Below are 54,361 nucleotides of genomic sequence, written 5' to 3' on the forward strand. Positions count from 1 at the left end.
TTCGCGCTACCTGTTCACCGAGCCGGGCGTGGGTTTGCGGTTCAAGGGGTAGTGGGGGCGGCGGGGGGGCGCCCGGCGCGGGGGGGGGGGGGGGTGGGGGGTCCCGGGGGTCGGGCGGGCCGGGGCCCGCCACCGGCTGGGTGTGTGCGGTGCTGGGGCGGGCCGCCCCGCGCCCGCCACTACCCATTCTGCTGCAGCTTCCAAAGGGGTCAGAACCCCAGCGGGGTGTCGCCCAGCACCGGTTGCAGCTGGCTGCGGAACAGCGCCTGGATGCGTTCCAGTGCGGCCTCGTCGTTGCCCTCGAAGCGCAGCACCAGCACCGGCGTGGTGTTGGAGGCCCGCACCAGGCCCCAGCCATCGGGGAAGTCCACGCGCAGGCCGTCGATGGTCGACAGTCGGCCGCCGACATACGGGTTGTCCGGCGACTGCGCCGCCGCCACCAGCATTGCCACCAGCGCATGCGGCGTGCCGTCGGCCACCGGCACCTTCAGCTCCGGCGTGGCCACCATCTCCGGCAGCTCGCCCAGTACCTCGTCCGGGGTCTCCTCGCGCTGGGCCAGGATCTCCAGCAGGCGCGCCGCCGCATACAGGCCATCGTCGAAACCGAACCAGCGCTCCTTGAAGAAGAAGTGGCCGCTCATCTCGCCAGCCAGTTCGGCATCGGTCTCGCGCATCTTCGCCTTCATCAGCGAATGCCCGGTCTTCCACATCAGCGGGCTGCCACCATTGCGCAGCACGTGGTCGGACAGCTTGCCGGTGCACTTCACGTCGTAGATCACCATCGCGCCGGGGTTGCGCATCAGCACGTCGGCGGCGAACAGCATCAGCAGACGGTCGGCATAGATGATTTTGCCGTCAGCACTGACCACGCCCAACCGGTCGCCATCGCCATCGAAGGCGACGCCGAGGTCGGCCCCGAAGCGCTTGACCGTCTGCACCAGGTCTTCCAGGTTGGCCGGTTCGCTCGGGTCGGGATGATGGTTGGGGAAGGTACCGTCGACATCGCAGTACAGCGGAATGACTTCAGCACCGATGGCTTCCAGCAGTTGCGGTGCCAGTGCGCCGGCCACGCCGTTGCCGGCATCGGCCACGACCTTCAGCGGACGGTCCAGCTGCACGTCGTCGGCGATGCGCTGGATGTAGTCGGCACTGACATCGCGCTGCTGGTAATCGCCCGGCTCCGCAGCCTGTACCAGGCGGCCCTCGACGATGCGCGCGTAGAGATCGGTGATGGCATCGCCGGACAGCGTCTCGCCGCCGATGACAACCTTGAAACCGTTGTACTCGGGCGGGTTATGACTGCCGGTCACCGCCACGCAGGTGCCGGTACGCAGGTGGAAGGCGGCGTAGTACACCACCGGAGTCGGCGCCAGGCCGATGTCGATCACCGCACAACCGGCGCGGCGCAGGCCCTCGGCCAATCCTGCGGCCAGTTCCGGGCCGGACAGGCGGCCATCGCGACCGATCACCACCTCGCGCAGGCCCTGCTCCAGTGCCACGGTACCGATGGCCTGGCCGATCAGCGCGGCGGTCTTCGGCGTCAGTTGGCTGCCCACCACGCCGCGGATGTCGTAGGCGCGGAAGATACCGGCCGCCAGTTCCTCGGCCGGAACCGGCGGCGGGGGCGGCGGTGCACTTTCAGTGGTGCTGGCCCCGGCCACCGGCGGCGGCGCCATCTGCAGGCTCTCGCTCAGGGTCGGGCCATGATCCGCTTCCGCCACGGCCGCACGCCGCGGCAGCGGCAGCGTCTTCGGCAGGCGGCCGCGACCCACCACCAGCAGCACGGCGATGAACGCCAGCAGCAGCGCAACGATGGCGCTGGCCAGCGAACCCAGGCCCAGCGGACCGGGTTCGATATTGGGTACCGCGGCCACCAGCCGCAACGGGGTACCCGGGATCGGCCGCGCGAGGACTTCGGCGCTTTCGGCCAGGCTGGCATCGCCCAGGGCGACGAGGTCATGCGCGCCCTGGCGCAGGCCAAGGAAACCGGCCGATGGCGCACTCACCTGGTCCAGCGGCGAGGTCAGGCGCAGCAATGGCTGGCGCACGTAGAGCACTGCCGGGCCCAGGCTGCCCAGCGGCACCGGTGCCGCCAGGCCAAGACGATTGCCACCCCCATCGCGGACCACGCGCAGGCTGGGGCCGGCCTCGGCAAGCGCTCCTTCCAGCAACGCCAGGCGGGCATAGCCGAACGTGGCCGGGTCGGCGTAGGCATTGGCCAGATCGGCGGTCAGCACTTCAGCATGCTCGACGCCGGTCCAGCTCTCGCGGACCGCGAGTGCCGCCGCAGCGGCATCGCCGGCCTGCAGCGCCTGCTGCACGCGCTCGTTCTTCAGCTGCTGCTGCAGCTGCTTCAGCTGGCCGGCGGCGGCCTCCTGCAGGCCCTGCACAGCCTGGTCGCGCGCAGCTTCCAGCGCCTGGCCGTTGGCCTCCTGGCGCCATTGCTGCACCGCGCTCCATCCGAACCAGCCGGCCAGCAGGACCAGCAGCACCCCCAGTAGTGGTGCACTGCGTCCCAACGACCGTCCCCGCTGTCCTTCCCCGATGCCGCTCATCGATGTCCCCTGTCAACGCACCCCGGTATGGCCGAATCCACCCGTTCCGCGCACGCTGTCGGTGAAAGTATCCACCACCTGCAGGCTGACGCGGGCAATCGGCACCACCACCAGCTGCGCAATGCGATCACCCGGCTCGATGGTGAACGCCTCGCGGCCGCGGTTCCAGACGCTGATCAGCAGCGGTCCCTGGTAGTCGGCGTCGATCAGGCCGGTGCCATTGCCGAGCACGATGCCGTGGCGGTGGCCGAGCCCCGAACGCGGCAGGATCACCGCGCACAGGTGCGGGTCGCCGATGTGGATGGCCAGGCCACTGGGCACCAGCGCGGTGTCGCCCGGCTGCAGGGTCAGCGCGGTATCCAGCGCCGCGCGCAGGTCCATGCCGGCGCTGGCTTCGGTGGCGTAGGCCGGCAGCGGCCAGCTGTCGCCAAAGCGCGGATCGAGCAGCTTGACCTGCAGGGGTTGGGAAGTGAAAGCCTGGGTCATGCCTGGAGTCTCCGCGCGATCAGCGCCAGCAGTTGTTCGGCCAGCTCGCGCTTGGAGGTGGCCGGGAATACCTGTTCACCGTCCTGCCAGAAGGCAGTGGCGGCATTGTTGTCGCTCTCGAAACCACCGCCGCTGATGCCGACCTGGTTGGCGATCACCAGGTCAAGGCGCTTGTCGACCAGCTTGCCACGCGCATACTTCTCCACGTCGTGGGTTTCGGCGGCAAAGCCGACCACCAGCTTCAGCGACTGCGTCTGCGCGGCAACTTCGGCCAGGATGTCCGGCGTGCGCACCAGCTCGATCACCAGCGACTGGCTCTCGGCGGTCTTCTTCAGCTTCTGCGGTGCAACCTGGCGCGGTGTGTAGTCGGACACCGCAGCGGCACCGATATAGATGTCGGCCGGCAACGACTTCAGCACGGCATCACGCATCTGCGCGGCCGAGCGCACGTCCACACGCTGCACGCCGGGAGGCGTCGGCAGCTGCACCGGGCCGCTGACCAGCACCACCTGGGCGCCCATCGTCGCGGCGGCCGCAGCCAGGGCAAAGCCCATCTTGCCGCTGCTGCGGTTGCCGACGTAGCGCACCGGATCGATGTCTTCATAGGTCGGGCCAGCGCTGATCAGCAGGCGCAGGCCCTGCAGCGCGTGGGTTTCCGGTGCGGCAACCGCCGCTGCAGCACTGCCATTGGCCGCCAGCGCGGCGACGATGTCGCCGGGCTCGGCCAGACGACCCGGACCGGATTCGCCTTCGGCCAGCGGACCGTCGACCGGGCCGATCACCTGCGCGCCGCGCTGGCGCAGCAGGGCGATGTTGGCCTGGGTGGCCGGATGCAGCCACATGCGGTGGTTCATCGCCGGGCAGATCGTCAGCGGCGCGGTGCTGGCCAGGCACAGGGTGCTGACCAGGTCATCGGCGTGGCCCTGGGCCAGCCGCGCGAGCAGATCGGCGGTACCTGGGGCGACCACGATGCGATCGGCCCAGCGCGCCAGTTCGATATGGCCCATGGCCTGTTCGGCGGCGCTGTCCCACAGCGTGGTGCGGGTCGGCTGCCCGGACAGCGCCTGGAAGCTGAGCGGAGTGACGAACTGCTGGGCACCGGCAGTCATCGCCACCTGCACCTGGGCACCGGCGTCGCGCAGGCGCCGCACCAGTTCCAAGGCCTTGTAGGCCGCGATCCCGCCTCCGACGCACAACAGCAGTTTCTGACCTTCCAGCGCGCGGGCCGGCGCGGGAGAAGCGTTGGGGGAGTCAGCCACCTGGAATTCCTGTGCAAACGAGGGCGCTAGCTTACCCGAAGGTCGGTAATGTCCCGGTGCCCGGTGCACATAGCGGGCGGCTATCAGCAGATGGAGCCCGCCTGCATTGACCCGGCATTCACCCGGTATCGGTTTCGGACCTTTCCTATACCTCCAGGGGCCTGCGCTTTTGCAGAATCAGGCATTGGCTGCCGCCCGCCGTGGCCTGTTCGATCTTCGAGGAACCGCGTGCGTCCACGCATCATCATTGCCGACGACCATCCCGTGGTCCTGCATGGCATCGCCATCGTGCTGCAGACCTACCTGATGGACATCGTCGGCAGTGCGCGTGACGGCGCCCAGCTGCTGGACCTGGTGGACCGCCACGACTGCGATGCAGTCCTGACCGACCTGTCGATGCCGGGTGCCGGCCCGGACGGTCCGGAGCTGATCGACGCGCTGCGCGTGCGTCGCCCTGGCCTGCCGGTGGTGGTGCTCACCGGCGCCCGCCATCCCGGCCTGCTGGACGGCCTGCTGCGGGAGGGCATCAGTGGCCTGGTCGACAAGTGCGCCGATTTTGCCGAGCTGCCCCAGGCGCTGAACGCCGCATTGGCCGGGCACGTATTCGTCTCCCAGCAGCTGCGCCATCACCTGCAGGCCCGCGACCTGCTCTTCCCGCGCGAACCGGCACCGCTGTCGGCACGCGAGAAGGAAGTGCTGGATCTGCTGGCGATCGGCCTCAACGTGAACGAAGTCGCCAAGCGTTGTGGGCGCAGCCCGAAGACCATCAGCCGGCAGAAGGCCGAAGCCAAGCGCAAGCTGGGGCTGCAGAACAACCAGGAACTGTTCGACTACCTGCAGACCCGGCGCGACTGAGGTATCGACCGACCCGGGCCCGCGGCAAGCCCCGATGGGAGACGCCGCCGAAGCTGGCGATGATGCAGGCATGCCCATCCATGACTGGCCCGAACAGGAACGCCCTCGCGAGAAGCTGATCGCGCGCGGGCCCACGGCACTTTCCGACGCCGAGCTGCTGGCCCTGTTCCTCGGCTCCGGCTTCGGCGGCCGTGATGCCGTGCAGACCGCGCGCGACCTGCTGCAGGCGCATGGCCCCTTGCGGGTGCTGCTCGACCGTCCCGCGGGCGAACTGGCCCGCTTGCCCGGGCTGGGCCCGGCGCGCAGCTGTACGCTGGCTGCCGGGCTGGAACTGGCCCATCGCTACCTGGCGGCTGAGCTGGAGCACGGCGAGGCGGTTGGTAACAATCCGGCGGCGGTCGGCCGCTATCTGCAGCACCGCCTGCGAGGGCAGGCACGGGAGATCTTCATGGCCCTGTTCCTGGACAACCGCCACCGCCTGATCGCCTGCGAGGAACTGTTCCACGGCACCATCAACGCCGCGCCGGTCTACCCCCGCGAGGTGGTCCGGCGTGCCCTGCTGCACAACGCGGCGGCGGTAATCCTCAGCCACAACCATCCTTCGGGCGACCCTGAACCGTCCAGCGCCGATACCCGCATCACCGATGAACTGCAGCAGGCGCTGGCGATGGTGGACGTGCGCCTGCTGGACCACTTCGTGGTCGGCGAGGGCCGTCCCGTTTCATTTGCTGAACGGGGCCTGCTGTCCCCGCCCCAGCCTCGGCTGTTCGGCTGAGCGCGCCCCCTTCAGGCGCCACCGGCCGCCCCCGCAGGCATATTCTGGTCAGCGTGGGCGCGGGTACATGCGCTAAAATGGGCGATTCCGCCGCTCATTCTCACAGCAGGCCTCGTGAAAAATCTCCTCCGCGCCCTGATCAGCCAAGGCATCGAAGCCTTGCGCGCCAATGGCACCCTGCCCGCCGACTCCCTGCCGCCGGACTTCGTGGTCGAGCGCCCGAAGACCCGCGACCACGGCGACTTCGCCACCAACGCCGCGATGCTGCTGGCCAAGGCCGCGCGCAGCAATCCGCGCGCACTGGCGCAGGCGCTGGTCGAGGCGCTGCCGCGCAGCGAGGACCTCAGCAAGGTCGAGATCGCCGGCCCCGGCTTCATCAACTTCCACCTGGCCCCGGCCGCGTACCAGCGTGAAGCCGCGTCGGTCATCAAGGAAGCCCACGACTACGGCCGCAACCTGTCCGGCAATGGCCGCACGGTGGGCGTGGAGTACGTGTCGGCCAACCCGACCGGCCCGCTGCATGTCGGCCATGGCCGCGCGGCGGCCATTGGCGACTGCGTGGCGCGAGTGCTCGATGCCAACGGCTGGAACGCCAAGCGTGAGTTCTACTACAACGACGCCGGCGTGCAGATCGAGAACCTGGCGCTGTCCACCCAGGCACGGATCAAGGGCATCGCGCCGGACCAGGACGGCTGGCCGGAAGGTGGCTACCGCGGTGAGTACATCGCCGACGTCGCACGCGCCTACATGGCCGGCGCCAGCGTCGACCTGGAAGGCAGCACCGTGGTCGGCGCCAAGGACCCGGACGACATGCAGGCGATCCGCCGCTTCGCCGTGGCCTACCTGCGCAACGAGCAGAACCTGGACCTGGCCGCGTTCGGCGTCGACTTCGACATCTATTTCCTGGAAAGCTCGCTGTACGCCGACGGCAAGGTAGCCGAAGCGGTGGCCAAGCTGCAGGCGTCGGGTCATACCTATGAAGAAGGTGGCGCGCTGTGGCTGCGCAGCACCGACTTCGGTGACGACAAGGACCGCGTGATGCGCAAGTCCGACGGCACCTTCACCTACTTCGTGCCGGATGTGGCCTACCACCTGTCCAAGTGGCAGCGCGGCTACGAGCGCGCGATCACCGAACTCGGTGCCGACCACCACGGCTCGCTGGCGCGTGTGCGCGCCGGCCTGCAGGCGATGGAAGTGGGCATCCCGCAGGGCTGGCCGGAGTACGTGCTGCACCAGATGGTCACCGTCATGCGTGGCGGCGAGGAAGTGAAGCTGTCCAAGCGTGCCGGCAGCTACTTCACCCTGCGTGACCTGATCGAGGAAGCCGGCCGCGATGCCACCCGCTGGTTCCTGATCGCGCGCAAGCCCGATTCGCAGCTGACCTTCGACATCGACCTGGCCCGCCAGCAGAGCAACGACAACCCGGTGTTCTACGTGCAGTACGCGCATGCCCGCGTCTGCAGCCTGCTGCGCCAGGCGCAGGAGAAGGGGCTGGTGTATGAACAGGCTGATGGCCTGGCCAACCTCGGCCGCCTGGCCGACGACGCTTCGCTGCTGCTGATGAACGAGATCTCGCGGTACCCGGAAGTGGTGGAGGCGGCCGGCGTGGCGCTGGAGCCGCATCTGGTGGCGCAGTACCTGCGTGAATTGGCGCACGCGTTCCACACGTGGTATCACGGGACGCCGGTACTGGTGGAAGATGCCGCCGATCGCAACGCCAAGCTGACCCTGGCCTGCGCTGCCCGCCAGGTGCTGGCCAACGGCCTCGACCTCCTGGGCGTCAGCGCCCCGGAAAAAATGTAAGCATCAGGAGACGCAGTACCCATGGCAGCACGACGCGGCAAAAACCAGGCACGACGCAACAGCAGCAGCCAGGGCACACCCGGATGGGTGTGGCTGGTCGCTGGCGTGGCGATTGCGGCCGTGGTGTTCCTGGCGGCGCCGAACCTGTTCAAGGGCGAAGGCGATGGCTTCCTTCGCGCCGGACCGCAGCCGAACCCGAACGCGCAACCGGCCCCGGTCGCTGACGCCGACAGCGATGTCGGCACCCAGCCGGCCGCACAGCCGGCTACGCCGAAGCCGGCCGAGCCGGAAAAGCCGGCCGCGACCCAGTACGACTTCTACACCCTGCTGCCGGGCAAGGAAGTTGAAATGTCCGACGCCGAACTGGCCGCCAGCGCGCGTGCCGAAGACCAGCGCCGGGCCAGGGCCGAAGCGCAGCGCGCGCAGGCTGCACTGGAAGGCAAGCCGGTTCCGCCGCCCGCGGCGCCAGCACCCACAGCCACGGCCAGCGTGGCCAGCACCGCCCCGGTGACCGCGACCAGCCGTCCGCTGCCGGCACCGCTGAGCGAACGCCCGGCGGCGGCAACGCCTGCAGCCGGCACCCCAACGGCGTCGACCAGCAACGCCGCGGCCACGCCTGCAGCACGTGCGGAAGCCGCACCGGCAGCGACCGGTACTCCGGCAGCTGCTGCACCGGCTGCCGCCGACAACGCCCGCTACATCCTGCAGGCCGGTGCGTTCGGTGCCTCCGGCGATGCCGAGGCGACCAAGGCCAAGCTGGCGATGATGGGCCTGGCGGCACGCGTGGAATCGGCGCAGATCAACGGCAAGACCGTGTACCGCGTGCGTATGGGACCGTATGGGAGCGCCGGCGAACTGTCCGAGGCCAAGCAGAAGCTGGATGGCACCGGCCTGCAGGCGATGGCGATCAAGGCACAATAAGCCTGCCGCTGTGAACGAAAAAGCCGGGCAATGCCCGGCTTTTTCGTTTCTGTAGAGTCGAGCATGGCTCGACTCTACAGACGACCGTCAGCCTTCGCGGGCGACCTGGAAACCGGCGAAGGACTGGCTGACCGGCATCAGCTCCAGGCGATTGATGTTCAGGTGCGGCGGCAGGCTGGCCACCCAGAAGATCTGTTCGGCGATGTCTTCAGCGGTCATCGGGTTGGCGCCGGTATAGAGCTTGTCCGATGCCGCCTGGTCGCCATGGGTACGCACCACGGTGAACTCGGTTTCAGCCATACCCGGCTCGATCGTGGTCACGCGCACGCCGGTGCCGTGCAGGTCCGAACGCAGGCCCAGCGAGAACTGGCTGACGAAGGCCTTGGTGCCACCGTAGGCGTTGCCACCCGGGTACGGGTAGACGCCGGCCACCGACGAGATGTTGATGATCGCGCCCTTGCGCTCCACCAGCTGCGGCAGCAGGCGATGGGTCAAGGTCACCAGCGCGGTGATGTTGGTGTCGATCATCGTGGTCCAGTCCGACAGCTTGGCGCTCTGTGCCGGCGCGGTGCCCTGTGCCAGGCCCGCGTTGTTGACCAGCAGATCGATCTGGCCGAACGCAGGCGGCAGTGCCAGCAGGGCCGCCTCCATTGCCACCGGATCGCGGATGTCGAAGGCGGCGGCGTGAACCACGTCCTTGCCGTAGCGCTCGACCAGCGGCTGCAGGCGTTCGCCGCGGCGGCCGGTGGCGATCACCTTCCACCCGGCCTGGGCGAAGCGGTGGACGGCGGCGGCGCCGAAGCCGGACGTGGCTCCGGTAATCAGGACAGTGCGGGTCATCAGGCAACTCCAGGGGGAAAAACCGGACGCCCATTCTGGCACCGTCGGCCCGCCCCTGCGTTGCCGATGCCGGCTGACCACGCCCGAGGCGTGCGCGGCTCAGCGCACGCGGAATACCCGGGCCTTGGGCAGGTCTTCGTCGACCTGCAGGAACCAGCGCCCGGCAATTCCTGGAACAACGGCGATCTGCGGCGACTGCAGCACCTTGCGCAGCTTCATCTGCCCCTTCATCACCTGCCATTGCTGGCCGTTATCAAGGGCGAACAGCGTGCCGGGCTGCCAGCCTGCGACCTCTCCGACCACGCGTGCATTGATCGGTCCTTCTTCCAGGCCCAGATGCATTGCTGCCGGTGCCGGCACATTGGCAGGCAGCGGCGCAGCGGCGGGGGCCACCGCTGCCGTCGGCCCGGTGGCCGCGCGCTCTGCCTCGCGCAGTACCCGGTTCAGTGCCTGCAACTGCGCTGGATTGAGCCCGACCTCGGCCAGTTGGGATGCACTGAGGCGCCGCTCGACGGGTACGAAGCGGTCCTGGGCGAAGGCAGCGAAGCTGCTGGCGAGCAGCAGTGCGGAAAACAGATACCGGCGCATGCAAGGGTCTCAGCGAACGAGTGCCCACGATGCTGCAGTTCGATGACACTCCGGTGACACGCCAGGGGCCGCTACAATTGGACCATGATCAACAATGATGTCCTGCGCAGCGTGCGCTACTCCCTGGACCTGGGCGACCACCACGTGGTGGCCCTGTGCCAGATGGCCGACCCGGCCTTTGCCGTGGAGACCGAGCAGGTGAAGGCCTGGTTGCGCCGCGAGGACGAAGCCGGTTTCGAGGCGATGAGCGACAGCGCGCTGGCGCACTTCCTCGATGGCCTGATCGTGCACCTGCGCGGTCGCGACGAGAACCAGCCGCAGCGCGCGGTGGAGACCCGCATCGACAACAACCTGGTGCTGAAGAAGCTGCGCGTGGCGTTCCAGCTGCGCGACGTCGATCTGATGGAGATCTTCGCCAGCGCCGGTTTCAATGTCTCCAAGTCGGAAGTGGGCGCACTGTTCCGCCAACCCGGGCACGCCAACTACCGGCGTTGCCTGGACCAGATGCTGCGCAACTTCCTCAAGGGCCTGAGCCTGCGCCTGCGCGGCTGAGCACGGCTTCGACGAACGCCCGCGCCGCCGGTGTCGGCAGCCGCTGCCAGACCAGGTGCACGCGGCGGGTCGGGGTCGGCTGCAGCGGAATCCGCACCACGCCTTCAAAGCCTTCGGCGATCAACGCCGGCACGATGCCGACCGCCAGCCCATGGCGGACGAAGCGCTCGACCAGTTCCATCAGGTTGACCTCGAAGCGGACCGTGTGCGGCAGGCCGGCGGCGGCGAAGGCATCGTCGGTCTGCCGCCGCGCACCGGTGCCTCGCGGGAAGTCGACCAGCGCTTCATCCTGCAGTTCGGTCAAGGGCAGCCGCTTGCGCCGGGCCAAGCGGTGCGACGGCGCCAGCACCGCCACCAGGTCTTCTTCCTGCAGCATCTGGTGGCAGACCCCGTCCAGGCCGGCCGAGGGCGCCAACCCCACCAGTGCCACGTCCAATTCACGCGACTGCACCTGCGCGATCAGATCCTCGCTCTTGTCCACCCGCAGCTGGAACTCCACCTGCGGGTGCGCCTGCTGGAAGGCTGCCAGCATCGCCACCACGTCGATGCCGGTCAGCGAGGAAATCTGCCCGATCGCCAGCAGGCCACGCACCTCGCCACTCACCGCGGCCACGTCAGCGCGCAGGTGGCGCAGGCTGGCCAGCACCTGGCGTGCGTGCACCAGCAGCGCCTCACCGGCCGCCGTCACCCGTACCTGGCGCGGCAGGCGTTCAAACAGCGGCGTGCCCAGTTCCTGCTCCAGGTAGGCAATCTGGTGGCTCAACGCGGACTGCACCACGTGGCAGCGTTCGGCGGCACGGGTGAAATTGCCCTCTTCGGCCAGGGCGACGGCAAATTCGAGCTGCTTGAGATTCATCCAGCTATCTCGTTTCCAGATGGCATGGATGATGATGATTCATTTCCATCATGGTCGCAGCAGGCGGACACTGTGCACCCCGCTTTGTGGAATACCGCGTGAGTCCGTCCCTCCCCCCCCTGCACCGCTGGCAGGTGCTGCTGATGTCGGTCGCCACCGGCGTGGCCGTGGCCAGCAACTACTATGCGCAGCCACTGCTGCATACCATTGCCGATGCCTTCGGTGTGCCGTTCGGCCAGGTCGGCATGGTGGTCACCGCCGCGCAGCTGAGCTATGCCGCCGGACTGATCCTGCTGGTGCCGCTGGGAGACCTGTTCGAACGCCGGCGCCTGATCGTGGTGATGAGCCTGTTGTCCGCCGGCGGGCTGGTGATCAGTGCCTGTGCGCCGTCGCTGGCCTGGCTGCTGGCGGGCACCGCGATCACCGGCCTGTTCTCCGTGGTCGCCCAGGTGCTGGTGCCGTTCGCGGCCACGCTGGCCGCGCCGGAACATCGCGGTCGCGTGGTCGGCACGTTGATGAGCGGCCTGCTGCTGGGCATCCTGCTGGCACGTACCGTGGCCGGCCTGCTTTCCAGCCTGGGCGACTGGCGCCTGGTGTACGCGATCGCCGCTGCCACCCTGGTGCTGACCGCACTGGCATTGCAGCGCGGCCTGCCGCGCTTCCACCACAGCGCCGGCCTTGGCTACTTCGCATTGCTGCGCTCGATCGGCGTGCTGTTAGTGCAGGAACCGGTGCTGCGCCAGCGCACGCTGCTGGGCGCCTGCAGCTTCGCCATGTTCGCGATCTTCTGGACGCCACTGGCGTTCCTGCTGGCACAGCCGCCGTATGCCTACAGCGACGCCACCATCGGCCTGTTCGGGCTGGTCGGCGCGGCCGGCACGCTGGCGGCCGGCCTGGCCGGCCGCATGTCAGACCGTGGTCAGACCGGGCGTGCTACCGCCATCGCGCTGGCGCTGCTGCTGCTCTCGTGGCTGCCACTGGGGCTGTCGGCCCACTCGTTGCTGGCGCTGCTGGTCGGCGTGGTGGTGCTGGACCTGGCCGCGCAGCTGCTGCACGTCAGTAACCAGAACCTGATCTATGCACTGCAACCGGCAGCGCGCAACCGCCTCAATGCCGGCTACATGACCGGCTACTTCATCGGCGGTTCGCTGGGTTCGCTGCTGTCGGCGCAGGTCTACCAGCGCTTCGGCTGGACCGGCGTCTGCGTAGCCGGTGCTGCGGTGGCGGTGCTGGCCCTGCTGCTGTGGCTGCCCGGCGCGCTGCGTGCGCGCCAGGCCTCGGTGGCCGACTAGAAACTGCCCTGCAGCGCCAGCTCCCATCGTCCACCGGCATTGCCCGGGAACAGGCGCTTGGCCGCACTGTCGGTGTCATGCACGGTGGCACGCAGCTCCCATGCCGGGGCCAGCGTGGCAATGGCACTGAGCTGCCCATGCAGGTAGTCCGGGCCCTGCGCGGTGGCCAGCCAGTACTTGCCCACCGCCGCTTCCAGGCGGACGCGTTCGTGCAGCGGCACACGCACACCCAGCTGGGCGTAGGTACCGCGATGGCCACCGGCCAACGCATCGTTGGAATGGGCGACCTGCAACCAGGCGCGCTGCTTCCAGCTCACTGTGGTGTTGAGTTCGGTCCAGTCCAGCGCGCGGCCGGTGCCCGGGTACATGTAGCGGGTCAGGTTGGCATCCAGTGTCCAGTCCGGGGCCAGCGCACCGGACCAGCCGGCCACCAGGTCGAACTCGCTGCGCGCGCCATTGTCCGGCTTGAACGAAACGTTGGAGCCCCACACGCTGGCGTACCAACCCGATGGGATCGAAACCTTCGCACCCGCCTGCACCGCCGGGTCGCCGTCGCTCTGCGAGCTGCCACGCCACACGTAGTCACTGGTCAACGCCGCACTGCCACTGACCTGTAACTGTGCCTGCGCGCTGCCGATCCCGAGCAGCCCTGCCAGGGCGGCCACCACCGCCGCCATCATCCCCTTGCTGTTCACTGCACTGTGTTCCTCGTCGAAGGCGGTTATGCCGCCGGGAACGCAGTGTCGAGGCGGTGGCCGTAACGGATCGAGGGTGCTGCCGGGGCCGTGGCGCAAATTCGGCGTAAATCCCGTGATCGGGGCCACATGCCGGCAGCGCGGTATCATGGTGCCCTGTTTCCAGAGAACCAACCGCGTGGACGCCATCCTGACCCCGGTATCGATCGGCGAGCTGATCGACAAGATCACCATTCTCGAGATCAAGGCCGAACGCATCGACGATGCGGCCAAGCTGAGCAACGTGCGCACCGAGCTGGACGGCCTGCTGCCGTTGCTGCAGCAGCAGCTGCAGGCTCAGCCGGCGCTGGCCGTGCTGAAGCAGCAGTTGAAGGCAATCAACGAGCGCATGTGGGACATCCAGGACCAGCTGCGCGACAAGGAAGCGGCCCAGGTGTTCGACGATGGCTTCATCCAGCTGGCACGCGGTGTCTACGGCACCAATGGCGAGCGCGTGCAGGTGAAGAACGAGATCAACCGCGTGGCCGGTTCGGCCCTGGTGGAAGAGAAGCAGTACCAGGGCGAGTAAGCCCGCTCATCCGCATTCGAGCAGGTGCCGGATGCGGAACAGCTCACCATCGCTGTGAATGCCCAGCTTCTCGTACGCCGTCCGCTTCTGCGTGCTGACCGTACTGGCCGTGCGCCCGAAGCGCCGCGCCACCTCCCCGGTGGTGCAGCCCTGCAGGACCAGCCGGAGCACCTCGCGCTCACGTCGGCTCAAGGGCGTCAGCACCGGCGCCGGTGTGCGCCGCATGCGTGATCGGTTCAACTGCGTGCGCAGCTCCGGGGGCACGAAGCGGCCGCCACGGGCCAGTACCTCCACCGCGCGCCGCAGCATCGCCGGCGTGGTTCCCTTTGACAGGAAGCCGCGCGCGCCGGCCTGCATCGCCATGGTCACCATGCTGGCATTGCAGTGCGCAGACAGCACCAGCACCGGCAGCAGCGGCCAGCGCCGCGACAACAGTCGCAACAGGGACAGGCCCTGTTCGGGACCATAGGGCGCCAGCAGGTCGATCAGCAGCAGGTCGATGCCATCCGGCTGGCGCTGCAGCAGATCGAGCAGATCAGCTTCGCGGGTGAAGCTGCCACAGACCTGCACGCCACCGTGCTGGCAAAGCACCACCTCCACCCCCAGACGCAGCACGGGATGCGGCGCCAGCATTGCCAGGCGGCGGGGCCGATCGAGGGGCAGAGCGGGAACGGCAGGCGGCATCACATGGATCCGACGATACGAAGTGCCCACCGTAGGGCCGCGCCGGGAGCAGCGGAATCCAATTTATTGCAACGCAGCAGCGGCCTCGGAACATGCTCAGCTGCGGTTTCGGGTCGTCACAACGCAACAGGCCCGGCATGAGCCGGGCCTGTCGAGGCATCTTCAGCGCGCAGGCGCGCCGAGGAAGCAATTACCAGCTGAAGCGCGGGCCGACGGTGTATTCCTTGTCGCCGTCGCGGTTCATCTTCAGCTCGCCGTTCAGGCCCCAGTTCTGGTTCAGCTTGACCTGACCACCCAGGCGGCCGTACCACTGGCCTTCCGGATTGATGCCGTGCTTCTTCGAGAAATCTTCGTAGCCGACCATGCCGTAGACTTCGGCGTGGGCACCGAAGGCGGTGCGGATACCGGCTTCAGCGCTGTAGCCGTTGAAGTCCAGGCCGTGCTTCTGGTCGCGCTTCTGGTAGGCAACGCGAGCAACGAAGTCGGTGGTCGGGGCGATTTCAACGTTGTAGCCGGCGCCGATCTTCCACTGGTCCAGCTTGATGTTGGTGTGGTCGATTTCCTGGCGGCTGTAATCACCGAAAGCGTGGAAGTTCGGCAGGAAGCCGTACGAGCCCTTCACGCCCCAGCCGTCGGCCTTGAACGCATCGATGTCGGTCTTGGCGTAGTCGGCTTCGGCATAGTTGTACGACAGGTTCTCAGCAGCCGAGGCGGTGAACGGCAGGGCAGCGGCCAGGGCCAGAGCAATCAGCGAATTCTTCATGGGGGTACACCTTTACTTTCTTATGGTGTGCAGCAGCGCCAAGGCGCCATCGCATCGGGAATGTAAATTCTCCGTTATTCGCCACAACGCTCCCTGAAAACAGCGGTCTTCGCATTGCTGAATTTTCTGGCTTGATTCAGGCTGTTTCTGGCATACGCGCGCGGCGCGCGTGCATTTCATCGGCACAACGACTGCCGGTTGCAGGATGTCGATCCACGACGCCCTGGTTCGTCGGGTACTTGAAGGCCGTGCATGCGGCACGGTCCATCCGGAGGCAGGCAATGAGCTACATCGATGGTTTCGTCCTGGCGGTGCCCACCGCCAACAAGGAGAAGTTCCTCGCCCACGCACGCACAGGAGATCCCGTTTTCATCGAATACGGCGCGCTGCGCGTGGTCGAGTGCTGGGGCGATGACGTGCCGCACGGCAAGACCACCGACTTCTTCGGCGCGGTGAAAGCCACGCCGGATGAGACGGTGGTGTTTTCCTGGATCGAATGGCCGGACAAGCCGACCCGCGACGCCGGCATGAAGAAGATGATGGAAGACCCAAGGTTTGACCCGGCGACGAATCCGATGCCGTTCGACGGCGCGCGGATGATCTACGGCGGCTTCGTGCCGATCTACGAACTGACGCGCTGAACCGGGCGGACGTGCTCAGCGCGCGTCCGTTTCATCGCTGGCAGCGGCATGGCCGGCGCCCAGTGCGGCGCCAGCGCCGAGGCCCACACCGCCCATCCCAGCGCCCATTCCGCCACCGCCACCTCCTCCACCCGCACGACCGCCCTTGGCGTCGCCGTCGTTGCGGCCCTTGCCGCCGACACTGGCGCCACCCGGCCGGGTCGGCCCCTGCGGCGGTATCTGCAGGTCGGTCGGAATCGGCGCCAGATCCAGCGCTTCGCGCACGAAGTCGCGAAGCGAGACCACCAGTTCATGGGTATGTACCGGCCGCCCCTGTGCCAGTTCATTGGCGGCACGCGCGGCCAGCCGCACCTGTTCGTCGGTGCCCAGCAGCAGGATGTCCGACAACGCCGCTTCCACGGCATCACGGATGCGGCGCGCGCGATCCGAGCGGGGCTCGGCAATGCCCTCTGCATCCTCGCGCTGGCGAAGGTCACGGCGATGGCTGGGGTCCACACCCAGTTCGCCGGTGAACGAACCGCCCAGGGTCTTGTAGGCCGCCATCAGCGTGCGCAGCCGTTCGTTGATCTGCCGGTTCTCGCGCTCGCGGCGCTGCTGCAGGGTCTGCATCACCAGCAGGCGGATGCCCACGCCCAGCAGGGTGATCAGGACCAGGCCGGCCAAGGTGGACAGCACGCCCTGCCAGGAACTGAAGTCAATACCGCGCATGCCCCGGGCTCCAGCAGGAAGAACCTGCATCCTGCTCCAGACCGCGTCCCTGAAACGCGAAAGGCCCCACCACCCGGGGGTGGCAGGGCCTTCGGTCACGGCGCGATTACTTGCGCTTGGCGACCTTGCGCACGGCCTTCTTGGCCGGAGCCTTCTTGGCGGCGACCTTCTTCAGCGGCGCAGCCTTCTTGGCAACCGTCTTGCGGGCGGCGGCAACCTTCTTGCCCACTGCCTTCTTGGCAACGGCGGTCTTCTTGCCGACAACCTTCTTGGCAGCGGCGGTCTTCTTGCCGACGGCCTTCTTGGCGACGGCAGCCTTCTTGCCGACAACCTTCTTGGCGGCCGTGGTCTTCCTGGTGGCGGCAACCTTCTTGCCGACGACCTTCTTCGCAGCCACGGCCTTCTTGCCAGCAACCTTCTTGGCGGCGACGGTCTTCTTGGCCACGGCCTTCTTGGCGGTAGCGACCTTCTTGCCAACTGCCTTCTTGGCAACAGCGGTCTTCTTGCCGACGGCCTTCTTGGCGACGTCAGCCTTCTTGGTGGCGGCCTTCTTCGCGGTGGCGACCTTCTTGCCGGCAGCCTTGGTGGCGGCCTTGGTGGTCTTCTTGGCAGCGGCGGCCTTCTTGGTCACAGCCTTGCCTGCAGCCGCCTTCTTCTTGGCCACTTCATTCTTCAGCGCAGCGGCTTCGGCCTTGGCGTTCTTCTTGGCGGCTTCCAGCTTCTTCTTGGCGTTGGCAACAGTCTTGCCGACCGACTTGGCAGCCTTCTCGGCCTTCTTGGCAACGGTCTTCTCGACCTTGGCCACGGCCTTCTTGGCCTTGGCAACGCGGGTACCGGCAGCCTTGGTGGCGCGCTTGACGGTCTTCTTGACCGACTGCACTGCGTCTTCGGCAGCGTGGGCGATGGTCTCGCCAACGTTGGTGGCGGTTTCTTTGACGTTCTCGACGGCGTCGGTCACGACCGACACACCATTACCGTTGCTCATGTTGCCCTCCTGGGGGCCTTAAGTATCAAAACGGGGCGATGCTATACCGACATTGACGATCGTGGAACGGGGCACGCACGAGCAATCGCATCTGATGCGACGGCAATGGTGTAGTCGGGTACCCTCGCGAGTACGATGTGTTGACGGGAAACCCCTTTTTTTCAGTGCTGCGCCGCACGATGCGGGCAGCGGCAGGGGCTGCGTGCGCACACCCGCCCGGACGTAGCGAAGGGCATGCGATATGGCGCATCGCGGCATCGGGATGCGCAGAACTGCGCAAGCATCGGCCTGCATACCCACGCGCTTGGGCAGACGTCGGCACAGTGCGAGGAACCTCCGCCGTTGCCGCCTGCGGCCCACGGTAGCGATGCTGGCCCGGGTTCCGGGCATGGCGTTTTCATGGCGCATTTATCCAGATCGCGACACACTCATTCAGCTTGTTCTACCGTAGGGCCGTACCGCCCCCACCCACGCCAGCGAACCGACTCCCATGCGACCGCTTCCTACCCTGCTCACGCTCGCAATCGCCGCCGCCTTCGGTGGCTTCGTTGCCACCGGCATCAATGCCCACATGGACAACCGTGCCGACGCCGCGCCGCTGCCGGCGGTGTTGCCGACCACGGCGGCCTTGCCGGCTTCGGTGGCCGGTCAGGCGGTGCCGTCGCTGGCACCGATGCTGGAAAAGGCAATGCCGGCGGTGGTCAGTGTCAACACCAAGCAGGTGGTGCGCGTGCGCAACCCCTTCTTCAACGACCCGTTCTTCCGCCGCCTGTTCCCGGATATCCCACAGGAACGCATCAACGAATCGCTGGGCTCGGGCGTGATCATCGACGCCAAGGAGGGGCTGGTGCTGACCAACCACCATGTCATCGACAACGCCGATGACGTACAGGTGACACTGGCGGACGGGCGCACGGTCAAGGCCGAGTTCCTCGGCTCGGACCGTGACACCGACATCGCGCTGATCCGCATCCCGGCGCAGAACCTGACCGACATCAAGCTCGGCAACAGCGACCAGCTGCGCGTAGGCGACTTCGTGGTGGCCATCGGCAACCCGTTCGGCTTCAGCCAGACCGTTACCTCGGGTATCGTTTCGGCGGTGGGCCGCAGCGGCATCCGCGGGCTGGGCTACCAGAACTTCATCCAGACCGATGCGTCGATCAATCCGGGCAACTCCGGTGGCGCGCTGGTCGACCTGCAGGGCCAGCTGGTCGGCATCAATACCGCCAGCTTCAACCCGCAGGGCAGCATGGCCGGCAACATCGGCCTGGGCCTGGCGATTCCTTCCAACCTGGCGCGCAGCGTGGTCGACCAGCTGGTCAAGCACGGCGTGGTGGTGCGCGGCACGCTGGGCGTGGAAAGCCAGAACCTGACCGCGCAGATCGCGCAGGGCCTGGGCCTGGGCGAAACCCGCGGTGCGCTGATCACCCGCGTGCTGGCCGGCTCGGCCGCCGCCGCAGCCGGGCTGAAGCCGGGCGACGTGGTGGTGTCGGCCAACGGCCAGCGCGTGGACAGCGCCGAGGCCCTGCACAACGTGGAAGGCCTGGCGGCCGTCGGCAGCGCGATGACGCTGGACGTACGCCGCGAAGGCAAGCCACTGCAGATCAAGGCGACATTGAAGGAACAGGCGCGCGCGGTCACCGGTGAGAGCCTGGACCCGCGCCTGACCGGTGCGACCTTCGTCGACCTGCCCGAGTCACTGCGCCAATCCGGTGTCGGCGGCGTGCTGGTCAGCGAGGTCAAGCGCGGCAGCCGCGCTGCCAGCAACGGCCTGCAGCAGGGCGACATCATCACCGACGCCACCGTGGGCGAATTCGCCGACCTGGCCAGTTGGCGCGCCAACTTCCAGCAACGCCCGCCGACCCTGGTGGTGCGCGTGCTGCGCAACAACGGCCAGCAGCAGGGCCAGCTCGTGATGCGCTGATCGCCCTGCCGTAACACCCCCTATACCCCGGCAATGCTATTGCTGTCAGTCCAGGTCGGCACCGCCGACGCCGTTCCCCCATCGCAACAGGAGTGATTCGATGAGCCCCACCAATACCGAGAACCTGAAGGAACACCTGGGTGAAGCCGGTTCCCACCTGAAGCAGGCCGCCAGCGCCGCCGGCGGTGCGATCAAGGGCGCCACCGGTGCCGCGACCGACGAACTGCGCATCGGCAAGGCCAACGTCAAGGCTGAACTGTCCGACAGCGCACTGTCCGGCCTGGCCGCTGCCGAGTTTGGTGGTGCCGCCGCCAAGGAGCAGGTCGATGCGCTGATGGACAAGGGCAAGGACCTGATCGACAGCGCCGCCGAATTGATCCGTGAGCGTCCGCTGGCCTCGTTCGGTGTTGCCTTCGCGGCCGGCTGGATCATCGCCAAGCTGGCCCGCGGCAGCAGCGACAAGTAAGCCGCGGCGTGAGCGAAGACAACGCGCAAGCCCCTGATCCGGCGGCTACCCCGCCGCTGGATGAGAGCATCCGCCAGGTCGGCGCGGCCGGTCGTGCCGCTGCCGACTCGGCCAAGCACTCGCTGCGTTCGCTGCGCCGGTTGGCCTCGGCCGACTTCGCGCTGGCACGCAGTGCCTTCGGCCGCGCGCTGGCCTGGGCCGGCGTAGCGATCGTATTTGGTGCGTCGGCCTGGCTGCTCATGGCCGCCACCCTTATCGCGCTGCTGCAAAGCTGGGGCCTGAGCTGGCTGCAGGCACTGCTGATCACCTCGCTGCTGAGCCTGGCCGTCACCGGTTATGCGATCTGGCGGGTGTCCTACTTCTTCCACCACACCGGCATGCACGCCACCCGGCGCCAGCTGTCCCGCCTGGGCCTGTTCGACGAGCCCAGCGAAGACGACCCCGATGCCGATGTGGAGCTGCCAGAGGGCAAGCCATGAAGTTCGGTGCGCTGCAGCGTCGGGTGAAGCGCTGCGAACAGGTGGTAACCGTGCGTCTGGTCGAGACCCAGGACCACTGGTCGACGCTCGGCCAGGTCTGGCGCCAGGGCTGGTCGCCACTACGCATCGTGGTAGTGGGCCTGGCCGGTGGCTTCATTGCCGGCAAGCTGGAAATGCCGGGCAAGGTCAACGGTGCGCGCTGGCTGCAGATGGTGGGTTCGGTCTCGAACCTGTTCGCCAGTGCGCAGGCGGCGTTCGCCACGGCGATGGCGGCGCAGGCGGCGGCCACCGCCGACGATGCGGCCGAAGAAGCCGGCGATGCCAGCGAACAGGCACACGCAGCGGCCTCCGCCGCTGAAGCACGGCCCGCAGCGGCAGCGCGAGCTGTGCCGGAGCCGGAGCCGGAACCGGACCTGCGCGAACCGCGCCCGGCCGAGGCGGCCACCGAGCTGTCCGAACGTTGATCCCTGGAATCCGCCGCGCCGGTCGCGGCCGGCGGATAATGCGCTCCCCTTTCCGGCTGATGCGTCGATGAGCGAGTCCTCCCTGTCCCCGTCACCGGCCGGCCACGACGCATCCGAGGCACCGCTGCCGCCCCCGTCGCGCCCACGCGGACCGATGTCGCTGGTTGTGCTGGCGACCCTGGCCGTGGGCTATACGCTATGGGCGGCGCAGGACATCATCCTGCCGGTGCTGCTTGCGATGTTCTTCGCGCTGGTCGGCAATCCCATCCTGCGCCTGCTGCAGAAGCTGTGGATCCCGCGCGCGCTGGGCGCGCTGTTGATCCTCGGTGCGGGCCTGGGCGTGACCGGTTCGCTGGCCGTGCAGCTGATCGGACCGGCGATGGAATGGGCGCAGGAAGCACCGCAGCAGCTGCGCAAGGTCGCCCGCCAGGTGCAGAACCTGACCAAGCCGGTGCAGCAGGCCAACCAGGCGGCGGAAAACTTCGCCCGTGTGGCCGGCGGTGACAGCAACCACAAGGTGCAGGTGATCCGCACCCAGCTCGACGACCCCTACCGCATGCTGACCCGTGCACCGCGGCTGGCTGCCTCGGTGTTGGCCGTGGTGCTGCTGACGCTGTTCTTCATGATCTACGGGCAGAGCCTGCAGCGCGCGGCGATCGCCCTGTTCCCCAACCGCCAGCAGCAGCGCTTCACTACGGACATCCTGCGTTCGATCGAACGCGAGGTCTCGCGTTACGTACTCACCATCAGCGTGATCAACACCTTGGTCGGGCTGGTGTTCGCCGGCGTGCTGATGCTGCTCGGTATCGGCCTGCAGGAAGCGCTGCTGTGGGGCACGGTGGCCGCGCTGCTGAATTTTGCGCCGTATGTGGGTCCGCTGATCGGCGTGGCGCTGATGCTGTTGATGGGCTTCGTCGAGTTCCGCGACCCGCTGCAGGCCCTGCTGCCCGCAGCCGCCTACCTGGGCCTGCACACACTGGAAGGGCAGATGGTGACCCCGATCGTGCTGGGCCGTCGGATGAAGCTGTCGCCGCTGGTGCTGATCCTGGCGCTGATGGTGTTCGGCTGGGCCTGGGGCATGATCGGGCTGCTGCTGGCGGTGCCGCTGCTGGTGTGCATCAAGCTGGTGCTGGCACGCCTGGACGGCATGCAGGGCTGGGCACGCCTGCTGGAATGAAAGCCCGCGCGGGCAGGGGTAGAATGGCGGGGTGAATTTCCCCGTCCAAGCCATCACCCTCGACCTTGACGACACGCTGTGGCCGTTCGCTCCGATCGGCGCCCGCATCGAACAGGTCCTGCACACCTGGATGTGCGAACACAGCCCCGCTACCGCCGCGATGTATCCGGTGGAGGCGATGCGCGAACTGCGCGAGCGGCTGTACCACGCCCATCCGCACCTCCACCACGACCTGAGTGCGCTGCGCCGGCTGACCCTGCACGAAGCACTGCACACCAGCGGTGCCAGCCTCGATCTGCTGGAGCCTGCGTATGAAGTGTTCTACGCCGCACGCAACCAGGTGGAGTGCTATCCCGATGCGATCGATGCACTGGCACGGATTGCCGCGCGGGTTCCGGTGGCGGCGCTGAGCAATGGCAATGCCGACCTGGAACGGGTCGGCCTGGCCCATCATTTCGCCTTCCAGCTGGGTGCGCGCGAGCACGGCGCGGCCAAGCCCGAAGCCAGCATCTTCCACGCTGCCTGCACCCGACTGGGTGTCGCGCCGGCACAGGTACTGCACGTCGGCGATCATGCCGACATGGACGTGGCCGGGGCGATTGCCGCCGGCCTGCGCGGGTGCTGGATCAACCGCGAGGCAGCCACCTGGACCCATCCGCAGCTGCAGCCGGACCTGCAGTTCGACACCCTCACCGGCCTGGCCGACTGGTTGGATGCCAACCTCGACGCCGCCGCACTCCGGAGTACCTGACGCATGAGCGAGATCACTGGTTTCACTGCCGACACCGCCGCAGCGCTGCCGCTGTACGTGCTGGACCGCGAGCAGTTCGCCGCCTGGAAGGACGGCCAACCGGCCGCCACCCAGGCCTGGCTGGCATCGCAGGGCTTCACCGCCGGTGCCTTCACCACGGCGTTGCTGCCCGGCGCCGATGGCCTGTCCGGAGCGGTGATCGGTGTGGGTGATCGCGCCGATGCCTACAGCTATTCGCATGCCCCGCACGCCCTGCCGGAAGGCAGCGTGTGGCAGCTGGCCAACGAACTGCCGGCCGCCGAACAGGCGCTGCTGCAGCTGGGCTGGGGCTTGGGCAGCTACCGCTTCGACCGCTACCGCAAGCGCCACCGCGCACCGGCGCAACTGGTAGCCGCGCCGACCGGCGAGGTGGCCGACCTGATCACCGCCAGCCTGCGCGTGCGCGACTGGGTCAACACTCCCACCGAAGATATGGGCCCGCAGCAGCTGGAAGACGCTGCCCGCACCCTGGCCGCTGCGCACGGCGCGCAGGTCGAGGCGATCACCGGTGACGAACTGCTGAAGCACAACTTCCCGGCCATCCACGCCGTGGGCCGCGCATCGCACCGCGCGCCGCGTCTGGTGGTGCTGCGCTGGGGCAAGGACACCGATCCGTCGCTGGTGCTGGTCGGCAAGGGCGTCTGCTTCGACACCGGCGGCCTGGACATCAAGCCGGCCGACGGCATGCGCAACATGAAGAAGGACATGGGCGGCGCCGCGCATGCGCTGGCCCTGGCCGGCCTGGTGATGGCACGCGGGCTGCCGGTACGTTTGACCCTGCTGGTGCCGGCGGTGGAAAACGCGATCGGTCCGGAGGCGTTCCGCCCGGGTGAAGTGATCGCCACCCGCAAGGGCCTGAGCGTGGAGATCGACAACACCGACGCCGAAGGCCGCGTGATCCTGTGCGACGCATTGACCTTCGCCGGTGAGCAGAAGCCGGACCTGGTGCTGGACTTCGCCACCCTCACCGGTGCCGCGCGCATCGCACTGGGCCCGGATCTGCCAGCGCTCTTCAGCAACGATGACACGGTGGCCCAGCAGTGGCTGCAGGCCGGTGACGCGACCCGCGACCCGGTCTGGCGCATGCCGCTGTGGCGCCCTTACCTGCGCTACCTGAGCAGCGGCATTGCCGACCTGGCCAACGCCGGTTCGCGCATGGCCGGCTCGGTGACCGCCGCGCTGTACCTGGAACGCTTCCTGGAAGACGGCCAGCGCTGGGCGCACCTGGACGTGTACGCCTGGAACGACGGCGAACGCCCGGGCCGTCCGGCCGGTGGCGAAGCGCTGGCGTTGCGCTCGGCGTGGGCGATGCTGAAGGCGCGCTACAGCTGATCGGGTGGGTGCCGACCTTGGTCGGCACGCCGTCCCCGGCAAACTTGACGAAAATTTGAATACCGAGCCTGGGAGGGTTCTGCGAGGATGTGTGGGTCGACCACCCACACGCTCCGTGAAGGCAGGACTCCGACCATGTCGCTCTTCGGCTACACCCGTGCCGGCCAGACGCCGGGCACACCGCGCAAGCATTCCCCCCTGCTCTGGATCGCGCTGATCGCACTCATCCTGGGTACCGTGGCGCTGGCCTTTGCCTGGCTGGCCGGCTGGATTGGAAACCGCCTCACCGCGCAGCGCTTCACCGATACCATCGAGGCCACCGGCCCGGCCCACCCGGGCTTCCGCCGCGCGCACAGCAAGGGCATCTGCGTGAGCGGCTGGTTCGAACCCAGTGCGCAGGCCCGCACCCTTTCCAGTGCACGGGTGTTCTCGCAGCGCCGCGTGCCGGTGATGGGCCGCCTGTCGATCGGCGGCGGCGACCCGTACGGCGCCGACAACACTGCACGCGTGCGCAGCCTCGCGGTGCAGATGGTCAGCGATGATGGGCAGGAATGGCGCATGGCGATGAACAGCTTCCCGTTCTTCGCGGTGCCCAGCGCCGAGGCGTTCTACGAGCAGACCCGCGCTTCCATTCCCGACCCGGCCACCGGCAAGCCCGACCCGCAGAAGATGGCTGCGGTGCTGGCGAAGTACCCCAGTGCGCAGGCCTTCCAGCAGTGGGCCAAGACGGCGCCGTGGACCAGCAGCTGGGCCGACACCACCTTCAACAGCGTCAACAGCTTCTGGTTCACCAATGCGCAGGGCCAGAAGCGCGCGGTGCGCTGGCGCTGGCAGCCGCAGGCGCCGGTGGTGGAGATGGATGCGGAAACGCGCAAGCAGGCCAGCGTCGATTTCCTCAGCCAGGAACTGCAGCAGCGCCTGGCCAACGGCCCGGTGCGCTGGAACCTGGTCGTGACCACCGCCGAGCCCGGCGATGCCATCGATGATCCGTCGGTGCCATGGCCCGAGTCGCGTGACCAGGTAGTGGCGGGCGTACTCAGCGTGGACCGCATGCAGTCGCAGGAACAGGGTGCCTGCGGTCAGATCAACTTCGATCCGCTGATCCTGCCCAGCGGCGTGCGCGGCAGTGACGATCCCATCCTGGCCGCCCGCTCGGCGGTGTATTCGCAGTCCTTCAACCGCCGCGAACGCGAGCGCGCCACCGGCAACGTCGAACAACCGAAGGAGGCCGCACGATGAGCATCGGCAACGGCCACTTCAACCTGCTGGCGCGGGTGCTGCACTGGTCCATGGCACTGATGATCATCGCCATGCTGTTCATCGGCGTGACCATGGTCGCCTCACTGCACCTGCGGCCAATGCTGATCGACCTGCACCGCCCGCTGGGCATCGCCATCCTGGTGCTGGTGCTGCTGCGCCTGTACAACCGGCTGCGCCATCGCCCGCCGCCGCTGCCTTCCGACCTGCCCGCCTGGCAGGTGCTGGCGGCCAAGGCCTCGCACTGGATGTTGTATGCGCTGATGCTGGCGATGCCGTTGATCGGCTGGGCGATGCTGTCGGCAGGCGGTTACCCGATCGTGCTGTGGGGCGGCCTGCACCTGCCGCCGATCGTGCCACACACACCGGCGCTGTACGCCGCGTTGCGTAATGCGCACAGTCTGCTGGCCTACGTGCTGTTCGCAACGGTGCTGATGCACGTGGGTGCGGCGCTGTTCCACCTGTGGGTGCGGCGGGACGGGGTGTTCCAGGCGATGGCGCGCGGGAAGGATTGATCGGGTTCGCCGGGCATTCCCGGCGGATCGTTTCCGCGACTGCGGTGGGGTGTCACTTTCTTTGCGCGCAAAGAAAGTAACCAAAGAAACGCTCCGCCGGCCGCGAGCCGACGTGCTGCGCACGCCGGTGCCCTGCGCTCCTCGGCCCGCCGAGGGACGGCGCGGAACTCGCTACGCTCAGACACCCGCGCCTCTTCGCCCTCGCCGGTCCTGCGGTGCTCGGCTCGCTCAAGGCGGACTGGAAGGGCAAGATCAACAGCTAGAGCATCCACGCATGGCGTGGATCTACTGGGTGCAGCTGTGCCTTTGACGTTGGGTCCGCCTTCTAGCGAGCCGAGCATCGCAGGGGAATTAGGGGCGCAGAGGCGCCGATGTCCGAGCGTAGCGAGTTCGGCGCCGTCCCCTGATTCACCGAGAAGCACAGGGGACCGGTGCGCAGCGCCGGCTCGCGATCTGGCGGCGTGTTTCTTTGGTTACTTTCTTTGCGCGCAAAGAAAGTGACACCCCTCCGCAGGCGCGGGAATGATCCGCCGGGCATCGCCCGACGCTACCAGTGTGTCGGCGCACGCCGCTACAACCACCCCTTCTGCCGCGCCAGCCGGTACGCCTCGATCCGGTTGGCCACGCCCAGCTTGCCGATGCACTCGGACAGGTAATTGCGCACCGTACCGTGCGACAACCCCAGCTGCTCGGCAATCTCGCTGGCGGTTCGGCCCTCCCCTGCCAGACGCAGCACACGGCGCTCGCGGTCGGTCAGCGGATCGGCCTGCGACCACGCATCCAGCGCCAGCTGCGGGTCGATCGCGCGGATGCCCTGTTTCACCTTGCGCAGTGCATCGGCCAGGTTCTCGGCCGGTGCGTCCTTCAGCAGGTAGCCCAGCACGCCCGCCTCCAGCGCGCGGCGCAGGAAACCGGCGCGGGCGAAGGTGGTCACGATCACCACCTTGATCGGCAGCTCATGGCGGGCGATGCGCTGCGCCAGCTCCAGCCCGGACAGGCCCGGCATCTCGATGTCGGTGACCAGGATGTCAGGCTGCAGCTGCTGCAGCATGCGCCACGCGGTTTCGCCGTCGGCGGCGCTGCCCAGCACCTCGATATCCGGCTCCAGGCCCAGCAACGCCGACAGTGCACCGCGCACCATCGCCTGGTCCTCGGCCAGCAGGATGCGGATCATGCGGCACCGTCCTGCACCAGCGACGACGGCGTGCCTGGCGGCAACGGTGTGGTCGCGGCAGCCAGTGGCACGCGCACGGTCAGCAGCGTGCCCTCGCCCTTTGCGGACTGAATCTGAAGGTTGCCCCCCAGGGCGGCCACGCGTTCGCGCATGCCGCACAACCCGTTGCCCTCGGCCTGCACACCGCCACGACCATCATCGCGGATCTGCATCGCCAGCATGCGTCCTTCCAGCATGAATTCCACCCGTGCCTGTGTCGCCTGTGCATGGCGCACGATGTTGGTCGCGGCCTCGCGCAGCACCAGCGCCAGACCGCGTTCGACATCCACCGGCATCGCCGGTGGTGGTGCGTATTGAAGGTGGACCTGCTGGCACTCCAGCAGCAGCCGCGCCGACGCCAGCTCACCGGCCAGGTCACTGGCGCGGATACCGGTGACCGCGCTGCGCACCTGCGCCAGCGCTTCGCGGGCAATGTCCTCGGCTTCGCCGATTTCCTGCCGCGCCCGCGCGTCGCCACGATCGTGCAGCTTGCGGGCCAGTTCCAGCTTCAACGTGATCAACGACAGGGTATGGCCGAGCAGGTCGTGCAGGTCGCGGCCGATGCGTTCGCGCTCGGCGGTGGCTGCGAGCCGCCGCACCTCGTCCTGCGAAAGCTGCAGTGCCGCATCCTTCTGCTGGTTGAGTGCCTCCACGTTCACGACCAACCCGACGATATAGGACACGGCGGGGATCCAGACCAGGCTCTGCCACGGGTACTGGAACAGCAGTGCGAGGCCGCAGAACAGGAGGTTCAGGCCAGTGAGCTGCAGCAGGTACTGCCACCAGCCACCGCGTCCGCTCACCCGCAGCAGCACGCAGCCGAACACGAAGTAGGTCAACCCGGACGGGTACCACGGCAGCAGCACAAGCGACATCCCGATCAGGCCCAAGGCATAGCGCGGCGCGTGATGGCGTGGCGCCACCATTACCTTGGCGTACAGCAGCAGGAACACCGGATAGCTGGCCACTGTAAGCAGCAGCCAGCGCAGGGTGAAGCCATGGCCGAGCAAGGGCGTCAGGAAGATCCACACCGACCACAGCAGGTGGATCGCCTCGCTCCAGGGTGATTTTCCCCGGCGCAGCGTCTCGGCCACCGCCGAGTCCGGCGCGGGGCGCAGCAGGGAGGCAAGCCAGGTGGACGGCACAGGCGGTTCCAGGCGGGGATGATCGCCGCCGATCATGCCAGTTCGGCTGGCTGCGCGCAGGCGCCACCGCCGGCAAGATGGCACCGGCGCAACCCGCCGCAGATCACGGTACGCTTGGCGGTACCGCTGCAGCGGGCCAGCGATGGGGTGGTCGGATCCATGAGCGGTACCGGCAGCGGGGACGTTGCCATCCTGTGCCGCCGCGGTCACATTTCGCAGTTGCCGCCGTCAGTGTCATCGGGTGACAGCTGTCACTGCCGTCATCGCTGTGCCTGCCTTCATGCTGTGCCGCACGCTCCACCGCCGGAACCGCCGCCGTCCGCGCTTCCGGCCACACCCGCCCGAACGCCTGTGATGGAACGAATGAACGCTTCTGCCGAGCTGTTGAAGGAACTCCGTATCGACCGCAAGTCGCCGCCGCCCGCCTCCGGTGGTGGCAGCAACGGCGGTGGTCGCCGTTGGTTGTGGATCGCGACCATCGTGGTCGTGCTGCTGATCGCCGCTGCCGTGGCGTTCCTGTTCGGCCGTGCGCCGGCCGTGGAGGTGGAAACCGCGCCGGCCGTGGCCATCCAGCAGGGTAGCGCCAGCAGTTCGGTGCTCGACGCCAGTGGCTACGTGGTCGCCCGGCGCATGGCCACGGTCTCGGCCAAGATCACCGGCAAGGTGCGCGAGGTGATGATCGAAGAAGGCATGCGGGTCGAGGCCGGCCAGGTGATGGCCACGCTGGACCCGATCGATGCCGATGCGCAGCGCAGCCTGTATGCCTCGCAGCTGCAGGCCGCACGCAGCCAGGTGGCCGGGCTGGAGGCGCAGCAGAAGCAGGCCGCCGCCGAAGCCAGCCGCCTGCAGGCACTGGTCGGCCAGCAGCTGGTGTCACGTTCGCAGTACGACCAGGCCGTGGCCCAGCGCGACAGCCTGCGTGCGCAGCTGGAAACGGCTCAGCGCAACGTCAAGGTCGCCCACGACCAGCTGGCCATCGCCGACCTGGGTGTGGACAACAACATCGTGCGCGCGCCCTTCTCCGGCGTGGTCACCGCCAAGGCCGCGCAGCCCGGTGAGATCGTCTCGCCGCTGTCGGCCGGTGGTGGCTTCACCCGTACCGGCATCGGCACCATCGTGGACATGGACTCGCTGGAGATAGAAGTCGAGGTCGGCGAGGCCTTCATCGGCCGCGTGCAGCCGAAGATGCCGGTGGAAGCCACGCTCAACGCCTACCCCGAATGGAAGATTCCCGGCGAGGTGATCGCCATCATCCCCACCGCCGACCGCGGCAAGGCCACGGTGAAGGTGCGCGTGGCGCTGAAGGTGAAGGACCCGCGCATCGTGCCAGAGATGGGCGTGCGGGTCAGCTTCCTGGAACAGGCACAGCCGCAGGCCACAACCAAACCGCAGGGCGTGCGCGTGTCGGCTGGCGCGGTGGTCCAGCGCGAGGGCGCCTCGGTGGCCTTCGTACTGGGTGACGAGAACCGCGTGCAGCAGCGCACGGTCGAGGCTGGCCAGGCGATGGGCAAGGACCGCCAGATCCTCAAGGGCGTGAGCGCCGGTGAATCGGTGGTGGTGAACCCGCCGGACACCCTGCGCGATGGCGCCAAGGTGCAACAGAAACAAGCGCAGTAACGGCCTGGCGCCCATGGGCGCCGCCGGCAGCACCGCTCGACGCACGCCTGCGGTCACCGCAGGTGCGCTTCCCCGTTTCCCGCCTTCCGTGGAGAACCCCCCATGTCGACCCTGGTTTCACTGCGCAACATCACCAAGACCTACCAGCGTGGCCCCGAGAAAGTGCAGGTGCTGCACGGCATCGACCTGGACATCGCCAGCGGCGACTTCGTCGCGCTGATGGGTCCGTCCGGCTCGGGCAAGACCACCCTGCTCAACCTGATCGGCGGCCTGGACAACCCCAGCGGCGGCGAGATCAGCATCGAAGGCGAGCGCATCGACCAGATGAGCGGCGGCCAGCTGTCGACCTGGCGCAGCCACCACGTCGGCTTCGTGTTCCAGTTCTACAACCTGATGCCGATGCTGACCGCGCAGAAGAACGTGGAGCTGCCGCTGCTGCTGACCCATCTCAATGCCGCGCAGCGCCGCCGCAATGCCGAGATCGCGCTGACTCTGGTCGGCCTGGCTGACCGCCGCAGCCATCGCCCCAATGAACTGTCCGGCGGCCAGCAGCAGCGCGTGGCGATCGCGCGGGCGATCGTCTCCGACCCGACCTTCCTGATCTGCGACGAACCCACCGGCGACCTCGACCGCCAGTCGGCCGAGGAGATCCTCGGCCTGCTGCAGCAGCTCAACCGCGAACACGGCAAGACCATCATCATGGTCACCCATGACCCGAAGGCCGCCGAGTACGCCACGCACACGGTGCACCTGGACAAGGGCGAGCTGGCCGACGCGCCGCTGGCCCACTGACGGAGGCCACGGCGATGAAATACTTCTCGTTGGTGTGGGCGCAGCTGTTCCGCAGCCGTACCCGCACGTTGCTGACCCTGCTCTCCGTGGTGGCCGCGTTCCTGCTGTTCGGCATGCTCGATTCGGTGCGCGTGGCGTTCTCGTCGGGTGGCAGCGTGGAAGGTGCCAACCGGCTGATCGTGGCCTCGCGGCTGTCGATCACCCAGTCGCTGCCGATCCGCCTGGAAACCCAGGTCCGCCAGGTGGCCGGCGTGCGCGACGTGGCCTACGGCATGTGGTTCGGCGGCATCTACCAGGACCCGAAGAACTTCTTCCCGAACTTCTCGGTGTCCCCCAACTACTTCGATGTCTACCGCGAGCTGCAGATCGACCCGGCACAGCTGGAAGACTGGAAGCAGACCCGTACCGGCGCCATCGTCGGCGAAACCCTGGCCAAGCAGTTCGGCTGGAAGATCGGCGACACCATCCCGCTGCAGGCCACGATCTTCCCGCGTGGCGGCAGCAACGACTGGCCGCTGGTGCTCAAGGGCATCTACCGTTCCAAGGACCGTGCGCTGGCCGCCAACGAAGAACGCCAGCTGATGATGAACTGGAAGTACTTCGATGAATCCAACGACTACATCAAGAACCAGGTGAGCTGGTACACGGTGACGCTGGACAACCCGGACCACTCTTCGCGGGTGGCGCAGGCGATCGACGCGATCTCGGCCAACTCCGACCACGAGACCAAGACCCAGACCGAATCGGCGTTCCAGCAGGCCTTCGTCAAGCAGTTCGCGGATATCGGCATGATCGTCACCTCGATCATGGGTGCGGTGTTCTTCACCCTGCTGCTGTTGACCGGCAACACCATGGCGCAGGCGGTGCGCGAGCGCGTGCCGGAGCTGGCCACGCTGAAGACACTCGGCTTCAAGGACGGCACCGTGCTGACCCTGGTGATGGTGGAGTCGGTGCTGCTGATCGGCCTGGGCGGCCTGATCGGCATGGGCCTGGCCGCCCTGATCCTGCCGGCGATCGGCCCGAAGAGCATGGGCATGCTGCCGCCGCACGTGCCGACACCAACCTGGCTGATGGGGCTGGGCCTGATCGTGGTGATCGGCATCATCGTGGGGCTGCTGCCCGCGCTGCGTGCCAAGCGCCTGAAAATCGTCGATGCACTGGCCGGCCGCTGAGGAGGATTGCAGATGAACAAGCTCAAGAAGTGGCTGGGCAACGGCATAACCGTGCTGCTGCTTGCGATCGGCCTGGTGCTGTGGATCAGCCTGCCGTGGATCGGCGTGCTGACCGTGGCCGTGCTGGTGGCGCTGTGGCTGCTGCTGACCCGCTGCGGACGGCTGGCGTTGGCCGCCACCCGCATCGGCGTGGCCAGCCTGCCGCAACGCTGGGGCGCATCGTCGGTGATCGTGGTCGGCATTGCCGGCGTGGTCGGCGTGCTGGTGGCGATGCTGGCGATGGGCGAAGGCTTCCAGGCCACGCTCAACAACACCGGCGATGACACCACCGCCATCGTGCTGCGCGGTGGCTCGCAGGCCGAGACCAACTCGGTGATCACCCGCGAGCAGGTACCGATGCTGTCCACCCTGCCCGGCATCAGCCGCGATGCGCAGGGCCGGCCGTTGCTGTCACCGGAACTGTCGCAGGTGGTCAACCTGGTGTCCAAGTCCGACGGCACCGACGTCAACGCGCAGTTCCGCGGCGTCGGTCCGCAGGCCTGGGCCGTGCATGACAAGGTCAAGATCATCGAAGGCCGCAGGTTCGCCACCGGCCTGCGCGAGATCGTGGTCGGCCAGGGTGCCAAGGGCCAGTTCCGCGACATGGACGTGGGCAGGACGCTGACCCTGGGCAACCAGACCTGGACCGTGGTGGGTGTGTTCGCCACCGGCGATGCGCACGATTCGGAGCTGTGGACCGACGCCGATACACTGGCGACCACCTACCAGCGCAGCGCCTGGCAGTCGATCAGCGTGCGTACCGAGGGCAAGGCCGGCTTCGAGCAGTTCAAGGCAGCAGTCGCCGCCGACCCACGCCTGAAGCTTGACGTGGAAACCACCCGTGTCTACTACAGCAAGCAGGGCGGTGGGCTGACCAAGCTGATCGACATCCTCGGCAAGGTGATCGGCACGATCATGGCGGTGGGTGCAGTGTTCGGCGCACTCAACACCATGTATGCGGCAGTGGCCACCCGTGCGCGCGAGATCGCCACCATGCGCGCGATCGGTTTCCGCGGCCTGCCGGTGGTGACGGCGGTGATGCTGGAAACCATGCTGCTGGCGCTGCTGGGTGGCCTGCTCGGCTGTGCGGTGGCGTGGCTGGTGTTCAACGGCTACAGCGTGTCCACCATCGGCAGCAACTTCAGCGCGGTGGTGTTCAAGTTCCATGTATCGCCGGAACTGCTGTGGACCGGACTGAAATGGGCGCTGGGCATCGGCCTGGTCGGCGGCCTGTTCCCGGCGCTGCGCGCGGCACGTTTGCCGATCACCACGGCGCTGCGCGAAACCTGAGCATCACGCAGCGGCATTTCGCGCATCCTGCAGGGACGGAGCGAAGGCTCCGTCCCTTTCAGGTTGCCGAACTCAGACATCCGCCGCCGCAGCATCAAACGGCGGGGCCGCGCGCGGCCAGATGCTGGCGAAGGACTTCCTCGGGCGGATACGCCGTGCCCAGCGCGTGCTGCTCGCCTGTGTGCCGGTCGACGAAGATCGGCCCATTGCCGGCCAATGCATCCGAGATTTCGCCGGATTGCAGGTAGCGCAGCGACTGGAAGCAGAACAGCCAGCCTTCGACCACTTCGTGCTCATGCGTGATGGCAACCGGCTCATCGTCGCTGGCAAGTGCAGCCTCCACGCGACGGCGTGCTTCTTCAAGCTGGATCATTCCTTCATCTCCTGCCTTCGATGACGAGGCGAAGAGCATTTCATGCGGGCAGATGCATCACAACGACTGCGCGCCTGCATACAAGCGCGTACTGCGACGCGTTGTCGCAACTACTCAAGCGTGCCAGCTTCGTGCCGCTATCGATGCCTCTGCCCATCGCAAACTCAGCGCGCGTGACGCCGCGCACAGCGCATCTGTGGATTGTTGGTTGCGATTCATGTTCACGCACATTCCGCAGCATCGCGACAAACAGTTGCGAATGAAAACACTCTAGAATCCGCCCCCCCACGTTGGTTTGCAGCACCCCACGCGTCCACAGAATGGACGCTTGTTTTTTCTGAAACACGAGATTTCACGGATGTCCCTGAAGACCACCCCGCTGCGCAACGCGATCATCATCGCGCTGGCCGCCAGCTGCACTACCCCCGCCTTCGCACAGGATGCGGGCGACAACACCACCAACCTCGACCGCATCGAAATCACCGGCTCGCGCATCCGCCAGGCCAGTGTCGAAACCTCTCAGCCGGTGGTCGCGCTCAACCGCGCGGAGATCGAGAAGAAGGGCTACGTCAACGTCGCCGACATCCTGCAGGATGTGACCGCTGCCGGCTCGCCAAGCATGAGCCGCGCGTCGTCGCTGACCTCATCGCGCGATTTCGGCGGAATGTATGTCAGCCTGCGCAACCTGGGCCCCGAGCGCAGCCTGGTGCTGATCGACGGCCGCCGCATGGGCGTCAGCGCCGGCGGCTACTCCGACCTGGCCTCCATCCCCTCGGCCATCGTGGAGCGCGTTGAAGTGCTGACCGATGGCGCATCGGCGTTGTACGGCTCCGATGCCATCGCAGGTGTGGTCAACATCATCACCCGCAAGAACTTCGATGGTGGCGAAGCCAGCGTCTACGTCGGCCAGTACGGTGAAGGCGATGGGCAGAAGCGCTCCTACAGTGCCACTTTCGGCAAGACCTTCGACCGCGGTTGGTTCAGCGTTGGCGCCGAGCGCACCAAGGAAGACGAAGTGATGGGCGGCGCGCGCGAGTTCAGCCGCTACGTCAACGGTCCGCGCCATCCGAACGATGGCCTCAACGGCACCACGCCGTGGGGCAGCGTCACCGTCGGCGGCAAGCCGCTGACCGTCGGTCCGGGCGGCGACCCGACCAGCGCCGGCAACTTCCACGCGCCGAACCCGGCCGATGGTGCCAACACCAAGACCAACATGAGCCTGCTGACCGGCCTGGAGCGCACCTCGGTGTTCGCCAACGGCGGCTTCTCGATCACCGATGACCTGCGCATCGTTGCCGATGCCATGTACAGCAAGCGCGAATCGACCAAGCACCTGGCTGGCTACCCGTACTCGGTCACCGCCACGCAGGCGCGCAACGGCAGCCGCGCCGCCCTGTCCAAGGACAGCGCATTCAACCTGTGGGGCCAGGACGTGCTGTTCTCGCATCGCACCGAAGAGATGCTGCGCGGCACCGAGAACACCCTGGAAACCAAGCGCGGCAGCCTGGGCCTGGAAGGCAGCTTCGAAACCGGCTCGCGCTACTGGGACTGGAACGTCAGCTACACCTACAACCGCAATGAAGGCGAGCGCGTCGGCACCGGCAGCATGTACCAGCCGAACGTCAACCTGGCCGTCGGCCCGTCCTTCATCGAGAACGGCGTGGCCTACTGCGGTACCCGCGATGCGGTGATCGCCGGCTGCGTGCCGTGGAACCCGGCCGCGCCGATGGGCTACACCGGCCCGGGCTCGCTGAGCAACCAGGACGTGCAGGACTACCTGTTCGCCCGCTACGTGGACAAGAGCCAGACCACCACCAAGGTGGCCAGCGCCAACATCTCCGGTTCGCTGTTCTCGCTGCCGGCCGGCGACATCATGGCTGCGATGGGCTTCGAGCACCGCACCGAAGAAGCACGCTACACCCCGGACCTGATGGTGCAGAACGGCCAGATTGCCGGCACCAGCGGCAAGCCGACCCAGGGTGACTACTCGCTCAACGAGGTCTACCTGGAAATGCAGGTGCCGCTGCTGGCCGACATGGCCTTCGCCCGCGAGCTTTCGCTGGACGTTGCCGGTCGCTACTCGGACTACAACAATTTCGGTTCCACCACCAACAGCAAGTTCGGCGTGAAGTGGAAGCCGATCGACAGCCTGCTGGTGCGCGCCACCTACGGCACCGGCTTCCGTGCGCCGACCGTGGACGACTTGTACGGCGGCACTGTCAGCAGCCGTGACTCGTTCACCGACCCGTGCGATACCTCGTTCGGCACTGCCGCCACCAGCGCCGCCGTCGCCGCACGCTGCAAGGCCCTGAAGGTGCCGGCCAACTTCCGCCAGCTCAACAGCGACGGCAGCGTGGCCAGCAAGCCGGGCCAGCAGGCCACCACCGATTTCAACTCCGGTTCCAACCCGAACCTGAAGCCTGAAACCGCCAAGACCTGGACCGTGGGCCTGGTCTACAGCCCCGACTTCGTGCAGGGCCTGGACGTCAGCCTGGACTGGTGGAAGATCCGCATCGACAATGCCATCGTTGGCGAGTCGGCCACCAACATCCTGGAACAGTGCTACGTGCAGGGCTCGGACGCCGCCTGCGGCCGCTTCACCCGTGGCAGCAACGGTCAGGTCAACGCGCTGGACCGTTCGCTGGTCAACGCCGGCTACCGCGAAACCGCCGGCTATGACATCAGCGCGCGCTACCGCCTGCCGGAAACCGCGTTCGGCAAGTTCGCAGTTACCTGGAACACCACCTACACCGACTATCTGGAGCAGCGCAACGACAACGCCGCGACCACGCCGGTGGAACAGCTGACCAGCTGGGGTGGCAACTTCCGTGTGCGCTCTACCCTCAACCTGGACTGGCAGTACGGCAACCTGGGCATCGGCTGGACTGCACGCTACTACTCCAGCATGAAGGAGAAGTGCTCCTACATGGACGAGTGCAACATGCCGGGCTTCAGCTCGGCCTACACCGATGCCTCGCCGACCAACAAGGTGGGTTCAAACACCTTCCACGACCTGCAGGTGCGTTACGCCCTGCCGTGGGACGGCACCGTCTCGCTGGGCCTGAACAACGTGTTCGACCACCAGGGTCCGATCATGTACAGCCAGCCCAACAGCAGCTTCGTCTACTACGGCGGCTTCGACATCGGTCGTTTCATGTACATGAAGTACCAGCAGCGCTTCTGAGCCTGCACCCGCGTTCCCGCCACCGCCATCTCTCTCCTGGCGGTGGATGGAAGCAGGGCGGCGCCCCCCGGGGCGCCGCTCTTTTTTTCATGCGTGCCAGTCGATCCGGCCCGGTGCTACCGCTTGGCGCGCATCGTGCGGATGTTGTCGCCGACGAACAGGATCAGGCCGGCCCAGATCGCGGCAAAGCCAATCGCCTTGCCGGCGTCGAAGGCTTCGTGGAAGAAGAACACGCCCAGCAGCAGCTGCAGGCTCGGCGCGATGTACTGCAGGATGCCGACCAGTGACAACGGAATGCGCTTCACACCGTAGGCAAAGCCAATCAACGGTACCGCCGTCACCACACCGCCGAAGATCAGCAGCAGGTCGTTGCGCCAGCCCCAGCCGTGGAAGAACGCGCCACCATGACCATTTTCGGCCCAGATCGCGAAGCCCAGCGCCGGCAGGAACAGGTACATGCTCTCCACGCCAAGGCCCGCCACCGGGTCGACCGAAACCAGCTTGCGCAGCAGGCCGTACAGGCCGAACGAACAGGCCAGGCCCAGCGCGATCCATGGTGGTGTGCCGGCATCGATGGTCAGCCAGGCCACGCCCACTGCCGCCATCGCCACCGCCACCCATTGCAGGCGGCGCAGCCGCTCCTTCAGCACCAGCACGCCCAGCAGCACGTTCACCAGCGGGTTGATGAAATAGCCCAGGCTGGTCTCGATCACATGGCCGGCGTTGACCGCCCAGATGTACAGGCCCCAGTTGAAGGCGATGGTCAGGCTCGAGACCAGCAGAATCGGCAGCGCGCGCGGCTGCGCAGCGATCTTCCGCCACCAGCCCAGGCGTGCGCTGAGCAGCAGCCAGCCCAGCACCAGCACGGTGCTCCAGATGATGCGGTGGGCGATGATCTGGAACGATGGCACCTCATTGAGCAGGTGCCAGTACACCGGCACCAGACCCCAGATGACGAAGGTGGAAGCCGTGACCAGCAGGCCACGGCGCTGTTCTTTCTCGTCCATGCTCATTTCTTGCGCGTCCTTGCCATCGTCAGTACCACCACACCCAAGAGAATCACCGCCATCGCCAGCAGGTCGCGCCAGCCGAAGCGCTCACCGTTGAGTAGCGCGCCCAGCAGCACCGCAATGACCGGATTGACGTATGCATAGCTGCCAGCCAGCGCCGGGCGCACGTTCTGCAGCAGCCACACGTAGGCGGTGAACGCGACGATGGAGCCGAACACGCACAGGTAGGCCATCGCCAGCAGGCCACCGGTATCGGGCAGCGTGGTCGGGCGCTCGCCGACCGCCAGGCCGATCAGCACCAGCAGCACACCGCCACAGATCATCTGCCCGGCGGCGGTCATGAACGGGCCCGGCAGGTCCAGTCCGCGTGCCCACACCGAGCCGAATGCCCAGCCGACCGGCGCGATCAGCAGCAGCACCAGCCCGGTCGGCGAGGCGGTCAGGCTGCTGCCTGCGTTGAGCCAGACCACGCCGAGGAAGCCGATGGCGATGCCCAGCCACTCACCGCGGCTGGCGTGCTGGCCGCGCAGCGCCGAGAACAGCGCCATCCACAGCGGCACCGAGGCCACCGCAGTGGCTGCCAGTCCCGAGGACACCTCGCGCTCGGCCAGCACCACCATGCCGTTGCCCAGCACCAGCATGGTCACGCCCATGATGCCCAGGTTGCGCCACTGCCGCAGGGTCGGGTTCGGCATCTTCCAGAACAGGCGCAAGGCCAGGAACATCAGGCCACCGGCAATGATGAACCGGCTGCCGGACACCATCGTCAGCGGCAGCGCGCCCCCGTGCAGGGCCTTGGCGATGCCCAGGTAGGTCGAGCCCCAGACCACGTAGACCAGCAGCAATGCCAGCGCAACAAGGCCACCCCGGGGGGCAGCCGCAGACGAAGAGGGGGGAGCCGACATGACACACCAGGGAGCCGGGGGAAGGCGGATTCTAGGACGTTTTGAGTATGGTCCGGGACCCCATACGGTGGCACGCTGTCATCCATCCATGCACCCTGCTCTGGTCTGCTACCCCGTGTTGACGGCCCATGCAGTACCAAGAGGGCTGTCCGGCCGCGCCGCCCCAAGGCCGGGCGCCGTTTTCCCTGCGCACGGACGCGCCGCATCGAGGATTCCCACCCAGATGAGCACCACGTCCCATCCTGCCGTACCCGCGAACGACCGTGCCGCCCTGCGGCGTTCGATCTCCAACACCCTCAAAGGCTCCGCCGGCAACCTGGTGGAGTGGTACGACGTCTACGTGTACTCGGTGTTCGCCGTGTACTTCGAATCGCAGTTCTTCTCGCCGGACGACAAGAACTCCACCCTGTACGTGTGGGCGATCTTCGCCGCGACCTTCCTGATGCGCCCGATTGGTGCCTGGTTCTTCGGCCGCTTCGCCGACCGCCATGGCCGTCGCCTGGCGCTGACGGTCTCGGTCACGCTGATGGCACTGTGCTCGTTCCTCATCGCCATCACCCCCACCGCCGCCAGCATCGGCATCTGGGCCGCCGTGATCCTGCTGTTCGCGCGCCTGCTGCAGGGCTTCGCCACCGGTGGCGAGTACGGCGCCAGCGCCACCTACATGTCCGAGGCGGCCATTCCCGGCCGCCGCGGCTTCCTGTCCTCTTTCCACTACGTCACCCTGGTCGGCGGCCATGTGCTGGCCCAGCTGCCCCTGCTGCTGATGCTGACCTTCTGGGGCAAGCCGGAGATCTCCGAGTGGGGCTGGCGCATCGCATTCGGCATCGGCGGCATCGCCGCGGTGGTGGTGTTCTGGCTGCGCCGTGGCATGGACGAGTCGCTGTCGGAGTCGTCCATCGAGGCCGCGCGCGAGGGCAAGGCACAGAAATCCGGTTCGATGTACGAACTGTTCGTGCACCAGTGGCGGCCGCTGCTGCTGTGCTTCCTGATCACCGCCGGTGGCACCGTGGCCTTCTACACCTACTCGGTGAACGGCCCGAAGATGATCCAGAGCGCCTTCGCCGGCAACGATCCGATGACCGGCACCCTGATCAACCTGGGCGTGCTGGCGTTCCTGATGGTGCTGCAGCCGGTCGGCGGCTGGCTGTCTGACATCATCGGCCGCAAGACCCTGCTGGTGTTCTTCGGCGCCGGCGGCGTGCTGTACAGCTGGTACCTGATCACCCAGCTACCGCACCAGCATGACGCCACCCTGGCCTTCCTGACCCTGGCACTGGCCTTCGTCATCCTCACCGGCTACACGTCCATCAACGCGGTGGTGAAGGCCGAGCTGTTCCCCACCCACGTGCGTGCGCTGGGCGTAGGCCTGGGTTACGCGCTGGCCAACTCGCTGTTCGGCGGCACCGCCCCGCTGCTGTACCAGGGCGCGCTGAAGACCGGCCACGTCGACTGGTTCGCCCTCTACGTGACTGCCACGATCGCGGTATCGTTGGTGGTCTATGTGTTCTTCCTCACCAACAAGGGCCCGAACTGGCTCGACGGCACCCGCAAGTAGGCGCGTTGCCCTGATCGCGGCCACCGGTGCACTGCCGGTGGCCGCTGCGTCTCCCGCTCCTCCACTGATGTGGATCGCGGTGACGCTGGCCGCAGCCACGGCACTGGCCTGGCTGCTGCGCCGCCCCAGCGCACAGGCCGCATGGCCACGCATCGGTTTCGGGGTCGCCCTGCTGCTGTTCTGCGCCGCACTGGCGCTGCAGCTGGCAGTGGACCTGGGCAGCGGCCACAGCTCGCTGCAGCTGCGCCTGCATCGCGGCGTCAACGGCGGATCGCTGGTCGGCCTGCGCACGATGGTGGCGTGCTATCTGGCCGCGCTCGCGGCTGGTGGCTGGGGCGCGTGGGCGCTGTTGCGCCGGCGCAGGTAGTGCCGGCCGCTGATCGGCAATCGGCAATCGGTAGAGTCGACTGTTAGTCGACTGCTCTCTCGGTCGGCACCGAAAAACCCGCGCTGCGCGCGATAGTCGACTATCAGTCGACTCTACCCGCGGCGGAATGACATGACACCCCGCCGATTCCGATCCTCAGCGGCGGGCCGCTTCGCTCTTGTCACGCGCGCTGCGGAACTCCGATTCCTTTTCCCACGTGGGCCAGCGGCGGCTGTTGGCCAGCTCCGCACCCAGGTCGTAGACCAGCAGGGTGTCGGCGGCGTGGCCGCTCGGGTCCCAGCTCGGCGTCCAGGCATCGCAGGCCTGGTGGTAGCAGTCGGCGAAGTACTTCTCGCGCAGCGCGCGGCCGGCTTCTACGCCGCCGTCCAGCTTGTCCAGACCGGGGCCGATGGTGATCGCCGGCACGCCCAGGCGCGCAAAGGCGAAGTGGTCGGCGCGGTAGAAGAAGCCGGCCTCCAGGTTCGGGTCCGGGCTGTAGCTGCGGCCGCGGGCCTTGGCCACGCGTTCCAGGTCGCCTTCCAGCGACACCCGGCCCTTGCCCCACGAAGCGATGTCACGGGTCGGACCATCCGGGCTGAACATTTCGATGTTCAGCACTGCAGCGGTCTTGTCCAGCGGCGCCAGCGGATGCGTGGCGTAGTAGCTGGCGCCCAGCAGGCCCTTCTCTTCAGCGGTCAGTGCCACGAAGTACAGCGTGCGCTGCGGCTGCGGGCCGGCGGCGAACACGCGGCCCAGTTCCAGCACCGTGGCCACGCCGGTGGCGTTGTCGATCGCACCACGGCGGATGCGGTCGCCCTTGGCATCGGCCTGGCCGATACCGAACGCATCCCAGTGCGCGGAGAAAATCACCGCCTCGTCGCCATGCTCGCCACCGGGCAGCTTGGCCACCACGTTGCGGGTCACCACCTGCTCGCGCTTGAGCGCGAAATCCACGCTCAGCTTGGCGTTGTCCAGCGCCACCGGGCGGAAGTCGGCACGCATCGCCTTGCGCTTCTCCGCATCGAAATCGAGGCCGGCGTCGGCGAAGATCGCCTCGGCCAGCTCGCGCTGCATCCAGCCGCGCAGCGGCGTGTGCTGCGCCATCGCCTCGGCCTGGCTGCGTTCGATGTCGAACAGCGGCGAGGTACCCGAGCTCTTCACCGTGGCCCAGCCATAGGCGGCCGGCGCGGTCTCGTGCACGATCAGCACGCCCTCGGCGCCACGGCGTGCGGCTTCCTCGAACTTGTAGGTCCAGCGGCCGTAGTAGGTCACCGCCTTGCCGTCGAACGCGCCCGGTGCATCAGCCTCGAAATCGGCGTCGTTGATCAGCACCACGGCGATCTTGCCGTGCAGGTCCACGTCCTTGTAGTCGTTCCAGTGGCGTTCCGGTGCGTCGATGCCGTAGCCGACGAACACCAACGGTGCATCCTTGATCTGCACGCGCTTGCGCGGCTGCAGGCTCTGCAGGGTCACGTCCACGCCATTGGCCAGCGCACGCTTGCCCTGCTTCAGCGACAGGCTGGCCTTGGCCTCACCCTCCAGCTGCGCGCGCACCAGCGGCACCGGCTGCACCCAGCTGCCGTCCACGCCGCCCGGCTGCAGGCCGTAGCTGCGGAACTGCTCGATCAGGTACTGCACGGTGCGCTCTTCGCCTTCGGTGGCCGGCGCGCGGCCCTCGAACTCATCCGACGCCAGCACGCGCACGTGCCGCGACAGTGCCTGCGGATCGATGCCGCCACCGGGAAGGTCATTGGCCGCATGGGCCAGGCCACCGACGAACAGGCAGGACGACAGCAGCAACACGCGCATCGGATTCACGGCAGTACCACGGCTAGCTTGGAAGTCACCAGAGTGTAACGTGGTCGTGACATCACGGCGCAGCGTTGGCCCACCTCATCCACGCATGGCGGGGCTTTACGGGCGGATGCGGTCCAGCCAGCAGGCCAGGCCTTGCGCGTTGAGTTCGATGTCCATCGCCAGCACCGCAATCACCGCCGAATCGTCCAGCGCACAGCCATGCAGCTGTGCACGTTCCAGGTAGAGTGCCTGCAACGCGGCCAGCAGGCAGCGGTGGCGGTCCGGACGGCCATCGCATTGGCGGCCGATGGCCGCCATCGCATCGATCTGTTCGAACAGGTCGTCGGCCAGTTTCTCCACCTGTCCCACGCGCCCATAGTGGGTCAGGTACATCGCCTGCGGCGCGTAGCCCAGCATGCGCCGGATCGAGGCCTTCATCGCCTCCGGGTCGAACTGCACCGGCGAGGAGGTGGGGAAGATGAAAGCGCCCTGCGCGCTGTCCAGCTCGCGGTAGGAGATGCCAAACGTATCGCCGGTGAACCAGCTGCGGCTGCGCGCATCCCACACGCAGTAGTGGTGCAGCGCATGGCCCGGCGTGTGCAGCAGCACCAGCTCGCGACCGGCCAGGTCGATGCGGTGGCCATCTTCAGCCACCACGACGCGCTGCGCGGGAATCGGTTCGATGCGGCCATAGCTGCGCGCGATTTCCTCGGCGCCGTACACCGCCGTGGCACCGGCGATCAGCCGGGTCGGGTCGATCATGTGCGGCGCACCGCGCGGGTGCAGCACCGCTTTCGCGTTCGGCAGCTGCTGCATCAGCAGGCCGGCGCCGCCGGCGTGGTCCAGGTGCACGTGCGTGAGCAGCAACCAGTCCACCGCGTCCACGCCCAGGCCGGCATCCGCCAGCGCCTGCAGCATCGCCGGCACCGACAGGCCGGTACCGCAATCGACAAAGGCCGCGCGGCCGCTTTCAACGATCAGGTAAGCCGCGTCGAAGTCCGGGCGCTGGAAACCGGTATCGATGGTATGGATGCTGGGGTCGGCGGTCATCGGCACGCACCTGGCAGGATCGGGAACAGACACCATGGTAGGCGCGCAGGCGGCCCGGGTTCGATGCGGCTTTGGTCGGAGGGGCGCTTCTGTAGAGCCGAGCCCACGCTCGGCTGCCATTCTGTCAGGCATCAGCCGAGCATAGGCTCGGCTCTACAGCGGCACGCGAAGTCGAGCATGGCTCGACTCTACAAAGGTGGGACTACCGGTCCAGCCATCGCGGCCGCAGCAGCAGCGCCAGCACCAGCACCGCCAGGAACGCGCCGTAGGCGTAAAGCACCGCCAGTACCTGCGGCCAGATGGGGCCGGCACCAAGCTGTGCCATGCCGATGCGATACCCCCACAGCATCGACGCGATGCTCAGCGCGAAGGCCAGCAACAGGGTGGTGCCATCGAACAGGCGCCGCCGCGCGGTGCGCGGCTGGCGCGGGAACAGCCAGTACAGGCTGCCCAGCAGCAGGAACCAGGGCAGGAACAGCAGCAGCGACAACCAGGCCATTGCAGACTCCATGTCATCGCGCCGGAGGCGCGCGGACATCATGCCACGGGCGCTGTGCCACGGTCGTGCCGGCGGAGTGCTTCCCTGTAGAGCCGAGCCCATGCTCGGCTGCTTTGCAGCCCAGCCGAGCATGGGCTCGGCTCTACAGAGGGCAGGCAGGCCCGGCGATCAGGTCCCTTCGCGCAGCACGGCCAGGGCGGCCAGCACGGCGTCCACCTCGGCCTCAAGCTTGAACAGCTCGCTCTGCAGCTGGTCGCCCTGCTCGGCCTGCTTGATCACGGCAATCAACTGCCCGGCATCACGCGGCGAATCGAAGCCTTCGCTCTGGATCAGCAGCGTGCCGTCACCGGCGGTCAGCTTGAAGTAGAACCGGCCGTCCTTCTCACGGTACTGCTTGAACTGCGGCGGCGCCACGCGGGCCACGCCGGCATCTTCGCTGGCGATGTCGCCCGCCGTGGACAGGTCGCGCAGGCCCACGGCGTGGCGCAGTTCTTCCAGCAGCGGTGCCGCCAACTGCTCGCGCAGCTGCTGGCCACGGCGCTTGAGCAGCGCTTCGATTTTCTCCGGCTCGGCCATCAGCGCGTTGTAGCGCTCGCGCAGCGGCGACAGTTCGCTGTCGATGCGCTCGAACAGCTGCTGCTTGGCATCGCCCCAGCTGATGCCCGCAGCGAACGCCTTGGCGAATTCCGCGGTCTGTTCCGGGGTGGCGAACGCCTGGTACATCTGGAACAGTGCCGAGCCCTCGGTGTCCTTCGGCTCACCCGGTGCGCGCGAATCGGTCAGGATCGAGAACACCAGCTTCTTCAGCTCTTCGCGCGGCACGAACAGCGGAATGGTGTTGTGGTAGCTCTTGCTCATCTTGCGGCCATCCAGGCCCGCCAGCGTCGCCACCTGTTCGTCGATTACCACCTCCGGCATCGGGAAGTACTCCTTGCCGTACACGTGGTTGAAGCGCTGGGCAAAATCGCGCGCCATTTCGATGTGCTGGATCTGGTCACGGCCCACCGGTACCTGGTTGGCCTTGAAGATCAGGATGTCGGCCGCCATGAGCACCGGGTACATGAACAGGCCGGCGCTGACGCCTGCGTCCTCGTCCACGCCTTCCTCGCGGTTCTTGTCCACCGCCGCCTTGTAGGCGTGCGCGCGATTGAGGATGCCCTTGCTGGCGATGGCGGTGAGGAACCACATCAGCTCGGTGGTCTCGCGGATGTCGCTCTGCCGGTAGAACCACACGTGTTCCGGGTCCAGGCCGCAGGCCAGCCAGCTGGCCGCGATCTCCAGGGTCGCGCGCTGGGTGCGCTGCGGGTCCTGTGACTTGATCAGGCTGTGCAGATCGGCCAGAAAGAAGAAACTCTCGATCCCCGGCGCGCGGCTGGCCGCGATGGCCGGGCGGATGGCGCCAACGTAGTTGCCCAGGTGGGGCGTGCCGGAGGGAGTGATGCCGGTAAGGACTCGGGTGGTCATGACTGCGTGGGGTAACCTTCGATGAACGGGGCCAGTTTACCTTGCACGCCACCAACCCCGTCAGGGCCCGCGGCGCGTTCATTCACGCAACCCCGCTGGAGACGCCCGATGAAACGCCTGCTGCCCCTGCTGCTTATCCTGCCTCTGGCCGGCTTCCGCCCGGCCCCGATGCCGCCGCCGGTCTACGAGGGCGGCCCCGTGCGCATGGCCTTGGTTGACCGCGACCGCGGCACCGAACTGCGCAGCTACCCCGCCGAGGGCCAGCGCTGGGTGGCCGGTGAGCGCGGTCACCGCTACGCCGTGCGCCTGTACAACGACAGCCCCCGCCGGGTGCTGGTGGTGCTGTCGGTGGACGGCGTCAACGCCATCTCCGGCGAAGATGCCGATCCCTCGCAGACCGGTTACGTGCTCAACCCCGGACAGCGCGCCGACATCACCGGCTGGCGCAAGAGCCAGGACGAAGTGGCGCAGTTCGTCTTCAGCAGCCCCAGCGGCAGCTATGCCAGCCGCACCGGCCGCCCGGACAACATCGGCGTGGTGGGCGTGGCCGTGTTCGAGGAAGCGCGCCGCTGGCGCCCTGAGCCGATCCTGCGCCGCGGCCTGCCACCGCCGGCGCCGGCTGCACAGGCCGAAGCGGCCGCCGATGCCAGCGCCAGCCGCATCGAGGGCTACGCCAGCAAGCCGCAGGCGCCGGCGCTGGGCACCGGCCACGGCGCGCGCGAGCAGTCCTCGGTGCGCGATACCGAGTTCGAGCGCGCCAGCCGCAGCCCGGCGCAGGTGTTGCAGCTGCGCTACGACAGCGCCCGCAACCTGCGCGCGCGCGGCATCCTGGTCGATTCGCCGTCACGCCTGCCGCGCGAACCACAGGCGTTCCCCAACCGCTACGTGCCGGACCCGCCGGCACGCTGATCCTCCGCGCAGACAACACAACGCCCGCAACCTTTCGGCGCGGGCGTTGTGTCGTGGGGGAAACCGGGGCTTACTTGTAATCCGGGTAATCCTTGCGCACGCTGTCTTCGAAATCCCGGACTTCCTTCTCGGCGCGGTCCTTGGCCCAGCCATAACGCTCCTGCAGGCGACCGGCCAGGTATTCGGCATTGCCTTCGGCCACATCGAAATCGTCGTTGGTCAGATCGCCCCACTTGGCCTGGGCCTTGCCCTTCAGCTGCGACCACTTGCCGGAAATGATGTCTTTGTTCATTGCTGGGAGTCCTCGGTTGCAACGGCGTTCTTACCGTGGTTCCAGCTTCGCGCAGTCGCTGTTGAGTACCGGTCAACCAGCAATGAAATGCGTGCTCACCTGCTTGAATGGTTCACTCCGCTTGCACAGCCGTGTGTGGCAGCGTGCAAGAAAAAGGCCGGGGATGATCCCCGGCCTTTTTCCTTCCATTCCGCGCCGGGCTCAGTTGCCCTTGGCGGCATCCTCAACCTTCTCACCGGCCTTCTGCACGTCCTTGCCGGCACCGGCCACAGTGTTGCAACCGGCCAGCAGGGCCACCGAGAACATCGACAACAGCATCAGGGCAACTACGCGCTTCATGGGCTTCTCCTTGGGTTTGCCGCTACACCGCTTCATTCGCGGATGGGATTCTTTCGCTCAGCGGGAGAAGGCCAATGCCCGCCGCCGCCGCGTGAAGTGCAATCTGGCGGCAGGGGCGTGGAGCGGGTGTGAACGGATCGGCGATCCGTTCAGGCGGTTGCCTTAGTCGCGCATCAGGGTGGACTTGCCGAACAGGCTCTCGACCAGGTCCACGGCCAGTTCGGCGGTGGCATTCTGCTTGTCCAGCAAGGGGTTGAGCTCGACGATGTCCAGCGACCCCATGCACCCGGTGTCAGCGATCATCTCCATCACCAGCTGCGCCTCGCGGTAGTTCACCCCACCCGGCACGGTGGTGCCCACGCCCGGCGCGATGCTCGGGTCGAGGAAATCCACATCGAAGCTGACATGCAGGTGGGTGTTCTCGTCGATGCCCGCCAGTGCTGCTTCGACCGTGCGCTTCATGCCGTTCTCGTCGATGTAGCGCATGTCATAGACATCCACCTTGTGGGTCTTGATCAGGCGCTTCTCTTCCGGGTCCACCGAACGGATGCCGATCTGGTGCACCTGGGTGGGAGTGATCGCCGGTGCGCTGCCGCCGAGGTGGGTCAGCGCCTCCGGGCCGAGGCCGCACAGGCAGGCCACCGGCATGCCGTGGATGTTGCCCGAGGGGGTGACATCGCTGGTATTGAAATCGGAATGTGCATCCAGCCACAGCACGCGCAGGGTCTTGCCCTGCTCGCGGCACCAGCGTGCCACGGCAGTAATCGAACCGATGCCCAGGCAGTGGTCGCCGCCGAGCATGATCGGCATGCGGCCGGCCTGCAGTTCGGCATAGCTGGCTTCCATCAGTGCATGGTTCCACGCCACCACTTCCTCCAGATGGCGGTAGCCCTGCACCGGCGCGGTCCACGGGTTGCGCGGGCCATCCAGGTTGCCCAGGTCGCGCACGTCCACGCCGCGCGCTTCCAGCGCCTCCGGCAGGCCCGCCACGCGCAGCGCTTCCGGCCCCAGCCGTGCACCGCGATGGCCCGCACCGACATCGGTGGGAACGCCGATCAGGGATACGGAAATGGGATGGGCCATGGGTGCCTCCTTGCGGGGGAAAAAGAAGCACAGTCTAGCCAGAGCTGTGTGACACCACTCGCGGCGGTGCAGCAGGGCATTGGCATGGCATGATGCCGCGCGGACCCGACCGTCCTTTATGGAAGATTGCGATGTCGCCCTTCATCAATACCGCGTGGCCACGCTTTTTCACCGTGGCGCTGCCGGTCGCCGTTTTTGCGGTTTTTTTGAGCAACTCGATCGATGCGTCGCCGAATGGCTGGCTGATGCAGGCGACACTGCTGCTGGTGCCGTTCTCGACCCTGGTATTCCTCGGGTTGGGCTGGCAGCGTCTGCGCAAGGCACACGCTGAATACCCGATTCTGAAAAGCGAACTGCACCGTATGCTGGCGGCGTTGATCGGCAACGTGAAGGTGGCCGCGCTGTGGTTCGGCCTGACCTTCGTTGGTATGTTCACCCTGATGCTGGCGTGGGTGTTGCTGTATAGGTCCTGCGGCTGAAGCCTGTCCCAACCCGCTGCGCGCTCAGCGTCCGCGACGGCGCACCGGCGTCACGCTCTGCACCTGGCCGTTGTTGCGCATCATGCACAGGAAGCGGCCATCGGGGTAATCGATGATCAGTTCCTGGTAGTCGCTACCCACCGGCATCTGGGTCACCAGCGTGCCCTGCGCGCCCTTGCGCATGTTGCAGGAACCCAGCGCGGTATCGCCCGCCGGCGCGGGGGTGGCCACCGAGGACACATTGCGGAACACCGCGCGGCAGCCGCCATTGACCCACACCGAGTGCCGCGACAGGCCCCAGTTCCTGCCCTCCTCGCAGCGGGTACGGCTGAGCTGGCGCACGATTTCCACGTTGCCACGGGTGTTCAGATCGCAAGAGACCTGCTGCTGGCCGGTGGATTCGCAGGTGACTTCGCGCGGTAGCGCGGCATCCCCGGCGGCAGCGTCGCGAGGGCGGGCGCTGTTTGCGGCGGGCGCAGGCGCACCACTGCTACTGACCTGGCAGATGCCATTGGCGCCGCCACGACCGGTGTAGCTGATCTGCGGCGCGCCGTCGTCGTTGCGGCTGATCGACAGGGTGATGCCGCTGTTGGCATCGCGTGCTTCGAAATAGCGGTCGTTGAAGCGCTTCAGCGTGGCCTCGCGGCCCTGCACGTAGACCGGGCCGCCTTCGTCGGCGTGCACGTCGATGCCGCCCGGGCAGCTGGCGTTGAAGAAAGGCACGGCAGCCATGGCCGGGGCCACGAAAGCAGCGGACAACAGTGCGACGGTGAGCGACAGGGCATGGCGACGCATGTGCTTATCCCGAAGGGGCCCAGGGCGGGCGTGTAGCGGAAGTATGCGGTGGGGCGCTGCGGGCTGTCCGTGAGGAATATCAAGATCCTGGGCGCGCGTTGGCACTTTTGGGTCTGGTATCGTCGCCTTGGTGCCTTGCCGAGGCTGTTAAGCCAGCTTTACGTCGCACGCTACTGTAAGCCGTGCGGCAACAGTGGCGCAGCCCGGATGACCGATGATGACGGCGCTGCGCGATATGTCGCTTCTGGCATTGCGATGCTCGAAACGGGCCAAACGCGATAATTCATTTTTCCTTTCAGATCACCCGATGCCATCGAAACAAACGACTGGCAGGCGGTGATTTCACGTGCGCATGATGAATCGCCACCTGCAAAGGTGGTCGGGACTTCCAAGCCCGTGTAATCGAAGCTGTATACGCTTGCCAGCCGGCGCCGTCTTCCCAAAAGCGGCGCCGGCTGGCAATCCGTTCGCCGATCGACGGCGGGCGGTGCGTGGGGGCCCTGTGCCCGCCGGCTCATCGATTTCCGGTCTTGGAAGCCACGCATCGCCCGCCACCCTCTTCGGGTGGCACCTCTGTTGCCGACGAGGATGCCCGCATGCCCAAGCCCCATCACCCGTACCTGACCGCCACCCTGGGCGAGGCTGCCTTGCGCCTGCCGCCCGAACTGGCGCAGCCGTTGGAAGCTGCTTTCGCTGCCGCGAACGAGGCGCCCGCGCCCATCAACCTGCCCGGCTGCCTGCAGCGCATCCAGGCCGGTGACGCCGCCGATGGACAGCCGTGGCCGGGACCGGCAAGCACACCTGGCGACACGGTGGCCGCCGCACGCAGGGATCGCGCCGCAGTGGGCCTGGTATCGCTGCTGGAGCTGTACCACGCCGCAGAGCGCGTGCGCGTGGATGGGGAAGAGAAGGACGACATCGGCGATGGCACGCGCGAGGGTCTGATGCTGGCCTGCCGGGGGCTGGCGGAGTATGTGGCGTTGCAGGTGCAGGGGGCTCAGTAATGCAGAACGGTGGGATTCCAACGCACAGCGTCAACGCCTCGCTACCCCGGCTATCGAATCAGGCTGACCCACTCCTGAAATGCGCACACCCTATCCAAACCTCAAACCTGTTTTTGTTGAACTGCGGCTGGACGAAGTGGATTCGCGCGGTGGCGCTGTTGCCGAGATGATCGCCTCCACCGCGCGTCCCAGGGCGCTTTCCATAAGCCCTGAATTCATGTGGTACAGCTTCGTGCTGAATGACCGCGCCGTTACCCGCATCACGCCTGGGACGCGGGCACGCTGCACGATCTCATTCGTCAACCATGACGGTGCGAAAGAGGTATTCCCCTGTGGCACGGTGGCCGCCTTCGGAGACGGATCGTCGACAAGAGGGTTGATCCGCATCATTCGGTTTGATTGAGACTGATCGCACCTGACTTCTTGAGGCGGCGGAAGTGGAGCGCAGTGCCTTGATGCCTCACGCGGCACTGGCATGCAGACGCACACCCAAGGCACGGGTCACCTTCAGGATGGTGGCGAAATCGGGGCTGCGTTCGCCGGACAGTGCGCGGTAAAGACTCTCGCGCGACAGGCCCGCCGCGCGCGCAACCTTGCTCATACCCTGAGCGCGCGCGATGTCGCCGAGCGCCTTGGCAATGAACGCGGAATCGCCGTCGCTTTCCTCGATGCAGGCGTCGAGATAGGCGGCCATTTCTTCGGGTGTCCGAAGGTGTTCGGCCACATCAAATGCTTTGAGTTCGACTTTTTTCTTGGTGGCCATGATGGAACAGCTCCAGTACTTCGGTATTGATTCGTTTCGACTACAGCCGGTTCGACGCTCACAGGGCACGTGCAATCTCCCTGGCCTTTTCGATATCGCGATGCTGTGAGCTTTTGTCACCTCCGACCAAAAGAATCAGCAACTGCCTGCCGCGCTGGGTGTAGTACAGGCGGTAGCCCGGCCCTGCATCGATACGCAGTTCGGAAATACCGTCCCCCAGACGGCGGTGATCATCCGGATGGCCTTCGGCGAGCCGACCGATACGGGCCAGGATGCGAGCGCGTGCAGTTACGTCCTTGAGAGCGTCAATCCATGTCGCGAACTGACGGGTACGCTGGATCTTCATGGAAAAATGTAGCCTACTGGCTACACATTTTCAACTACGAGAAACGCGCATCAACCACGAAGCACGCGCACAGGCAGGTGGGACGCGCCTCGTCAGGTGCAAGATGAGATAACAGCAAGGAAGGAAAAGAACGGGAGAGACGCAGCAGGGAGCAGTGCTCGACCGATTACTGCGCCGCCATGTCGAGCTGCACAACTGGAGTGTGGTGGTGCCGCTTATCCGAATCGAACGGATGACCTACTGTTTACAAGACAGTTGCTCTACCAACTGAGCTAAAGCGGCATGGGTGGTGCACCGGCGGCAGCGCCGCGGTCCGGGGATTCTAGCGCAACCGCGTGCATTCCAGCGACCGGCTCTGTGCCGCCCCGCTGCGCTGCTGGGCCTGGGCCGGCTGCGTGCCCGCCGCCAGTTGCGCTTCCAGCCACCACTGGCCGGCGTCGCCGCTGGCGACCAGGCGCGGCTGGAAGCCGGCGGCCTGCACCGCTGCCATGCGGCGCTCGGCGCCCTCGCGATTACGGTACTGGCCCAGCGCCACGGCGTTGGCGTCCTCGCCCTGGCTGATGATGTAGTAGTCGCTCAGGCCGGCGGCGACGATGCGCTTCACGGTGGCCTGCGCTTCGTCGCGGTTGGCGGCGGCCGGCAGCATCACCCGGTAACGGGCACTGCCGCTGGCAGCGGGCTGTTCGCGCAGGCGCACCTGGCTGAGCAGCGTGCCGGCCTTGCCCTGCGCGCTGCTCGCGGCGGCGCGGTCGGCGAACGGGCCCAGCGCGACGCAGCGCGGCGGTTCGGCAGCCTCGGGCGGGGTTGCGGGTTTTCCCGGTGCTGGCACGGGCGCTGCGACCGGCTTGTCGGCGCCAGCAACCGATGTGGCGGCAGGCGCAGCTTCGGCCGCCTGCGGCTTGGCACTCTCCGGCTTCGCCGGGGCGGCGGGCGCCGGCGTTACAGCCACGGCCGTCTTCTCCGCCGGCTCGCGCTCCATCAACGGCGCGGTCGGCGCGGCAGCCGTGGCTTCGGCGGCCGCGGCGGCATCCACGCCACCGGGCACCCAGCGCAGCTCGGCCACGCCCGTGGGTTGCGGTGGCGGCGCAGGCTTCTGTGGTGCATCGCGCAGCAGCCACCAGCAGGCGACGCCAAGGTTGAGGATGGCCAGTACGACGATCAGGGCACGGGTCAGCATGCGCGGATACTAGCCTGCGGGCTGGTGCACCGCCCAGCGGGCGAGACCATCCAGCACCAGCGAGGGGTGGTAGTCGGCGCCGGGCAGCAACGGCATCAGCGCCGGTGCGCCGCCCCCGTGCACCAGCAGCGACGGTGCAACGCCCAGCAGCGCGTGCCCCTGCTGGGCGCTGCGTTCGATCAACGCCACTGCGGCGCCATCGCAACCGGAGGCGAGCGCATCGGCGGTGTCGTTGGCGAATTCGCTGTAGTCGCCGCCGGTAGCAGGCAGTTGCACGGCACGGGCGTGCAGCGCTTCGCGCATGGTGGTGGGCGATGCGGAAATGCGGCCACCGTGGTGCTGGCCGTCAGCGTCGAGCAGGTCAATCGTCAGTGCGGTGCCCACGCCCACCACCAGCACCGGGCGCTGCGCCTTGGCCGCGGCCAGCAGCGCCAGGAAGCGGTCGACGCCGAACTTTTCCGGCTTGGCATAGGCAATGCGCACACCGGCGCATTCGGCGCTGGTACGCACCACGTGCACGTGCTCGAAGCGACGCTGCAGCTGGTCCAGCATCGCGCTGGTCAGCGACGGTGCGGCCACGCTGGCCACGAACGCGGTGGTGCCGCTGGGCAGGCTGTGCGGCGGCTGTCCGGCCATGCCTTCGGCGCCATGCGCCCAAGCCTGCACGTCACCGGCACGGTCGCCCTGCAGCGGCGCAAACTTGAAGCGCGAGTTGCCGAGGTCGAACAACCAATCGCTCATGCCGCCCTCACGCTGACTTCGCCGGCGTGCAGCAGGCGCTCACGGCCATCGATGCGCACGCGCAAGGCGCCGTCATCGGCCAGGCCGAGCGCGGTGCCATGCTGCCACTGCCCTTCCAGTTCCACCCGTACTTCGCGACCGGCCAGCATGTCGAACGCGGCGTAGCGCGGCAGAAAGGGAGCGAGGCCTTCGCGATCGAATTCTTCCAGTGCCGGCAGCAGGCGCGCCAGCACGGCAGCAACCACCACGTTGCGGTCCACCGGCTTGCCGGCCAGCGTGTCCAGGTCCACCCACGGCTGGGTGATCTGCTCGGCGAAGGATGGCGGCATGTGCGTGTTGATGCCGATGCCGATCACCGCGCGCGCCGGGCCGGCATATTCGCCACCGCCCTCGGCCAGCAGGCCGACCAGTTTGCGCTTGCCATCGACGATCAGGTCATTCGGCCACTTCAGCTGCGCCTGGGTATAGCCCAGGTCGTGCAGCGCTTCGGCCACGGCGATGCCGGCCACCAGGCTCAGCCCGGCCAGGCGGCCGAGGCCACCGGAGAACAGCCGCAGCACCGACAGGTACACGTGCGCGGCCAGCGGCGACGCCCACGTACGGCCGCGACGGCCGCGGCCGCCGGTCTGGCGTTCGGCCAGCAGGACGCTCACCCCGCGCTGGGGCGCGCTGCAACGCAGCAATTCGGCATTGGTCGAGTCCACCGTCCAGGCCACCTGCAGGTCGTG

At 67.3% G+C, this 54,361-nt stretch carries 58 protein-coding genes and 1 tRNA gene (1 of these 59 cut by a window edge); 28 read left to right on the plus strand and 31 right to left on the minus strand.

All coding sequences use genetic code 11. From position 1 onward, the window contains the following. Positions 1–209: 209 nt before the first annotated feature. The 3 genes from R5H29_RS12315 to coaBC are packed head-to-tail and all read right to left on the minus strand — an operon-like array spanning position 210 to position 4,300. Positions 210–2,555 carry a phosphomannomutase/phosphoglucomutase gene (locus R5H29_RS12315; RefSeq protein ID WP_332329232.1) on the minus strand — a complete coding sequence of 782 codons (2,346 nt, stop codon included), beginning with the start codon at positions 2,553–2,555 and terminating at the stop codon, positions 210–212. Positions 2,556–2,567: 12 nt separating this feature from the next. Next, the gene (gene dut, locus R5H29_RS12320) at positions 2,568–3,041 is read right to left on the minus strand and encodes a dUTP diphosphatase (protein ID WP_308305935.1); all 474 of its coding nucleotides are present in this window, start codon (positions 3,039–3,041) and stop codon (positions 2,568–2,570) included. Continuing rightward, positions 3,038–4,300: a bifunctional phosphopantothenoylcysteine decarboxylase/phosphopantothenate--cysteine ligase CoaBC gene (coaBC, locus tag R5H29_RS12325; protein ID WP_111097663.1), complete on the minus strand. Its 1,263-nt coding sequence runs from the start codon at positions 4,298–4,300 to the stop codon at positions 3,038–3,040. Before coaBC ends, dut begins: the two co-directional genes overlap by 4 nt. A gap of 228 nt (positions 4,301–4,528) precedes the next feature. Between coaBC and R5H29_RS12330 the strand changes: the two genes are divergently transcribed. The 4 genes from R5H29_RS12330 to R5H29_RS12345 all read left to right on the plus strand — a co-directional run bounded on the left by R5H29_RS12330 (position 4,529) and on the right by R5H29_RS12345 (position 8,654). Continuing rightward, the gene (locus tag R5H29_RS12330) at positions 4,529–5,155 is read left to right on the plus strand and encodes a response regulator transcription factor (RefSeq protein WP_021204749.1); all 627 of its coding nucleotides are present in this window, start codon (positions 4,529–4,531) and stop codon (positions 5,153–5,155) included. Positions 5,156–5,225: 70 nt separating this feature from the next. Further along, positions 5,226–5,930, plus strand: a complete 705-nt coding sequence (gene radC, locus R5H29_RS12335) for a DNA repair protein RadC (protein WP_026347232.1) — start codon at positions 5,226–5,228, stop codon at positions 5,928–5,930. 114 nt (positions 5,931–6,044) lie between these two features. Beyond that, positions 6,045–7,733, plus strand: coding sequence for an arginine--tRNA ligase (gene argS / locus R5H29_RS12340; protein WP_021204748.1), 1,689 nt, complete (start codon positions 6,045–6,047; stop codon positions 7,731–7,733). Between the two features lie 21 nt (positions 7,734–7,754). After that, positions 7,755–8,654, plus strand: a complete 900-nt coding sequence (locus tag R5H29_RS12345; RefSeq protein ID WP_021204747.1) for an SPOR domain-containing protein — start codon at positions 7,755–7,757, stop codon at positions 8,652–8,654. Between the two features lie 87 nt (positions 8,655–8,741). On the opposite strand, the gene R5H29_RS12350 is transcribed toward R5H29_RS12345, so the two are convergent. Next, positions 8,742–9,494, minus strand: coding sequence for an SDR family NAD(P)-dependent oxidoreductase (locus tag R5H29_RS12350; RefSeq protein ID WP_021204746.1), 753 nt, complete (start codon positions 9,492–9,494; stop codon positions 8,742–8,744). Between the two features lie 99 nt (positions 9,495–9,593). Continuing rightward, positions 9,594–10,082 (minus strand): hypothetical protein, encoded by a 489-nt coding sequence (locus R5H29_RS12355; protein WP_171953289.1) that lies wholly within the window; start codon positions 10,080–10,082, stop codon positions 9,594–9,596. Positions 10,083–10,166: 84 nt separating this feature from the next. On the opposite strand from R5H29_RS12355, the gene R5H29_RS12360 reads away from it, so the two are divergent. Further along, a complete protein-coding gene (locus R5H29_RS12360) occupies positions 10,167–10,634 on the plus strand; it encodes a DUF1456 family protein (protein ID WP_019661796.1) in 468 nt (155 codons plus the stop codon). Here the strand turns inward: R5H29_RS12360 and R5H29_RS12365 are convergent. Further along, positions 10,603–11,490, minus strand: coding sequence for a LysR substrate-binding domain-containing protein (locus tag R5H29_RS12365; protein WP_332329233.1), 888 nt, complete (start codon positions 11,488–11,490; stop codon positions 10,603–10,605). The two genes, R5H29_RS12360 and R5H29_RS12365, sit on opposite strands and share 32 nt — an antisense overlap. A gap of 143 nt (positions 11,491–11,633) precedes the next feature. On the opposite strand from R5H29_RS12365, the gene R5H29_RS12370 reads away from it, so the two are divergent. After that, positions 11,634–12,782 carry an MFS transporter gene (locus R5H29_RS12370; protein WP_407073530.1) on the plus strand — a complete coding sequence of 383 codons (1,149 nt, stop codon included), beginning with the start codon at positions 11,634–11,636 and terminating at the stop codon, positions 12,780–12,782. Here the strand turns inward: R5H29_RS12370 and R5H29_RS12375 are convergent. Continuing rightward, the gene (locus tag R5H29_RS12375) at positions 12,779–13,477 is read right to left on the minus strand and encodes a TorF family putative porin (RefSeq protein WP_332329235.1); all 699 of its coding nucleotides are present in this window, start codon (positions 13,475–13,477) and stop codon (positions 12,779–12,781) included. The genes R5H29_RS12370 and R5H29_RS12375 overlap by 4 nt on opposite strands. A gap of 178 nt (positions 13,478–13,655) precedes the next feature. Between R5H29_RS12375 and R5H29_RS12380 the strand changes: the two genes are divergently transcribed. Next, the gene (locus R5H29_RS12380; RefSeq protein WP_031270855.1) at positions 13,656–14,045 is read left to right on the plus strand and encodes a DUF6165 family protein; all 390 of its coding nucleotides are present in this window, start codon (positions 13,656–13,658) and stop codon (positions 14,043–14,045) included. 6 nt (positions 14,046–14,051) lie between these two features. On the opposite strand, the gene R5H29_RS12385 is transcribed toward R5H29_RS12380, so the two are convergent. Beyond that, positions 14,052–14,729, minus strand: coding sequence for a response regulator transcription factor (locus tag R5H29_RS12385; protein WP_021204740.1), 678 nt, complete (start codon positions 14,727–14,729; stop codon positions 14,052–14,054). A 190-nt stretch (positions 14,730–14,919) separates the two neighbouring features. Next, positions 14,920–15,492 (minus strand): Ax21 family protein, encoded by a 573-nt coding sequence (locus R5H29_RS12390; RefSeq protein ID WP_021204739.1) that lies wholly within the window; start codon positions 15,490–15,492, stop codon positions 14,920–14,922. 281 nt (positions 15,493–15,773) lie between these two features. Between R5H29_RS12390 and R5H29_RS12395 the strand changes: the two genes are divergently transcribed. Further along, on the plus strand, positions 15,774–16,133 hold the full coding sequence (locus R5H29_RS12395; protein WP_005407745.1) for a DUF1428 domain-containing protein: 360 nt from the start codon (positions 15,774–15,776) through the stop codon (positions 16,131–16,133). 15 nt (positions 16,134–16,148) lie between these two features. On the opposite strand, the gene R5H29_RS12400 is transcribed toward R5H29_RS12395, so the two are convergent. Together R5H29_RS12400 and R5H29_RS12405 are read right to left on the minus strand one after the other, a co-directional pair. Beyond that, positions 16,149–16,841, minus strand: coding sequence for a hypothetical protein (locus tag R5H29_RS12400; protein WP_021204738.1), 693 nt, complete (start codon positions 16,839–16,841; stop codon positions 16,149–16,151). 106 nt (positions 16,842–16,947) lie between these two features. After that, positions 16,948–17,826: a histone gene (locus R5H29_RS12405; protein ID WP_332329236.1), complete on the minus strand. Its 879-nt coding sequence runs from the start codon at positions 17,824–17,826 to the stop codon at positions 16,948–16,950. Between the two features lie 490 nt (positions 17,827–18,316). On the opposite strand from R5H29_RS12405, the gene R5H29_RS12410 reads away from it, so the two are divergent. The 9 genes from R5H29_RS12410 to R5H29_RS12450 all read left to right on the plus strand — a co-directional run bounded on the left by R5H29_RS12410 (position 18,317) and on the right by R5H29_RS12450 (position 26,230). Further along, the gene (locus R5H29_RS12410; protein WP_019661805.1) at positions 18,317–19,750 is read left to right on the plus strand and encodes a Do family serine endopeptidase; all 1,434 of its coding nucleotides are present in this window, start codon (positions 18,317–18,319) and stop codon (positions 19,748–19,750) included. Between the two features lie 100 nt (positions 19,751–19,850). After that, positions 19,851–20,216: a hypothetical protein gene (locus R5H29_RS12415; RefSeq protein WP_010486932.1), complete on the plus strand. Its 366-nt coding sequence runs from the start codon at positions 19,851–19,853 to the stop codon at positions 20,214–20,216. 8 nt (positions 20,217–20,224) lie between these two features. Further along, the gene (locus R5H29_RS12420; RefSeq protein WP_019661806.1) at positions 20,225–20,695 is read left to right on the plus strand and encodes a phage holin family protein; all 471 of its coding nucleotides are present in this window, start codon (positions 20,225–20,227) and stop codon (positions 20,693–20,695) included. Continuing rightward, positions 20,692–21,159: a hypothetical protein gene (locus R5H29_RS12425; protein ID WP_021204736.1), complete on the plus strand. Its 468-nt coding sequence runs from the start codon at positions 20,692–20,694 to the stop codon at positions 21,157–21,159. The genes R5H29_RS12420 and R5H29_RS12425 overlap by 4 nt, the downstream gene beginning before the upstream one ends. A gap of 67 nt (positions 21,160–21,226) precedes the next feature. Continuing rightward, positions 21,227–22,336, plus strand: coding sequence for an AI-2E family transporter (locus R5H29_RS12430; RefSeq protein WP_019661808.1), 1,110 nt, complete (start codon positions 21,227–21,229; stop codon positions 22,334–22,336). A 31-nt stretch (positions 22,337–22,367) separates the two neighbouring features. Then, positions 22,368–23,087, plus strand: a complete 720-nt coding sequence (locus R5H29_RS12435) for an HAD family hydrolase (RefSeq protein WP_111101779.1) — start codon at positions 22,368–22,370, stop codon at positions 23,085–23,087. A 3-nt stretch (positions 23,088–23,090) separates the two neighbouring features. Then, positions 23,091–24,458: a M17 family metallopeptidase gene (locus R5H29_RS12440; RefSeq protein WP_155028824.1), complete on the plus strand. Its 1,368-nt coding sequence runs from the start codon at positions 23,091–23,093 to the stop codon at positions 24,456–24,458. Positions 24,459–24,593: 135 nt separating this feature from the next. Further along, positions 24,594–25,697: a catalase family peroxidase gene (locus R5H29_RS12445; RefSeq protein ID WP_227845053.1), complete on the plus strand. Its 1,104-nt coding sequence runs from the start codon at positions 24,594–24,596 to the stop codon at positions 25,695–25,697. After that, entirely contained in the window at positions 25,694–26,230 is a 537-nt protein-coding gene (locus R5H29_RS12450) for a cytochrome b (protein ID WP_019661813.1), read from the plus strand. Before R5H29_RS12445 ends, R5H29_RS12450 begins: the two co-directional genes overlap by 4 nt. 571 nt (positions 26,231–26,801) lie before the next feature. On the opposite strand, the gene R5H29_RS12455 is transcribed toward R5H29_RS12450, so the two are convergent. The 3 genes from R5H29_RS12455 to R5H29_RS12465 are packed head-to-tail and all read right to left on the minus strand — an operon-like array spanning position 26,802 to position 28,749. Beyond that, the gene (locus R5H29_RS12455) at positions 26,802–27,404 is read right to left on the minus strand and encodes a response regulator transcription factor (protein WP_014645643.1); all 603 of its coding nucleotides are present in this window, start codon (positions 27,402–27,404) and stop codon (positions 26,802–26,804) included. After that, the gene (locus tag R5H29_RS12460) at positions 27,401–28,624 is read right to left on the minus strand and encodes a sensor histidine kinase (RefSeq protein ID WP_155028822.1); all 1,224 of its coding nucleotides are present in this window, start codon (positions 28,622–28,624) and stop codon (positions 27,401–27,403) included. Before R5H29_RS12460 ends, R5H29_RS12455 begins: the two co-directional genes overlap by 4 nt. Continuing rightward, positions 28,621–28,749 carry a hypothetical protein gene (locus tag R5H29_RS12465; protein ID WP_021203848.1) on the minus strand — a complete coding sequence of 43 codons (129 nt, stop codon included), beginning with the start codon at positions 28,747–28,749 and terminating at the stop codon, positions 28,621–28,623. Before R5H29_RS12465 ends, R5H29_RS12460 begins: the two co-directional genes overlap by 4 nt. Positions 28,750–28,951: 202 nt before the next feature. Between R5H29_RS12465 and R5H29_RS12470 the strand changes: the two genes are divergently transcribed. The 4 genes from R5H29_RS12470 (at position 28,952) to R5H29_RS12485 (ending at position 33,498) form a co-directional block, all read left to right on the plus strand. Further along, positions 28,952–30,205 (plus strand): efflux RND transporter periplasmic adaptor subunit, encoded by a 1,254-nt coding sequence (locus R5H29_RS12470; protein WP_171953280.1) that lies wholly within the window; start codon positions 28,952–28,954, stop codon positions 30,203–30,205. A 102-nt stretch (positions 30,206–30,307) separates the two neighbouring features. Continuing rightward, positions 30,308–30,997 (plus strand): ABC transporter ATP-binding protein, encoded by a 690-nt coding sequence (locus tag R5H29_RS12475; RefSeq protein ID WP_004137569.1) that lies wholly within the window; start codon positions 30,308–30,310, stop codon positions 30,995–30,997. Between the two features lie 14 nt (positions 30,998–31,011). Further along, complete coding sequence (locus R5H29_RS12480) at positions 31,012–32,169, plus strand: ABC transporter permease (RefSeq protein WP_021203846.1); 1,158 nt, start codon at positions 31,012–31,014, stop codon at positions 32,167–32,169. A 12-nt stretch (positions 32,170–32,181) separates the two neighbouring features. Next, entirely contained in the window at positions 32,182–33,498 is a 1,317-nt protein-coding gene (locus tag R5H29_RS12485; protein ID WP_332329237.1) for an ABC transporter permease, read from the plus strand. Between the two features lie 94 nt (positions 33,499–33,592). On the opposite strand, the gene R5H29_RS12490 is transcribed toward R5H29_RS12485, so the two are convergent. After that, entirely contained in the window at positions 33,593–33,871 is a 279-nt protein-coding gene (locus tag R5H29_RS12490) for a YrhB domain-containing protein (RefSeq protein WP_019661820.1), read from the minus strand. Between the two features lie 358 nt (positions 33,872–34,229). Here R5H29_RS12490 and R5H29_RS12495 point away from each other — a divergent pair, with 358 nt between their 5' ends. Next, a complete protein-coding gene (locus R5H29_RS12495) occupies positions 34,230–37,055 on the plus strand; it encodes a TonB-dependent receptor (RefSeq protein WP_332329238.1) in 2,826 nt (941 codons plus the stop codon). A gap of 116 nt (positions 37,056–37,171) precedes the next feature. On the opposite strand, the gene rarD is transcribed toward R5H29_RS12495, so the two are convergent. After that, positions 37,172–38,068, minus strand: a complete 897-nt coding sequence (gene rarD, locus R5H29_RS12500; RefSeq protein WP_019661822.1) for an EamA family transporter RarD — start codon at positions 38,066–38,068, stop codon at positions 37,172–37,174. Beyond that, positions 38,065–38,970 (minus strand): drug/metabolite exporter YedA, encoded by a 906-nt coding sequence (gene yedA / locus R5H29_RS12505; protein WP_019661823.1) that lies wholly within the window; start codon positions 38,968–38,970, stop codon positions 38,065–38,067. Before yedA ends, rarD begins: the two co-directional genes overlap by 4 nt. Positions 38,971–39,193: 223 nt before the next feature. Between yedA and R5H29_RS12510 the strand changes: the two genes are divergently transcribed. After that, positions 39,194–40,528, plus strand: a complete 1,335-nt coding sequence (locus R5H29_RS12510) for an MFS transporter (RefSeq protein WP_332329239.1) — start codon at positions 39,194–39,196, stop codon at positions 40,526–40,528. 67 nt (positions 40,529–40,595) lie between these two features. Next, a complete protein-coding gene (locus R5H29_RS12515; RefSeq protein ID WP_134735277.1) occupies positions 40,596–40,895 on the plus strand; it encodes a hypothetical protein in 300 nt (99 codons plus the stop codon). A gap of 156 nt (positions 40,896–41,051) precedes the next feature. Here the strand turns inward: R5H29_RS12515 and R5H29_RS12520 are convergent, their stop codons facing one another. The 4 genes from R5H29_RS12520 to R5H29_RS12535 form a co-directional block, all read right to left on the minus strand. After that, positions 41,052–42,704, minus strand: coding sequence for a M28 family metallopeptidase (locus R5H29_RS12520; RefSeq protein WP_332329243.1), 1,653 nt, complete (start codon positions 42,702–42,704; stop codon positions 41,052–41,054). A gap of 105 nt (positions 42,705–42,809) precedes the next feature. Then, positions 42,810–43,742: an MBL fold metallo-hydrolase gene (locus tag R5H29_RS12525; RefSeq protein WP_332329240.1), complete on the minus strand. Its 933-nt coding sequence runs from the start codon at positions 43,740–43,742 to the stop codon at positions 42,810–42,812. A gap of 202 nt (positions 43,743–43,944) precedes the next feature. After that, complete coding sequence (locus R5H29_RS12530) at positions 43,945–44,241, minus strand: hypothetical protein (protein ID WP_134735246.1); 297 nt, start codon at positions 44,239–44,241, stop codon at positions 43,945–43,947. Positions 44,242–44,409: 168 nt separating this feature from the next. Continuing rightward, a complete protein-coding gene (locus tag R5H29_RS12535) occupies positions 44,410–45,705 on the minus strand; it encodes a tryptophan--tRNA ligase (protein ID WP_332329241.1) in 1,296 nt (431 codons plus the stop codon). Between the two features lie 108 nt (positions 45,706–45,813). Here R5H29_RS12535 and R5H29_RS12540 point away from each other — a divergent pair, with 108 nt between their 5' ends. Continuing rightward, entirely contained in the window at positions 45,814–46,614 is an 801-nt protein-coding gene (locus R5H29_RS12540; RefSeq protein ID WP_019661830.1) for a hypothetical protein, read from the plus strand. A 70-nt stretch (positions 46,615–46,684) separates the two neighbouring features. On the opposite strand, the gene R5H29_RS12545 is transcribed toward R5H29_RS12540, so the two are convergent. The 3 genes from R5H29_RS12545 to rocF form a co-directional block, all read right to left on the minus strand. After that, the gene (locus R5H29_RS12545; protein ID WP_019661831.1) at positions 46,685–46,906 is read right to left on the minus strand and encodes a CsbD family protein; all 222 of its coding nucleotides are present in this window, start codon (positions 46,904–46,906) and stop codon (positions 46,685–46,687) included. 201 nt (positions 46,907–47,107) lie between these two features. Continuing rightward, positions 47,108–47,245, minus strand: coding sequence for an entericidin A/B family lipoprotein (locus R5H29_RS12550; RefSeq protein WP_019661832.1), 138 nt, complete (start codon positions 47,243–47,245; stop codon positions 47,108–47,110). 162 nt (positions 47,246–47,407) lie between these two features. Then, entirely contained in the window at positions 47,408–48,328 is a 921-nt protein-coding gene (rocF, locus tag R5H29_RS12555) for an arginase (RefSeq protein ID WP_111097684.1), read from the minus strand. A 131-nt stretch (positions 48,329–48,459) separates the two neighbouring features. Between rocF and R5H29_RS12560 the strand changes: the two genes are divergently transcribed. Next, positions 48,460–48,807: a hypothetical protein gene (locus R5H29_RS12560; protein WP_057503835.1), complete on the plus strand. Its 348-nt coding sequence runs from the start codon at positions 48,460–48,462 to the stop codon at positions 48,805–48,807. A 24-nt stretch (positions 48,808–48,831) separates the two neighbouring features. Here R5H29_RS12560 and R5H29_RS12565 read toward each other — a convergent pair whose 3' ends face one another. Then, positions 48,832–49,602: a DUF3011 domain-containing protein gene (locus R5H29_RS12565; RefSeq protein ID WP_332329242.1), complete on the minus strand. Its 771-nt coding sequence runs from the start codon at positions 49,600–49,602 to the stop codon at positions 48,832–48,834. Positions 49,603–50,198: 596 nt separating this feature from the next. Here R5H29_RS12565 and R5H29_RS12570 point away from each other — a divergent pair. After that, entirely contained in the window at positions 50,199–50,606 is a 408-nt protein-coding gene (locus R5H29_RS12570) for a hypothetical protein (RefSeq protein ID WP_329842625.1), read from the plus strand. Between the two features lie 79 nt (positions 50,607–50,685). Continuing rightward, positions 50,686–51,009, plus strand: a complete 324-nt coding sequence (locus R5H29_RS12575) for a hypothetical protein (RefSeq protein ID WP_329842626.1) — start codon at positions 50,686–50,688, stop codon at positions 51,007–51,009. A 57-nt stretch (positions 51,010–51,066) separates the two neighbouring features. Here R5H29_RS12575 and R5H29_RS12580 read toward each other — a convergent pair whose 3' ends face one another. The 6 genes from R5H29_RS12580 to birA form a co-directional block, all read right to left on the minus strand. After that, positions 51,067–51,369: an addiction module antidote protein gene (locus R5H29_RS12580; RefSeq protein WP_058979789.1), complete on the minus strand. Its 303-nt coding sequence runs from the start codon at positions 51,367–51,369 to the stop codon at positions 51,067–51,069. Between the two features lie 58 nt (positions 51,370–51,427). Next, positions 51,428–51,715 (minus strand): type II toxin-antitoxin system RelE/ParE family toxin, encoded by a 288-nt coding sequence (locus tag R5H29_RS12585; protein ID WP_329842628.1) that lies wholly within the window; start codon positions 51,713–51,715, stop codon positions 51,428–51,430. A gap of 206 nt (positions 51,716–51,921) precedes the next feature. Beyond that, a tRNA-Thr gene (locus R5H29_RS12590) sits at positions 51,922–51,997 on the minus strand. 40 nt (positions 51,998–52,037) lie between these two features. After that, positions 52,038–52,892 carry an SPOR domain-containing protein gene (locus tag R5H29_RS12595; protein WP_188250543.1) on the minus strand — a complete coding sequence of 285 codons (855 nt, stop codon included), beginning with the start codon at positions 52,890–52,892 and terminating at the stop codon, positions 52,038–52,040. Positions 52,893–52,901: 9 nt separating this feature from the next. After that, positions 52,902–53,633, minus strand: coding sequence for a type III pantothenate kinase (locus tag R5H29_RS12600; protein ID WP_019661840.1), 732 nt, complete (start codon positions 53,631–53,633; stop codon positions 52,902–52,904). Further along, positions 53,630–54,361, minus strand: partial view of a bifunctional biotin--[acetyl-CoA-carboxylase] ligase/biotin operon repressor BirA gene (birA, locus tag R5H29_RS12605; protein WP_019661841.1) — the 3' portion only. Its footprint extends 237 nt past the window's final position; only the last 732 of its 969 coding nucleotides appear in the window; its start codon lies beyond the right edge, outside the window; the stop codon is at positions 53,630–53,632. Before birA ends, R5H29_RS12600 begins: the two co-directional genes overlap by 4 nt.

It is taken from the genome of Stenotrophomonas sp. A3_2, from assembly GCF_036624925.1.
In the GTDB taxonomy this organism is placed as follows: Bacteria; Pseudomonadota; Gammaproteobacteria; order Xanthomonadales; family Xanthomonadaceae; genus Stenotrophomonas; species Stenotrophomonas hibiscicola.

Excerpts from the sequence above, each read along its gene's own strand:
- R5H29_RS12560 (WP_057503835.1), top strand. The coding sequence starts at position 48,460 with ATGTCGCCCTTCATCAATACCGCGTGGCCACGCTTTTTCACCGTGGCG.
- R5H29_RS12440 (WP_155028824.1), top strand. The coding sequence starts at position 23,091 with ATGAGCGAGATCACTGGTTTCACTGCCGACACCGCCGCAGCGCTGCCG.
- R5H29_RS12455 (WP_014645643.1), bottom strand. The coding sequence starts at position 27,404 with ATGATCCGCATCCTGCTGGCCGAGGACCAGGCGATGGTGCGCGGTGCA.
- R5H29_RS12405 (WP_332329236.1), bottom strand. The coding sequence starts at position 17,826 with ATGAGCAACGGTAATGGTGTGTCGGTCGTGACCGACGCCGTCGAGAAC.
- radC (WP_026347232.1), top strand. The coding sequence starts at position 5,226 with ATGCCCATCCATGACTGGCCCGAACAGGAACGCCCTCGCGAGAAGCTG.
- R5H29_RS12580 (WP_058979789.1), bottom strand. The coding sequence starts at position 51,369 with ATGGCCACCAAGAAAAAAGTCGAACTCAAAGCATTTGATGTGGCCGAA.
- R5H29_RS12595 (WP_188250543.1), bottom strand. The coding sequence starts at position 52,892 with ATGCTGACCCGTGCCCTGATCGTCGTACTGGCCATCCTCAACCTTGGC.
- R5H29_RS12430 (WP_019661808.1), top strand. The coding sequence starts at position 21,227 with ATGAGCGAGTCCTCCCTGTCCCCGTCACCGGCCGGCCACGACGCATCC.
- R5H29_RS12475 (WP_004137569.1), top strand. The coding sequence starts at position 30,308 with ATGTCGACCCTGGTTTCACTGCGCAACATCACCAAGACCTACCAGCGT.
- R5H29_RS12510 (WP_332329239.1), top strand. The coding sequence starts at position 39,194 with ATGAGCACCACGTCCCATCCTGCCGTACCCGCGAACGACCGTGCCGCC.
- R5H29_RS12470 (WP_171953280.1), top strand. The coding sequence starts at position 28,952 with ATGAACGCTTCTGCCGAGCTGTTGAAGGAACTCCGTATCGACCGCAAG.
- R5H29_RS12525 (WP_332329240.1), bottom strand. The coding sequence starts at position 43,742 with ATGACCGCCGACCCCAGCATCCATACCATCGATACCGGTTTCCAGCGC.
- R5H29_RS12485 (WP_332329237.1), top strand. The coding sequence starts at position 32,182 with ATGAACAAGCTCAAGAAGTGGCTGGGCAACGGCATAACCGTGCTGCTG.
- R5H29_RS12520 (WP_332329243.1), bottom strand. The coding sequence starts at position 42,704 with ATGCGCGTGTTGCTGCTGTCGTCCTGCCTGTTCGTCGGTGGCCTGGCC.
- R5H29_RS12545 (WP_019661831.1), bottom strand. The coding sequence starts at position 46,906 with ATGAACAAAGACATCATTTCCGGCAAGTGGTCGCAGCTGAAGGGCAAG.
- R5H29_RS12490 (WP_019661820.1), bottom strand. The coding sequence starts at position 33,871 with ATGATCCAGCTTGAAGAAGCACGCCGTCGCGTGGAGGCTGCACTTGCC.
- R5H29_RS12495 (WP_332329238.1), top strand. The coding sequence starts at position 34,230 with ATGTCCCTGAAGACCACCCCGCTGCGCAACGCGATCATCATCGCGCTG.
- R5H29_RS12460 (WP_155028822.1), bottom strand. The coding sequence starts at position 28,624 with ATGATCGGCGGCGATCATCCCCGCCTGGAACCGCCTGTGCCGTCCACC.
- R5H29_RS12445 (WP_227845053.1), top strand. The coding sequence starts at position 24,594 with ATGTCGCTCTTCGGCTACACCCGTGCCGGCCAGACGCCGGGCACACCG.
- dut (WP_308305935.1), bottom strand. The coding sequence starts at position 3,041 with ATGACCCAGGCTTTCACTTCCCAACCCCTGCAGGTCAAGCTGCTCGAT.
- R5H29_RS12585 (WP_329842628.1), bottom strand. The coding sequence starts at position 51,715 with ATGAAGATCCAGCGTACCCGTCAGTTCGCGACATGGATTGACGCTCTC.
- R5H29_RS12450 (WP_019661813.1), top strand. The coding sequence starts at position 25,694 with ATGAGCATCGGCAACGGCCACTTCAACCTGCTGGCGCGGGTGCTGCAC.
- R5H29_RS12345 (WP_021204747.1), top strand. The coding sequence starts at position 7,755 with ATGGCAGCACGACGCGGCAAAAACCAGGCACGACGCAACAGCAGCAGC.
- R5H29_RS12425 (WP_021204736.1), top strand. The coding sequence starts at position 20,692 with ATGAAGTTCGGTGCGCTGCAGCGTCGGGTGAAGCGCTGCGAACAGGTG.
- R5H29_RS12575 (WP_329842626.1), top strand. The coding sequence starts at position 50,686 with ATGCGCACACCCTATCCAAACCTCAAACCTGTTTTTGTTGAACTGCGG.
- R5H29_RS12350 (WP_021204746.1), bottom strand. The coding sequence starts at position 9,494 with ATGACCCGCACTGTCCTGATTACCGGAGCCACGTCCGGCTTCGGCGCC.
- rarD (WP_019661822.1), bottom strand. The coding sequence starts at position 38,068 with ATGAGCATGGACGAGAAAGAACAGCGCCGTGGCCTGCTGGTCACGGCT.
- R5H29_RS12370 (WP_407073530.1), top strand. The coding sequence starts at position 11,634 with ATGTCGGTCGCCACCGGCGTGGCCGTGGCCAGCAACTACTATGCGCAG.
- R5H29_RS12365 (WP_332329233.1), bottom strand. The coding sequence starts at position 11,490 with ATGAATCTCAAGCAGCTCGAATTTGCCGTCGCCCTGGCCGAAGAGGGC.
- R5H29_RS12385 (WP_021204740.1), bottom strand. The coding sequence starts at position 14,729 with ATGCCGCCTGCCGTTCCCGCTCTGCCCCTCGATCGGCCCCGCCGCCTG.
- R5H29_RS12395 (WP_005407745.1), top strand. The coding sequence starts at position 15,774 with ATGAGCTACATCGATGGTTTCGTCCTGGCGGTGCCCACCGCCAACAAG.
- R5H29_RS12570 (WP_329842625.1), top strand. The coding sequence starts at position 50,199 with ATGCCCAAGCCCCATCACCCGTACCTGACCGCCACCCTGGGCGAGGCT.
- R5H29_RS12400 (WP_021204738.1), bottom strand. The coding sequence starts at position 16,841 with ATGCGCGGTATTGACTTCAGTTCCTGGCAGGGCGTGCTGTCCACCTTG.
- R5H29_RS12540 (WP_019661830.1), top strand. The coding sequence starts at position 45,814 with ATGAAACGCCTGCTGCCCCTGCTGCTTATCCTGCCTCTGGCCGGCTTC.
- R5H29_RS12360 (WP_019661796.1), top strand. The coding sequence starts at position 10,167 with ATGATCAACAATGATGTCCTGCGCAGCGTGCGCTACTCCCTGGACCTG.
- R5H29_RS12480 (WP_021203846.1), top strand. The coding sequence starts at position 31,012 with ATGAAATACTTCTCGTTGGTGTGGGCGCAGCTGTTCCGCAGCCGTACC.
- R5H29_RS12530 (WP_134735246.1), bottom strand. The coding sequence starts at position 44,241 with ATGGCCTGGTTGTCGCTGCTGCTGTTCCTGCCCTGGTTCCTGCTGCTG.
- R5H29_RS12415 (WP_010486932.1), top strand. The coding sequence starts at position 19,851 with ATGAGCCCCACCAATACCGAGAACCTGAAGGAACACCTGGGTGAAGCC.
- R5H29_RS12550 (WP_019661832.1), bottom strand. The coding sequence starts at position 47,245 with ATGAAGCGCGTAGTTGCCCTGATGCTGTTGTCGATGTTCTCGGTGGCC.
- R5H29_RS12465 (WP_021203848.1), bottom strand. The coding sequence starts at position 28,749 with ATGGATCCGACCACCCCATCGCTGGCCCGCTGCAGCGGTACCGCCAAG.
- R5H29_RS12315 (WP_332329232.1), bottom strand. The coding sequence starts at position 2,555 with ATGAGCGGCATCGGGGAAGGACAGCGGGGACGGTCGTTGGGACGCAGT.
- rocF (WP_111097684.1), bottom strand. The coding sequence starts at position 48,328 with ATGGCCCATCCCATTTCCGTATCCCTGATCGGCGTTCCCACCGATGTC.
- R5H29_RS12515 (WP_134735277.1), top strand. The coding sequence starts at position 40,596 with ATGTGGATCGCGGTGACGCTGGCCGCAGCCACGGCACTGGCCTGGCTG.
- R5H29_RS12565 (WP_332329242.1), bottom strand. The coding sequence starts at position 49,602 with ATGCGTCGCCATGCCCTGTCGCTCACCGTCGCACTGTTGTCCGCTGCT.
- R5H29_RS12535 (WP_332329241.1), bottom strand. The coding sequence starts at position 45,705 with ATGACCACCCGAGTCCTTACCGGCATCACTCCCTCCGGCACGCCCCAC.
- R5H29_RS12355 (WP_171953289.1), bottom strand. The coding sequence starts at position 10,082 with ATGCGCCGGTATCTGTTTTCCGCACTGCTGCTCGCCAGCAGCTTCGCT.
- R5H29_RS12410 (WP_019661805.1), top strand. The coding sequence starts at position 18,317 with ATGCGACCGCTTCCTACCCTGCTCACGCTCGCAATCGCCGCCGCCTTC.
- R5H29_RS12390 (WP_021204739.1), bottom strand. The coding sequence starts at position 15,492 with ATGAAGAATTCGCTGATTGCTCTGGCCCTGGCCGCTGCCCTGCCGTTC.
- R5H29_RS12600 (WP_019661840.1), bottom strand. The coding sequence starts at position 53,633 with ATGAGCGATTGGTTGTTCGACCTCGGCAACTCGCGCTTCAAGTTTGCG.
- yedA (WP_019661823.1), bottom strand. The coding sequence starts at position 38,970 with ATGTCGGCTCCCCCCTCTTCGTCTGCGGCTGCCCCCCGGGGTGGCCTT.